This is a genomic window from Aeribacillus sp. FSL M8-0254, from assembly GCF_038008845.1.
Taxonomy (GTDB): Bacteria; Bacillota; Bacilli; order Bacillales; family Aeribacillaceae; genus Aeribacillus; species Aeribacillus composti.
The window spans coordinates 182,501-240,171 of sequence record NZ_JBBOZY010000001.1 but is presented as its reverse complement, the minus strand read 5'-3'; the positions used below and the strand labels follow the sequence as shown (position 1 = coordinate 240,171).

The window sequence follows — 57,671 nt, the reverse complement described above, 5'->3', positions numbered from 1 at the left end:
GCCAATAAAAATTTTGATATTTTAGCCTTCACTTTTTCTTATTGCAAGGCAAAGAACTTACCGGATCTGCAAAAATAGCAATACTTTCTAAAATAACGAAACCCCTCTCTAATTGCAAAAATGTGAGAGGGGTAATCTCTTTAACGAAAATTAAAAGTCATAGTCTTTAGCATTATCCTTTGTAAAGTCTGTAGGCGGTCCCATAATGACCGTTTTACCATCCTCCCAAACTTCCACTTCTCCTACACCATCTATATTTTGACCGTTTTCAGGCTTTTTGCCATCAACAAGATCTTTAGCTAAAGCGACTGTCAAATATCCTAATTTGTCAGGCTCCCAAAGGATTGCTACATCTAATGAGCCATCCTCTAAAAATGGAGCTGAATCCTTCGGAAGTGCTGTTCCGACAACAGCGATTTTGTCTTGAAGACCTTTCTCTTGAATAGCTTGAGCTGCGCCAAGAGGAGCAGGAGTTGAAAATGCCATAATCCCTTTAAGGTTCGGATATGATTTAATTAAATCAAGCGTTTTTTGGTATGCCACTTGCTGCTTTTCATCAGTCGCAATTTTATCTGTTACTAGCTTTATTCCTGGATAATTTTCTTCAAGCTCCTTCTTCGCTGCATCGATCCATGAATTTAAGTTTGCTGCCGCAAGACCACCTGTGAGAATGGCAATTTCCCCTTCTTCAGTCCCCATTTGTTCAACTAATGATTTTGCGATATGACGGCCATAAGCTTCGTCATCAATTTGGTGGACAGAAAGTTCAACTAAAGATTGATCTGCTGGTGTATCCCAGTCCATCACGATAATTCCTTTATCCTTCGCTTTTTGTAATACAGGCGATAATGCAGCTGCATCATTCGGTGCAACAGCAATTACATCCACATCTTGACTAATTAAATCTTCAATCACCTTAACTTGCTGGGCAGCATCTGCCTCTGTCGGACCTGTATAAATCACTTCGACTCCAAGATCTTTTCCCGCTTGAATTGCTCCTTTTTCAGATGCATTGAAATAAGGAATGCCAATTAGTTTAGGAACAACGGCAATTTTGATTTTTCCATCGCCCCCGCCAGCCTCATCTTTTCCATCTTTAGATGAATTTGAATTCCCCCCTGCACCCTGCTGAGAAACACATCCTGCAAGAAGACCAAATACAAGCAATAAAGCGACAAATAAACCTGCAATTTTTTTCATACTGTTCCTCCTTGTAAATTTATAGTTTATAAATCTTTTAACCAATTAAAGAAAAGTCATTATGCTGTTTCTGCAAGCTTTTTTTGCTTGTTTTCATCAGCCTTTACTTTAATAAAGTTAATAATTAACACCGCGATTAAAATAACCCCCATAATCACTGTCACAATCGGTCTCGGCACTCCCATTAGATTTAAGCCGCTGGATATCATTTGAAAAATCATAACTGCATATAACGTGCCGATCACTTTCCCATAGCCTCCTTGGATTTCAGTACCGCCAAGAACGGCTGCTGCAACGCTTTGCAATAAATAGGATGATCCAAGATCAACTTTTACTGTGTTATATCTTGATGTCATAATGATAGAAGCAATTGCTGCTAACAAAGCACTATATAAATACACCTTCATTAAAACCTTGCTGTTATTAACCCCTGAAAACAAGGATGCAACCGGATTGCTTCCAACCATATAAACTGATCTTCCCCATACTGTTTTATTCAGCAGTACGGAAGTCAAAATAGCGACAAAGAGAAAGATTATAATCGAAAGCGGAATGAGCCCCAGATAATAACCATTTCCAATCAGCGTGTACTCAGGGCTGAATCCGGATATTGAATTTCCTTTTGTAATGCTGAGAATAAGCCCTTCAAACAATACCATTGTCCCAAGGGTTACAAGAATCGGTGATACTCCGATCTTGGCTATAATAAATCCATTCATAAAACCGCAAAGAAGTCCAACTGCAATGCCTCCTAAAATCGCAATGATCATCGGATATCCATTGCTTGATAATATCGCAATTGCTACCCCTGCCAGCGCTGCCGTATACGTGATCGACAAATCGATTCCGCCTGTTACGATCACCACCATCATGGCTAAAGCAAACAAACCGAACTCAGGCAGCTGAAACATCATATTTGTCAAGTTATTGCTTGATAAAAATCCCGGAACACTTATGCTCATCAAAACAAATAGACCGATGGCAATGAGTCCGAGTATATTTTCTTTTGAAAGCGTAACCTGTTTCATCCTCTCCCCCCTTATGCTTCCACTTCAATTTTTGAAAGCTGCTTTTGCGAACGTTTGTATTGAATATGGTCATACGATACAGCGATTAAAATAATTGCCCCTGTAAAAACCTTTTGCCAGAAAGTATCAATTTTCGCTAATATTAATCCATTTTGTATAATTCCTAGCAGAAGAACACCTAATATCGTTCCAAATATTGTTCCGTGTCCTCCCATTATATTGGCTCCTCCCAGTACCACTGCAGCAATAACCATTAATTCCAAGCCAAGCATTCCGTTCGGATCTACCGCTTTTGTATAAGAAGTTTGAGCAATCGCAGCAATCCCTGCTAAAAAGCCCATATAAGAAAATACAAATATTTGAACTTTGCTATAGTTAATTCCGACTCGGACAGCCGATTCTTTGTTTCCGCCAATAGCCATTACTTCGCGGCCGATTAATGTGTATTTAAGAATGTACCATGTCAAAGCTGCTGTAATGATAAAAAGCCAAATAATAATGGATATTCCAAAAACAGAGAAATTCGAAAATTTCAAGAAAACAGTTGGGAAGTTGCTGCTGTTCAAGTATTGGCCGTTTGTAATATACAGAACAAGTCCGTTAATAATACTCATCATCCCTAAAGTAACGACAATCGCCGGAATTTGAATTTTTGCAACTAAAATTCCATTGATGGAGCCTAACAGCACTCCGAAAAGCGGAGCAATGACAAAAATCAACACAATGGTCAGCGGGCTATCAGGCAAAAACATCATCGTCTTGCCCAAAACGACACATACTGCGCTTGTCACTGCTGCAACAGATACATCAATCCCCCCTGTAATGATGACAAGCGTCATTCCAATAGCCAAAATGCCTAACACTGTATTTCCTTTCACAACATCCAACAAATTATCTGCTGTTAAAAATACCGGGCTAATGAAGGCCAATATGATGCATAGAAGTAAAATAATGACAGCAACGCTCATTTCTTTTGATTTTAAAAACGCTTTCATAATTGTGCCTCCTCGCGGACCTTACCCTTTTGCCCAAGCAATGCAAGGTTCATGATGCTTTCCTGTGTCGCTTCATGAATCCCGAGTTCGCCTGCAATTCGTCCATGGCGCATAACGATAATGCGATCGCTGACAGCAAGCACCTCAGGAAGTTCAGAAGAAATCACAATGATTCCCATTCCATTTGCCGCTAATCCTCTTAAAAGCTTATGGATTTCTGACTTGGCACCGATGTCAATTCCGTTAGTCGGCTCATCGATAATCAAAATTTTAGGATTTGTTGACAGCCACTTTCCTATGACTACCTTTTGTTGATTTCCGCCTGACAAATCGCCGGCAGCCCTGTATGGCAGCGGCGGTCTGACATCTAATGATTGTATATAATGCTCAGCTAATTCTATTTCTTTTCTTCGATTAATCAGCAAAAATTTATTTTTTAATTTTTTCAACACAGGAAGCGAAATATTGTTAATGATTGATTGTCTTAAAATAAGCCCTTGCGTCTTCCGGCTTTCAGGAATATAAGCAATTCCTTTTTTTACTGCCTCTTCTGAAGACTTGATCACAGTCTTTTGACCGTTAATGATGATGTCCCCTTTGTAAGGACGATTAATGCCAAAAATAGCTTGCGCCAGCTCGGTGCGACCAGAGCCTACTAGCCCTGTAATTCCAAGAACCTCCCCTTCCCTCAGTTCAAATGAAATATCTTTGAAATTTCCTTCTTTCGCAAGGTTTCTTACTTCAAGCAATGTTTTGCCTGAGGCTGCCTTTTCTTTATTTTTTTCATATAAAATTTTCCGGCCAACCATTAACGTAATTAGTTTTTCTTCTGTTAATTCATTTGCATGATACGTACCGACATATTTGCCATCTCTTAGAACGGTGAATCGATCAGAAACTGTAAAAAGTTCTTTTAATTTATGGCTTACAAAAATAATTGAAATCCCTCTTTTTTTCAAAGAAAATATAACTTCGTACAGCTTCTCTACTTCACCGGCGGAAAGTGATGATGTCGGCTCATCCATGACGATTAATTTCGCATCAAACGCAAGCGCCCTCGCTATTTCGACCATCTGCTGCTGGGCTATGCTCAGTTTTTCTACCGGTGTTGAAACATCAATCTCAAAATCAAGCTCTTTTAAAGCCTTTTTGGCCGTTTTTTCCATAAGAGCCCAATCAACTTTTTTCCAAGAATGCTTATCGCTGTCTCTTCCTATATAAATGTTTTCTGCTACCGATAAATTCGGAAATAAGCTTAAGTCCTGGTAAATAATTGATATGCCGCGCATAGTGGCATCAATTGGTCTTCGTATTTTTGCTTCCTTTCCTTCAAAGAAAAACTGGGCTCCTGGATCAGGCTGATAAACTCCAGCTAGTATTTTAATGAGTGTGGATTTACCGGCGCCGTTTTCTCCAATAAGGGCATGAACCTCCCCTTTCTTTACTTCAAGCTTCACGTCATCTAATGCTTTTACACCAGGAAATGTTTTGCTGATATTTAACATTTGAAGCAAGTATTCACTCATGCTATCACCTTATTTCTAACCAGTTGTTATTCCATTTTCTTTGCAATATTGCTTTACTTCCTCAAGTGTCGGAATGCCGTCTTGCGCACCCTTTCTAGTTACTTTGATGCCGGAAACAATAACAGCAAATTTGGCAGCTTCCTCTAATGTTTTTCCATCAGCAATTGCGCATGCAAGAGCCCCGGCAAAGGAATCTCCAGCTCCAACCGTATCAATAGCTTTTACCTTTAACGGCGGTATGAATAAAGTCTTGCCTTCATCATAAAGCACAAGACCGCTTCCGCCCATTTTAATAATGCTCTTTTTCATTCCAAAATGAAGGTGGAAATGTTCTGCTGCTTTGATTACGCTTTCTTCTGAATCAGCTTTAATGCCTGTCAATGTATAGGTTTCCTGTAAATTCGGCGTTATAATGTCGGCATACTGGAGAGCCTCGAGTACTATGCCTTCTGCAGGAGCCGGATCTAATATAACAAACATCCCTTTTCGTTTTGCTGCTTTCATCGCCTGGATAACGGCTTCAACAGGTATTTCCATCTGAATGAGAAGCACCTTGCTGTCCTCAATTGTACGGATCCTTTCCAATATATCTTCAGCGGTTAATGAATCATTTGCGCCTTTTATCACGAGCATTGTGTTTTCAGCTGATGAATCAACTGTAATTAAGGCACTGCCTGTAGGAACGTTCGGCACTATTTTGATTAATGTCGTGTCGACACGGTTTTGTACTAGTCTTTTTGTTAGTTCGGCACCAAAAGCATCTTCTCCGATCGCACCAATCAAATAAACTTTTTTTCCAAGCTTTGCACAAGCTGTTGCTTGGTTGGCGCCTTTTCCTCCACTAAACAAAACCATGCTGTTCCCGAAAACTGTCTCACCATGGCTCGGATATTTGTCTGTCATCGCAACAATGTCCATATTAATGCTGCCAACTACTGTAATTGAAGACATATTATTCCTCCGTTTTTACCTTGGATGTTCCTTCAATAAATTGACGAAGATGAATAACAGCATCATGAAGAGACCCTTTGGATTTAAACAAGCTGGATGTGCCGCAAACGAGCATTTTTGCTCCATTTTCCAAAACTTTTGGGATCGTTTCATAACCTATATTGCCGTCAACTTGAATCAAAATATTGTAGCTTTCTTTTTCAATCAATTGATGAAGTTTCTTGATTTTGTTATACATCGTCGGTATGAATTTTTGACCGGCAAAACCGGGGTTCACTGTCATCAATGTGACATAATCAATCACATCCATCACATATTCAATCGATTCAATTGGAGTGGAGGGGTTTAAGGCCACTCCCGCTTTTATGCCTTTAGATTTGATCGTTTGCAAAACGCGCTGCAAGTGAATAGTTGATTCAATATGAACCGAAATCATATCCGCACCGGCATCAGCGAATAAATTTATATGCTCCTCCGGCCTCATAATCATGAGATGAATATCTAACGGCTTATCCGTTGCCGCACGGATGACGTTGACCATATCCGGCCCCATCGTAAAATTCGGAACAAACGAACCGTCCATAATGTCAATGTGAAAAAAATCGACCCCGGCCTGATCAAGTTCTTGCACATCCCTTTTTAAATTTCCCATGTCTGCACACATTAGCGACGGCCCTATCATCGTCACTGAAAATTCCCCCATTTTCACAGATAAATTCAAGTGTTATCTTTTTATAAACATATTAATGAAATCGCTTACTTATGGATAGGGGTTAAAATTCGGATTGGTGTGACAATATTCAGTAAATTTTAAAAAAATAAAAAACGTACTGGAAACAAATTCAGCACAGCTGCCGATACAAAGTTCGGTATGTGCCAACCGTCTTCAGTACGTTCTTTTAAAAAGGTTTCAAGTATTTTTGTATTTCAACGATCAGTTTTCAACGCCTTCAGTGCGTCCTTTTAAAAGCTCCCCCGTTTTTCCCTGTATTGCGACGGTAATAAGCCGGTCCATTGTTTGAATAATCTGCTGAAATATTTTGCATCTTGATATCCGACATGAACAGCTATATCATAAATTTTCATTTCCGTAGCAGCCAATAATTGTTTCGCCTTTTGAATTCTCGCATTCGTTACATAATCCAGAACTGTTTCTCCTGTCTGATTTTTAAAGTATTCGCAAAAGTAGGTTGGGTTTAAATGAACATGTTCCGCAATACGTTTAATGGTAATATTTTCGCCAAGATTAGAATGAATCCATTCTTTTGCTTTAACAATTGGGTCAATTGTATTTTTCCGATAATATTCTCTCATTTTTCTAATTTTCATGATCCAGTTAATCATTTCCTGTCTCAAAACAGAAAAGGAAGCCGGTTCATCCGTAATCGAAAATGCCTCGCTAAGCAGTGTAGGAAGCTCGCTAATCCCATCATCCTGTATCCATTGGTTTATGACCCGGATGCACAAATAACGAACTGATTCTTGAAGCAAAAAAGGTGAGGTCATTTTTTTAAGCTCGTCAAAAAATGAGTTGATTGCTGTTAAAGCATTTTGCTCTTCATATTTCATTGCTTCAACCGTTTGTTCAGCCCATTTGTACACTGCCGGCGGAACATCCGTAATCTTATTATAGGTAAGGTGCTTTAAAGATTCCGTTTTAAAAAGCTTATTCCCTCCTTGAATCATCCTATATTTCATTGCCTCTCGCAGCTCGTTCTTCACATCCACTAACATTGATAAATCCACAAATGACTGTCCGAAAACAATCGATGCCGTAAAAGGCGTTGTCCTCTGAATGGTTGTTTTGAGCGACAAACAGCTTTGTTCAATCTTCGCCTCTTCCCCGTTATAAATAAGCACCCAATACGAATATTGGTTGTTTTTCCAAATCCAATTGCGTTCCTTTATAAACGATTTTCGAATCGATTCTTTGATGGTGTCATCCCATTTCTTCCATTCATCCTTATTTTCGAAGCCGTTTCTAGAAAACGCATTATCTATACCGATATAAAGCAAATTATACTTTCCATCTGGAAAATCACGTGTCCAGTCCAAATACGACACATCCATATTTTCAACTGCCGTTGTATCGCTTAATAATTGGATTTGCTTTTCATACGTCAATTTTGTTTGAATTTCTTCAGCCTCTTCGATTAGTCTTTTGTTTTTCTTGTCAGTTACTATAAGCTCCTCTGCTTTTTGTAAGTGGGATTCAAAATTCTCTCGATCTATCGGTTTTAAAATGTAATCAATTGCCCCTTCCCGCAGCGCTGTCTGGACATATTTAAAATCATCATACCCGCTGATAATAATGGAATAAAAGTTATACCCTTTTTCTTTCAGTAGACTAATTAATTCCAATCCGTTTATAACCGGCATTTGCACATCGGTAAATATAAGATCGAAGGCGCCAATTTTTTCATGAATTTCTCTAAAAGCTTCATCTCCGTCTGAGAATACCCCGCAAATGTGCCAGTTTGGCCTAAACTTTTTAATTAGTCTTTCCAGCCCCTGTCTAATCCGCGGCTCGTCATCGACAATTACAACCTTTATCTGATCCGTGATCATTAATCACCTCCTCCTTTCAAAAGAAGCTGGTTTGCTTGATAGGCGTTTATTTTTGGTATTCGAATTTTAATCATAGTACCTTTATTTACATGACTAGTAATCGATAATCTGTAATGATCCCCAAAAATCATTGTAATTCTGGCATTTACATTGATAATTCCTATGCCGGAATCCCTTCCTAACATTGGATCAGCCATCAATCTTTCATTTAACTCTTCCAGCTTTTCCTTGGCGATTCCAGGACCGCTGTCCAAAACAGTTAAAATGAGGTCCGGATGCTCTTCACAAACTGAAATATTCACTTTTAGCTCTCTCTGTTTTTCAAGTCCGTACTTAATAGAGTTTTCAATGATTGGCTGCAGCACAAATTTAGGAATATAGTATTCTAGTAATTTCTCTTCTTTTTCAATTTCAAAGTGCAGTCGTTCTTCAAACCGGAATTTCTGTATGCGCAAATAATCTTCAATATGCTGCAGTTCATTCCGTATCGTGACTAATTTATCTTTGTTATTTAAAGAATACCGAAGCATTCTTCCAAGCAAAGTCAGCATTGTTACAACATCTTCTGTTTTTTCTTCTTCGACCGACATGCTGATTGTTTCTAATGTGTTATACATAAAATGAGGATTAATTTGAGATTGCAATGCATATAATTCAGCTGTTTTTTGTTTAAGCTCTACATTATATTTCTGCTTAATCAGCTCTCGAATTTCCATCAGCATTGAATTAAAGCTTTTAGCCAGCTGCCCGACTTCATCATTTGAATGAACAGGTATATTAATGCTTAAATCTCCTTTTTCAACTTCCTTCATCATTTTGCTTAAATTATTTAAAGGACGGGTTACATTCATTGCAAAGAATATGGAAATGGCGGTCGTTATTAAGGCAAACGCTATGAAAATGAGGATTGTCACGTTTCTTACTAAATCCGTTGTTTCTGTTAAATTTTTTATTGGCATGCTATGAGCCATCACCCACGGCAATACACTCGACTCATTTAAGCTAACCAGCAGGCGCTCGCCGTTCTTTTTTATAGTAAAGCTGCCGTTTAAAATTGGATATTTGTCAATTCTCTTATCAATTGTGCCGATTTTGGAGCGATCTGAATGATATATAATCATTCCGTCCTTCGTCATCATCCATACTTCCGCATCTTTTTCATGCAGCAAATCCTTAGCAAACTGCTCTATGAATGTTACATCTACCACAATATATATTGTTCCCAGCTTTTTTCTATTATCGAAGTCGGTGATTTCTTTTATTAGCATAAAATAGGAAGGAGACCCTTCAAAAGTTAAGTTAATTTGACTTGATAACACTACTTCCATACTTCCAACTTTGCTTAAAGAATTCAAATATGGCAACGAACCGTCATGAAAGCCAAAATTCTCATAAGGTAAAGTAGTGCTTGAAAAAACACGGTTCTTCGATATAAGGAACACTCCTAAAATATTGTCTGTGTGGTTTCGCAAGTATGTTCTTGTTAAATAGCTTTCAACAATATACTTATCTCGGAGTCTTTTAGATTGAGTAGTTTCTTCCGATTCCCGTAATATTGTCATCACATCGCTCGAATTATACACTAGATTTGGAAGCGCTTCCAATTTCCTGATTTCATTTTCGATATTATTTTTCACTTGCTTTAATAATCGCGGAGTGTATTTTCCGACTTCTTTCTCGATAGAGGATGTATACTGCGAATACGCTAAAAGACCAAGCAAAGCCATTGGAATAACAGTCAGCAGAACATAGGAAATAATTAGTTTATGTGTTAAAGACAAAGATTTTCGGCTTGAATCGTTTCTTCTCTTAAAAATCATATTGATCCACATTCTCTTTTGTAAAATCGATTGGCTGTCCCATAATCACCATGTCGCCGTCAAAACTAATATTCCCTATATTCTCCACAAACTGTCCATCATACGGCAAATCCTCCAACACTAAGTTTTTGGCTAACGCAATGGTTAAATAACCGAGCTTTTGCGGACTCCATAATGTGATGGTTTGCAGCACATCCTCTTTCAAATATGGTCTTGTCATGTTCGGAGTCGATGTTCCAACAACTTTAATGTCTCCAGATTTTCCGTAATCCTTTAACGCCTGCGCAATAGCAGGCGGGTTCACTGTCGATATACCAATGATCCCTTTTAGATCATCGTATTTTTTTAATAGGTTAACTGTTAAATTGTAAGCTTTGTGAATATCTTCATTCGCATACTCCACATCGAGCAGCTCTAATTCTGGATAATATTCTTCTTGCTGCACCTTTAACCACCTAATCCAATTGTTTAAATTCGCAGCAGTCGGCGAGCCGGTCAAAATAACGTATTTCCCCCTTTCTCCCATTTCTAATGCTAAAAGATCCATAATATGTCTTCCCATTTGCTCGGCATCGACCATATTGACAAAGAAGTCACGATATTTTGCGTCTGTGTCTGCATCCCAAGTGATGACTTTTATCCCTTTTTCACGGGCCTGCTGCAGAACCGTACCCAATTTTTTCGGGTCATTTGCTGAAACAGCAATCACATCTACTTTCTGCTCTATCAGCTCATGAATAACGGCAATTTGTTCCTCTGCGGTTGCCGCAGAAGGCCCTTTATAGATGACTGTAACATTCAAATCCTTCGCTGCTTCTAAGGCTCCTTCCTTTGCTGCTAAAAAATAAGGAATATTAGCGATTTTAGGAACAAGTCCAATGACAATCTCATGTTCATGATTCCTGTTGCTTTCATGATTCCTTTGTTCAGTTGGTTTATCTACATAAATAACCTCATATTCTTTTGATAAAGAGCAGGATGCCAAAAAGAACAGGAAAAAAGCAAGGGCGAAAAACTTAAACGTTTTGTTCAATTTTCTCCATACCTTTCCGAAAAGGAAATTTTTTAAGATCGATTTGATGCTTATCGGAAACTTCCTGCTTCAAAGAAGATGCAAAATACTGTTCCATTGAATAATGGATGCCTTTCCTTTACCGTGATATTCAATAATAGAAACCCCTGTATTGTCCATTTTTATTTTGCGGTAATGCGAAAAAGGTAATCCAAACCATTGCGTTGCAGCAATACGGTTTACTGTGTTATGAGCTACAACAAGCACATTTTTATCTGGATATGTTTTCGATACCTCTTCAAAAAAAGATTGGATCCGATTATAAACTTGACTTGCAGATTCTCCCGTTTCCCCGGCAAAACACTCTGCCGGACTCGTTAACCAATCTGTCCATGAATCCTTATGTTCTCTCTCAATCATTTGTACCGTTTTTCCTTCCCATTTCCCGAAGTCAATTTCTACAAGACGCTGATCTTCAATAACTGGCAAACCAAACTCTTTGCTTATAATTGCAGCTGTTGCCGATGCTCTTACTAGAGTTGAAGAAAAGACCGCGTGAAACTTTACGTGCTTCAGCGCTTTAGCTGCTGCTGCCGCCTGCTTAATCCCTTGCTCTGACAGTGAAACATCCGTCCTTCCGCAATATTTGTTGCCATCCCGATTCCATTCCGTTTCTCCATGGCGCAAAAGGAAAAATCTTGTCACAGCACAACTCCTCTCTTTTTAAGTGCTTGAATAAAGCGTTCATATCCTTCTTCATATTGTTCACTTATATGTTCTTCAAACATCACCTCTTTTTCTCTTTTCAGCATGTTCTCCCCGGCTTCTTGAATACTTCCAAAATATGAAGCTGCTGCAACAATCGCAGCCCCAATAGCACCGTCGCTATGCTTCATTTTAATAATAGGCTTCTTTAAGACATTGCTCCGTATAGTCAGCCATACATCACTGCTGCTTCCTCCGCCTGCTGTAAAGACAGCCTTCACTTTCTCGCTTGACAGCTTTTCAATCATCTCGTAAGCCATTCTTTCAAGATAGGCAACACCTTCTAAACGGGAAATAAAGAGCTGTTCTTTTGTCAAACCTGGTTCGTCAAAGCCTTGTATGTCAGGAAATGCAAAAGGAAAACGCTCTCCCTTTTGCCGGAGCGGATACGAAATCCACCGGCTTGGGAAATATTCATATGCTTTACTGTTTAAATAAGCTAATTCATCTTTTGAATAATCAATTGAAATCCAATCTCCCCCTGTGTTGCTCGCACCGCCCGGCATCCAATATCCATCTGGATGGCGATGGTTATAAAGTATTCCCTTCTCATCTATTATTGGCTCGTATGTAATCCCTTTTATTACTAAAGTTGTGCCAATTGTCGTGTTCCAGTTTCCAGGTGATAATGAACCGGATGCGAACTGCGACGCACAACCGTCAGTCAGTCCGAGTGTAACGCTTACATTTCCCGGCAACCCTGTTTCCTCCATACATTCCTTTGACACATTCCCGGCAAAAGTCCCTGAAGGCAATACGATTGGAAGTAATTTAACAGGTATTTTTAAAGTTTTTTCAATATATTCCGGCCATTTTTCATTATTTAAATCATAGCCGCTTTTAAATGCACTCGTATAATCGGTTATTCCCCATTTTCCCGTTAATTTCCCGATAATATAGTCAGTAGGATGCGCCCATAAACATACATCCTTTGCTATTTGCGGAAAATGTTTATGGAACCAAACAATTTTCGGCAAACCATACGAGCTGGAAAATGCCGTATAATGCCCTGCTGCAAAGGCAGCCTCTCTACAAAGCGCTGCCTCAGATGCTGACCTGCTGTCGCTGTACATTAAGGCATTGTATAGCGGTTCATATTGTTTATCAAGGGGAATTACAGTACCTGATGTGGAAGTGACAGACAAGGAAACAACTTGATTAAGAATTTTTTGCTCCTTCAAACTATTTGCTACATGTCGAATAGATTCAGCGGTATGCTTCCACCACATAAACGGCGATTGCTCCATTCTTAACTCGTTTCCTTTCGCCAAGTTAAAAGTTACAGTACTGGCTGCATAAATAGTTCCGTTATAACCGATTGCAATTGTGCGAATGCCCTGTGTTCCAATATCAATTCCTATAAAAATTGGCTGCGATTTGTTCATTTCATCAACCTCTGCCACACATTTTTTTCTCTTTCTACTATCTTCTGATGCTTCGGATGCTAAAGCTATTAAGTGAAATTGCCGAATCTAGCACTTCCTATATTTACTTTATCTTCTCCATTAGGAGGGAAGCTTTCCTTAATCCACGAAGTCTTTATAATTTTTCAGCTCATTTAATTCACTGATCGGCTAATTTGAGCAGCAAGAGAATTCATACTCTTGCCATATTTACGACTACTGTCTCTTAGTTAATACTTCCTCCTCATATTTTTGAATTTCTTTTAACCATTCTTCTCTTACAGGAACATTCATTTTCTCACAATAATAATCCCAAATTGCACCGAAAGGGTAAGTTTTAAATTCCTCCATAACCGCCAATCTTTCCGTAAAGTTTCCCTTTTCTTGCAATTGCTTTAAATATTCATGCGGCATAAGCATTGCATATAATAAAGCTTTAATCATATTACGCGTTCCAATGACCCATGCAGCAAGACGATTGATGCTGGCATCAAAGAAATCAAGTCCGATTAAAACCTTATGCAGCGCATCATTGCGCACGATTTCAAGCGCTATTTCACGCAATTCATCATCCAAAATCACGACATGGTCGCTGTCCCACCGAACCGGTCTCGATACGTGTAAAGCAAGCCTGTCGCTATAAAGCAAAATCGATGAAATTTTATTTGAGACTGTTTCAGTAGGATGAAAATGACCTGTATCTAATAAGTATATTTTATTATTTTGTAAGGCGTACCCTAGATAAAATTCATGCGAACCGACAACAAAAGACTCAGATCCTATTCCAAACAATTTGCTTTCGACTGCATCCAAATTATATTTCTCATTGATCTCTACACTAAAAATTTTATCCAATGATTCTTTTAATCGCTTCCTTGGAGTCAATCGGTCGCTTGGAATGTCCTTATAGCCGTCCGGAATCCATATATTTGTTAAACATGGTGTTCCAAGCTCCTTGCCAAAGTACTCACCGATTTTTCGGCTCCTAATACAGTGGTTGATCCAAAATTCTCTAATTCCCGGATCAGGATGAGACAACGTCAGTCCATCTGCTGCTTTTTCATGCGAAAATAAGGTAGGATTAAAATCCAGCCCTATACCAATTTTTTTCGCCCAATTAACCCAGTTTTCAAAATGTTTCGGTTCTAACTGATCTCTTTCCACTTTTTCACCATTTGTTTCTGCATAAATGGCGTGTAGGTTGACACGATGTTTTCCCGGAATTAATGACAGCGCTTTCTCTAAATCCTGCCTTAATTCTTCAGCATTTCTTGCCTTCCCCGGATAATTTCCTGTTACATCAATCCCCCCTGAAAGCTCGCTTGCATCTGCTTCAAATCCTTTTACGTCATCACCTTGCCAGCAATGGATAGAGATTGACGCTTGCTGCAAGTTTTCTAATACTTCTTCAATATTTATTCCCCATTTTTCATAGACTTGCCTTGCTAGCTCAAAAGATTCTTTTATAACCATAAATTATCCATCTCCTTTAGTAAACTAGTACTTTTTCCTAATACATTATGAATGTACCTTATGATGTTTTTATGAACTGTTATGAAAATTTAGAAATTTTAAAGTAAACGGTTTCAATTTTCTTCACTAACTGTCGTACATTCCTTCACCTTTGGACAAATTAAATTCTTTAGCTTGATAAATGCCAGCGTCGGCGCCAAGGAAAGGGGGAAGAGTTCATGACATCTTTTATTTTCGCTTTTTGCATAAATATAAAAATATTCCAAACATACTAGTTGGTTTTTACTGTAATTTCAATTATATAATACTTTTGTTTGTTATTGAATATATTTTTTTATTTTTGTTCTTTATGTTATTTCCTACCTCTGTCCTAATCAAAGAGGTGAACGCAACTTTAGCATCAATTTTTGAATTTTTGACAGACGCTCAGCTTATTTCGAACTTCTTTACAAAGTCTTATTTCCCGCTTTAATTGATAGAATTTTCATTATATAATGAAAATAACATTTTTTCAGGAGGGTACATAATGGAAGGATTCCGTTTTTCACACCGCCTGCGGGTGCGCTACTCAGAAATTGACGGACAAAAAATTGTCTTTAACGCCCATTACTTGACATATATTGACGTTGCGGTTATTGACTATTTTGAGGAAGTGTTTGGGCGGGATCTCGAGGAGCTTGCCCAAGAAAATATATTTGATATTGCAATGGTCAAATCAACGCTGGAATATAAAAAGCCAGCCCGTTTTAAAGATATGCTTGAGATCTGGTGCCGAACATCACGAATTGGCGGCTCTAGCCTGACAATGGAGTTTATCATCACAAAAGCGGGAGAAAAAGACCCGCTGGTTCAGGCTGAAGTGATCTATGTCAATTATGATGCCGCCGCTGGAAAATCGAGAGCGATTCCTGATTTCGTCCGTCAGCGAATTAAAGAATACGAACCGGCAGTCAGCCTATAAACGAAATACAAACGTTTAGACCTATAGCTGACTCCTTGCGCCCTTCAGACAGGGGGTCAGTTTTTATAAAACTTTATCTGGACTTTTTGGAGCATTTAATAAAATCACCCCGCCAATGATCAATACTAGACCAACTAATGTAATAATATTAAATGGGTCCCGCCATACTAGAACACCAATTAACGCTGTAAAAGCTGTCCCCAGCCCCGACCAAATCGCGTAGGCCAAGCTTAACGGAACTGTCTTAAGACATAACGACAAACAATAAAAAGATAATCCATAACCAACTATAACTCCAATGGAAGGGAATAAACTTGTAAATCCATCTGACAATTTAAGCATTGTCGTACCAAATACTTCGCTGATAATAGAAATTCCTAATGCAATATAACCTTTCATACAATTGCCTCCTCTCTCATCGTTAATGAGAACTGCTGAGTTTCAAAACAACCACTCCACAAATGATTAGAACTAAACCTAAACATTTTTTAAGATCAATACTTTCTTTATAAAAGATAACACCGACTAATGCAGTTAAAGCCGTACCGACGCCTGACCATATCGCATAAGCCGTACCAAGCGGTATTGCTTTTAGAGATAAAGATAAGAGATAAAAAGCTGCGCCATACCCCATTACGACTCCGATGGAGGGAAACAACCTTTTAAATCCGTTTGATACTTTCAGCATTGAACTTGCAAATACTTCACTTATGATGGCTACTGCCAAAATTACATATTCCTTCATGTGAATCCTCCTAAAGCTTAACGGTCCTTCGCACTTTTGTCCTTTTTGATATAACAATTTGATAGTCTTCGAAAAATACGTTTTGACTGACCTGATAAAATCCAAACCATCGCTTACTCACAGTCATGCACGCAGACTCTCGTCTTTTCACCAGCAACTAGTACAAAATACTAGGAAAAATCATGTCCGCAACATTACGTGGAGAAGAGTTAGAAAAAAGGAATTCCGGAAAGGTCCAAGGAGATTTTTACAATGGATCTAACGTCTAATCAATAAATGGATCCCCTTGAAAATGGCCACCCACACTATAAATGGTAAGTCCATCGTTTGATGAACTTGAACTTCGTAATCATACATTTCTAAAAGATTTTTAAATATCGAAGAAATTTTGTTCGCTGTCATAATGACCTCTTTTCCATTACTAATCGTTATCGTTTTAAATGCAAGAGTAGAGTTTATATGAAAGCTGTTCTGGCTATAAACCATTCGAAGCTCTTTAAAAATAGATTTTTTCTTATGAAGTGACAAATTTTTAATTCGTACAATTTCTTTTCCGTCTGGTTGAAGCACAACAAAGGCGTTATGTATGAAATGTTCTTTTGTAGATATTGCCTTATATTCTTCTTTTCCAGAAAAAAACGAATACTTTCCAATTGGAAAGCTCCATTTAGGATGAAGCAACACTTCTTCATCAGTCTGTATTTCACGGATACGAGTTTTCGTTAAATCCATAAATGAATCTTTAAAAATAAACGAATAAGTCATTTTTTCTCTCCATCTTTGTCAAATCCTTTATACTGCTTCCCATTAATTGAAAAAGAATTTCCTTCTACGCATATTTTATCACAGGTTTTCATCATTCTTTCTTCCTCTTATCTATCCACCTTCTCCCCCCTCACCCTTCGACTCCCATACAGCTACAAGGCTTCGAGAGAATAGAAGATATCATCAATTTTCCACAAAAGAAGAAGCCGAACATGCGCCTGGTGATCAAGTTCGACTTCTTGGACACTTTTTTAAACATGAAAATAAAGATCCGCACTGCAGTGCATATCGAACTATCGCTTCCCGTTAGCGGTACTCGGAAGCATTCGCTGGCTTTCCAGCATCCTGCACTTCTCCGATATATCGCTAGGCATCTGGCTGTGAGCCATCAAGATCATAAAAACCATACACTTGCGCGAGCTGACCGCTTGACACAGATTGACCGTTTTAGCGAGCAACCTTCGGATCACCGGCTAAAGCGGCCGACAAAACGCGGCGTTTCCGAGATGATGAATTGGGGTTCCTTTACAAGGGCATCACGCCAGTTTTCTTCTGTCATACCATAGTGATCAAGCATAATTTCAGAACGCATCCAGCCCGGAGTCATGCTACGGCGGTGCATTGATATGGTAAAAGCTTATGGGCTAAAGACTTTGCCATACGAATGACAGACATCTTGGCTAGATCGTAGAACAGTGATAAACGGTAGTTTTTCTCGTTGTATTCTGCCGTGCCATCCGTTATCTCAACGACCAGCCCGTTCTTATTTCGGATTAACAGGGGGAATGCAAAGTGGAGCGTCAAATACTCTATCTGCAGAGGCATCAAAAGAACGTTTCATCGTTAAGGTTATTGTAGATGTACTAACCATTCTCATCACCCTTTACAAAATAATGAATTTGTTGCAAATACTTTATTTTTTTCTCCTTTTTGCCTTATTCAGCTCATGTTCAAGAACGTCAAACTGTCTGTTCCAAAAATGTTCATAAAATCGAAGCCATCTTTAGCAGTAGAAAACGATTTGGAGGTAAGACGACAAATATGCGTTCGTCCTTGCATAGTCCTTTCAAACAGGGTTGACCGTTCTAATGTTTTGATATGCTTAGCAAAGCTGCTAAAGACATATCAAAAAGGTTCCGCCAATTCCCATACTGTTCGGTCATGAGAGGCAAGTAGACGAATTATTTCTCTTCGCGTCAGATCAGTTAGGCTTGAAAGATGTTGTCTAGTAAGTATAGAACTTGAATTTATTCAACTATTAGTTTCACTATTTCTGTACAGTAATTACTTTTAAGTTCAGATGCATGATAGTAATTCTTTTTTATATCCTGCCCGTTAAAACCGGATATTTTTCTGTACAATCATGGGGCTGCCCAGAAAGTCAGATCCCCATTGAAAACAAAAAATCATAAACACCGATATATCAACGTTTCTAAAACATTAATGGGGGCGTCAATAAGCCGTAAAAACGACTTATTAGACACCCCCATCACCTATTTTGTTAAATTTCTCCTTTTTAGCAGGTGAAACGCTTATAAGAAGTGAATTCATTATATGAGAAAAAATGGTGGATAGCATATAAGGAGAGATATAATGAAATTTTTTACAAAAGAATGGTATGACAAAATGCAGAAGGCGCACCTGCTTACAATTCCCGAGTCTGATGAAGAATGGATGGATTTTATCAAAAGCTTTGAAGAAGACGGCGAGGATGTTTACGACTATTTGCGGGAAGATCTTGAATCTATTAAAGACGAATTATTGCAAACATTGCCGGAAATATTTCATCCCTATATTCTGGACGGCACCATTAATCAGCCGACACTGCCAAAGGAAGTGCGGGACGAACTCATCATTTCGTTGAAGGCTAAAATAGAGGAATGCGAAAAAGTGTTAGATGAAGCGAATAATCATTTTGAACATATTCGCGAAAATCTGCCGGAAGAGCTGATCAGCATTTTGGAAGATGGATTACATGACGCAGAATTACAATATATCCATCGCGATCACGATGCACTCAGATTAACGTTAAATGGGGAAGGCAGTTTCAGCAAGGGGGATGCCATCGTTATTGAGATTACTGGAATCAAGGAGGAACAATCCGAAATACCTTTAACACCAGGTATGTTTTGGCTTTATGAAGAAGGGGATCTTAATAACAAAAGCTTCATCTTAAGTGTTTTATTTGACAATCCGATGACGGAATGGAAGGTAGCTGCAAAACAATTTTCCATTACCCATTTTTATAAAACACAAATTTTTCACCACAATCAGGAATTTGAGAAGGAAAATCATAGCCGCCATAAAGCAAAAAAAGAGAGACATAGTCTTCCTTACAAACTGCCGGATCAGTATGCGTCTTTCGTGACCGCTTTACACGAAGGAGAAGCGGAGAAAATGTATTTTTTAACGGAAAAGGAAGCTATAGAAATCGACCGCTTTTTATCTCTTGAGGAATTGAAATTAGAAGGCAGCGTCATCCCGATTGCAGTTTGTACCAATGGAAATATTGTCCTTCACCTTGAAACTCAGAAAATATTTTATCTTGGTGCAAATACAGAGGAGCTAGCTGAAAACTTTGAAAAATTTTTAGAAGGACTTTATTCAAAACAGTTCGTGGATGAAATGCCCCTATTATCAGAGCCGTTACCGACGGAAGAATTGGAAAGCGCACTGTTCAGTGAAGACTTAGAGCTGATCATACGTGCATGGAACACCATTGTTCAAGAACCAGAAAAACATATACCATTAATAGAAAAAACTCTCCCATATTCTTTACAGCATGAAAATGAAGAGATACAACAAATCGGTGAAGTGTATATGGACCATATTCTTTCCTTCAACATTTTGTCTGAGCAATTCATCAATAAACTGAGAAAAAGCACTTAGGAACGAATGCTAAGGCAAGGCTCTTTCTAAATGATCCTGCTCCATACCCCATCGAATGAATTTATACAACAAACTTATGGTTCCGGGGGCTCATGACCTTTTCACCGCTTCTACTAATCGAGTAGGAGGGGGTGACTAACCCCGACCTCTCACCACCGTACGTACCATTACTACTGCCTTCACGGCTCGGGGCTTTCACCCTAGAGATTATTACACTCTGCCGGGCGTAATCGAGTAGGAGGGAGCGATTAACTCCCGTCCTCTCACACCACCGTACGTACGGTTCCGTATACGGCGGTTCAATTAAGATAATTGACGCAAGTCTTTATAACTTCCGTGAATAGCTGTTCTCTTTATGCCAGTGGTCACTCCACCCTCCAAGAGGTCTCCCACGGGATTCACCGCTTCCTCCCTCAAGTGAGGTACTACGTTTTCTGTGTTCATCATGACTCACTGAATGCCAAGGGCTATTCTCTCTTAATTGTTCGGTCCTTCTTAGTTGTTCTAAACCAACTAATACTATGACCTCTGCTGACTTCTGACGGTTCAGCTACTTATCACTAAGTAGGTTATGAAGCGTATTTCACCTATCCGCCAGACCTCCCCGGGTAAGTACATGCACTTTCACACCATCTATCCGCCTCATTTACTCGATATGACCTTCGACAGAAAGAGCTTTGTTTTGTTTGGCAAACTCACTCAATCATACCTAGCCTTATATGAGGTTCGTGTTCCTCGGACCGGTGTTTTGCCTCCAGCTTCCTTCAGATTCCGCGTCACCACGGACACCCTTTCGTTGAGCTAACCTCTACTTCTGTCTTCGGGGTTCGGGACTTACACCCTATAGTTCATGTACATGCCGGGCGCACCAAATAGCAGCACAGACCTTGCTGTAGTCTGTGCTGCTAATCTTAATATGTTTTATTTAAAACGGATTTGGGTGTGCTAAAAGTACGTTTTATTTGTTGATCAGTTACTATTTATTTTAAGTAGCAAGTGTCAAGTAATCTACTAATAGACAGCGTCCCGGATTATTTCAAACTGCGGTTCAAGAAAGCTTTCGTTCGTTCAAACTTCGGGTTTGTAAAAATCTCAGTCGGAAGACCGGATTCGATGATTTCCCCGTTGTCCATGAAAATGACCCGGTTTGCAACCTCCTTGGCGAACCCCATCTCATGTGTCACCACAATCATCGTCATGTGCTCTTCAGCCAGCTGCTTCATTACTTGCAGTACTTCTCCGGTTAACTCCGGGTCCAAGGCGGAAGTAGGTTCATCAAACAGCAGGATTTCAGGGTTCATCATAAGCGCACGAGCTATGGCGACTCTTTGTTTTTGACCGCCCGAAAGTTTTGCAGGATAAGCTGATGCCCGATCGGAGAGCCCGATTTTCTTCAGAAGTTCTGTGCTGCGTCGTTCAATTTCCGCATTTAACTCCTTCTTTACTAGCTTAGGAGCAAGTTCCAAATTTTCTTTAACCGTGAGGTGAGGAAAGAGATTGAAATGTTGGAAAACCATTCCCATCTTAGAGGTGATCCGCTTAATCTCCTGCGGTTTTGAGTAAATCCCGTCCTTCACCAAATAATCCCCGGATATACAAATGCTGCCTCCGTCTATTTCCTCAAGATGGACCAGGCTACGGAGCATTGTACTTTTACCAGAACCAGATGGTCCGATCACAGCAATTACGTCGTTCTTGTTAACATCAAATGTTATCTGTTTTAATACATCCAACTTGCCATATGATTTTTTGAGGTTGGATACTTCAATGAGAACCACACTCACTACTCCTTTTTAATCAAATTTGAACCGTCGTTCGAGCCACTTAAAGAGAACAGTTAATAAGAGCGTCATGATCAGATAAATAATGCCTGCAATGAAGAAAGGCACGATTGTAAAATCACGGTTCACAGCAGTCTGTGCATAGTGTAATAATTCTGGTACGGCAACAGCATAGAGCAGTGCGGTATCCTTAACTAGTGTAACCGATTCGTTAGCGACTGCTGGAAGTGCGATACGGAACATTTGTGGAAGTATGATTCGCGTCATCGTCTGCCATTTATTCAAGCCTAGGACTTGTGATGCCTCATACTGACCTTTATCAATAGCCAGCAAACCGCCGCGGAAGATCTCGGCAAAATATGCAGCATAGTTCAATATAAAGCCCAAACAAGCTGCGACAAAGCGGTCTAATACCAAATAATCTCCGATCACAGGGATCATCGGCAGTCCAAAACATATAAAAAGCAGCTGAAGCAGCAATGGGGTGCCCCGCATCACATATATATAAATCTGTGTAAGCCACGATAAAGGCTTGAACCTGCTTCTTACAGCAAGTGTTAGTATAAAGCCGAGCGGAATTGACAACACAATGACGATCAAAAACAAGAGAACCGTCATCTGTGCCCCTAGCAGCATCGGCTTAATGATTGAGTTGAAATAATCTACGGACATGAAAGAATTCCTCCAAAAGCAAAACAGGGTTTCTCAAGGAAATCCAAGTTCGGTCTATTTTACTTTAATACCTTATTTTCACCAAACCACTTTTGCGAGATTTCGGCGGCAGTGCCGTCCTCATTCAGCTCATCGAGAGCTTTTTGCAGTTTATTCAGCAGTTCCTCATTACCCTTTTTAACACCAATTCCATATTCTTCTTGTGCAAGGGATTCATCGAGCAGTTTATAAGTATCTTTTTCTTTCGACATGTAATATTTAATGACAACTTCATCAATCACTACTGCATCAACACGTTTTAGCTTTAGATCCTTCAATGCCAGAACATTGTCGGCATACTCCGTAACCGTCTTGATTTTCGATTTAATCGGATTTTTATCCAACGCATCGGCTGCAGAAGACAGAGATTGAAGACCAACCACTTTGCCTTCTAGATCATCAAGTTTAGAAATGTTTGAATCAGCAAGGGTAACCACAACTTGTGCATTTTTCATATAAGGCTTTGTAAAAAGAACCTTCTTTTTGCGCTCCTCCGTAATGGTGTACCCGTTCCAAATGAGATCGATCCGTCCGCTGCTTAATTCAGATTCTTTTGTTTTCCAATCGATCGGCTGAAATTTTACCTTTGTTCCCATTTTTTCGGCAGCTGCCTTGGCGTAGTCAATGTCAAACCCTACAATTTCATTATTCTCATCCCGGAACCCCATAGGTGCAAATTTATCATCTATTCCAATTACTAGCGTTTTGTCTTTTTCCTCCGATTTGGAGCATCCTATCAGGAGCGAGAATAACGCTGCCATAGTTAGAATAATCGTTGCTAATCGTTTCATACTATAGATAACCACCTTTAACTTATTTTCATTTTGTTTTTAACCTATTGCATGTCCAAAAAATTTAAATGTCCCCCGCTACTAGTCACAATTAAACCATCCGTAAATGCATCTGCAATAGTTCAGACGACATTTGCATCAAATGAGCTCAAAAAAGCATAGCAATAATTGCTATAATAACTCATCTATGAAGATATCTGCGAGTGTACTTTAATTCGATAATATATTAGAGTAATAAATTAACATAAAATAAAAATAACACAACATAAAAATGAATGTCAATGGATATTTTTAGTTCATTAGCATACTAAAGTATTTGAGAATTATAGTTTTCTATACATATAATTGTATGTTCAATGTTTGATTTGCTTTTTAAATCTCCACCATAAAAACAGGGCTCGAATGACTTGATCGATTACAATGGATAGCCATACTCCTGCTATTCCTAAATTTAATTGGATGCCCAATACATATACACCTACAATACGAATGACCCACATGCCGACCGCTGTACTGTACATGGGGCTTTTTGTATCTCCTGCTCCTTGTAAAGCTCCAGTCAACACCAATCCCATAGCTAATGCTGGTTGGGCAAAAGCATCAATTCTTAATGCCGTAGTAACCATCTCAATAGCCTGTTTATCTGTTGTAAACCAAGTAGCAAGCCAAGGAGAAAGGAAAAACAACAGAACACCTATTATAGACATAAATAACATGGCGATATAAGTCGTCAGCATCCCATATGTATAAGCCTCTTTTTCAAGCTTTGCCCCAATATGCTGCCCTACAAGTGTTGATGCTGCCGCAGCTAAGCCATATCCTAGCATATAGGAAAATGTTTCGATATTCCCGGCAATTGTATGAGCTGCATACGTTTCCGTTCCAATTCGAACAATTAATCCAAAGTAAAGCACTTGCCCTAAACGCATAATTAAGCGTTCAATTGCTGCAGGAGCAGACAGCCTCAAAATAGGCAATGTGAATTTCTTTATATCCAAAGAAGATTTCTGAAATAAAGAAAATGGTATAGACGATTTTTGAATGTAATAATAAAGAGCGATGGCTCCCAGCACTCTTACAATGACTGTCGCCCAGGCTGCTCCTGCTAAGCCCAACCCGTGAAATCCCAATAAACCAAAAATGAAAAAGTAGTCCAAAACGATATGGATGATATTAATCCACCAGCTTACTTTCATCGGTGTTTTTGTATCGCCAGCAGCTCGTAAAATACTTCCAAAGATAAACATTAAAGAAATAAAAACAGACGGGACAGCTACAATCCGAAAATAAACAGAGGCGTCTACTAAAACGCTTGCTTCTGCTCCCATAAGACGAAGTAAAGGTTCTGTGAAAAATAAGGTGATAAAACCAAAAAATAAACCTATAAAAAAAGAAAGAATGGTTGACTGCTTAGCAACGGCTTTTGCTTGGCCAATATTACCAGCACCGACATGACGTGCGATCAAAGAAGAAGCCCCTACTCCAACTGCCATGAAAATGGCGATATATACGGCTAGAACAGCATTTGCCACGCCTACTGCTGTGACTTCGTTTAATCCTAATTTTGATACAAAAAGTGTGTCTACAAATCCTACCACTGTTTGCAAAATATTTTCGATCATGGCAGGAACAGCTAATGCTAGGATGATCTTTATTTTTTGTTTTGTTGATCGCTCCTGACTGATACCCTCTGGAATCATCAAAAAATTTAATCCCCTTATCGAATGAAATTCTCTAATGCTTTTTTTAAATCGTTTAATACTTGTTCCTCATTTCCTTGATGAACAGCATTTACTAGACAATTCTCCATATGATCAACAAAAATTACTTTTGCTGCATTATCTAACGCTTTCCTTACAGCCGCAATTTGCAGAAGAATTTCAGGACAGTCTCTTCCTTCTATCGCCATTTCTTTAATGGAACGAACATGTCCCTCAATTCGCGCTAATCGATTAATGACCTGCTTGCGATATTTATGTTCATGATTTTGATGATGGTGGTTTTGACACATATTTCATTCCTCCTTATTATAATAATATCCCCCCAGGGGGGATATGTCACTTTAAATTTTTTCACCTTTTCAAAATATAAATATGCTGTTCAATCATAGTTAACATAATAGTCACAAAAACCCCTTTAGGCTCCAAGGGGTTTCTTATTGATGTAAACTTCGTTGATATTTACGTGCAACCAAGCACATCTTATATCTGCATAAAAAAAGCTGGATTTTAATATAGGGCGATATTGTGAGAGCAACTTTGTAAAGTATACAAGTCCTATGATCACTCTTCACAAAACATACTAAGAATAGTATGTTTTTTTTGACATAGAAAAACTCCCCTAGTGAAGGGGAGCAAATATTTTAAGACAGCCTTTACTTTTTCTTAAAAAATTATTATATCCATTCTTTTTGTTAGGATTATTGTTTTGCGCCAAATGATGACTTATTATGAGCGGGCCATGTTGCCCGTTTTTTATTTGTTGCAATGATGTAAACGGCGGCAACTGCGATCAAGACTGCAATCAAGGAACCGAGATTAAATATTCCCTTTTCGGAGTACCATGCAATCGAGTATCCAATCGAACCGGCCATTAAAGCATAATACGTAAATGGGAGCAATGTTTTTCTAATAACTGCTCCTTCTTTTCCTACCAACCCGACTACTGCCGAAGCAGCGACGACATTGTGTACACAAATCATATTCCCAGCCGCACCACCTACCGCCTGAAGGGCAACAATCCAAGTGGGATCAACACCAATTTGGGAACCTACATTATATTGAAATAAAGAAAACATCATATTACTGACCGTGTTGCTGCCAGCTATAAAAGCGCCCAGTCCACCAATAAATGTGGAGAAAAAGGGCCAATAATTGCCCGCCAGCGCTGCTACTCCGTTCGCCAATTCAATTGGCATTTGATCATAACCTGCAGCACCGCCGCCTGAATTTAAAAACACTTGAACCATTGGAACGGTAAAAATTAGCGCGGTTGAAGCTGAGATCATCGTTTTCCCTGAATGCATCCAAGCACGTTTGTATGCGCTTCCATTCATTCCGTGAATAAAAAAGGTAATCAGTGACACAACAATAAAAATTGTTCCTGGTGAATAAAGCGGTTGAAAGCTAGCCGTAATATTTGTTCCAAACATATTCCGAATCTCAATCGTCCACGCTTGCAGCCACCCGCCGATTGGAAGCGATTTCAACCTGGTCGCCACTAAAAACAAGCCAACTAAAATATACGGAGTCCAAGCGCGAATCATGCTCATCTTGCCGTTCTTGTGTGCGATATCTTTAATCTCAATTTTTCCTATCCAATCCGGATCCCATTTAGACTTTTCTTCAAAATCCCATACTTCTTCTTGAGATGGCATTAAAAAACCTTTTTTCGTAGCGGCAATAACGATTGCTAATCCGACCAAGCCGCCAACCATGGAAGGAAATTCAGGGCCAAGGACATTGGCAACGATGAGATATGGTATCGTCATTGTAAAAGCCGCAAACAAGGCAAATTTCCAAACTTTAATTCCTTCAGAAAACGACTTGTTTTTTCCAAAAAATTTGGTCATTAGGGCTACAACAAATAATGGAACAAGAGTGCCCGTTATCATATGAAGAATAGCAACTTTCGCTCCAATCGAAGTGACCAACGACAGCAAGTTATCAGTAATCGTTGCATCAGCGGATAATCCTGATTGTACGCCGACAAGAATCGGTGTGCCGACAGCACCGAATGAAACGGGTGTGCTTTGAATGACCATGCCCGCCACAACGGCTGCCATCGCTGGGAATCCTAATCCTACTAATAATGGAACAGCAACCGCAGCTGGCGTACCAAAGCCTGCGGATCCTTCAATAAACGAACCAAATAACCATGCGACAATAATTACTTGAATGCGCCGGTCTGGAGAAATATCGGTGAACCCTTGCCGGATTGTTTTAATTCCCCCACTTTCTTGCAAAGTATTTAAAAGCAAAATGGCGCCAAAAATGATGTACAATAGTGTAGCAGCTACAACCAAACCATTTATGGAGGCAGCTATTACATTGGCTGCTGATACTTTCCAAACAAAGAGCGCAAGTATGACGGCCACAACATATGAAATCGGCATCGCTTTGCTAGCTGACCACCGTAACCCAACCAAGAAAATTCCGACGATTAAAATTGGAAGAAGCGATAAAAAAGCCAACAATCCAGTACTCACAAGAGATTTTCCCCTCCCTTATTCAAAATGTAATTCACCCACATGAATGGAAAATCATTGTACACTCATTATACCTTTTATTTTTTTAATTATCAATATTTTCTGAATTTTTTATCATTAACTAATTCCTTAGTTATGTAATAATAAAACCCTTGCCCTATTTGAAAAGTTGGAGCGAAATCCAATTCAAATAAGGCGAAGGTATTACTCAAGCATATTCAACAAAACCAAGCCGAGCAGAAATTTGCTTTCCTATTTCAATCATCCGCGGCTGAAGTTGTTTGAGCCTCTCATCTGTCATTCGAATGGTTGGTCCTGATACGCTCACGGCAGCAATGACCTTCCCCAAATGATCAAAAATTGGGGCAGCAATACAACGAATCCCATATTCGTTTTCTTCTAAATCTAGTGCATATCCTTGTTGTTTTACTCGAATGAGCTCTTTCAAAAATGCATCCTTATTCGTAATCGTATTTTTCGTATGCATCGGCAACCCTTTTCTGTCAAGGATGTCTAAAACGACACTTGACGGCAAATTGGCGAGAATGGCCTTTCCTACAGAGGTGCAATGCATTGGGGCACGTTTTCCGACTTTTGAATGCATGCGCAGCGTTTCATTTCCTTCCAATTTTTCAATATAAACGACTTCCCCTTGGTCATAAACAACCAGATGGATGACTTCGTTCGTCTCATTTTCTAATTTTTGCAGGAAAGGTTTTGCTTCTTTGCGAAGATCAATCGATTCTAATAGCTTCGAACTGATTTCCAAAAATTTATACCCCAGTTTATATCTTCCTGTTTCGGAATCTTGTTCAATATAGCCGTACCGGGCAAGTGTAGATAAGATTCGATACACGGAGCTTTTGTTGATATCTATCTGATTGGCAATCTCTGTGACGCCTAAACCTTCTTTTTTTAAGCTGACAAGTTGAATAATGTCCAACGCCCTGCTTACAGACTTGACCATATTGTCTCTTTCCACAGCCGTTCACCTTCTAAAATCTTGGCGGAATTTGCTAGAGTGCAAATTCCGCCATATAAATTTTCTTGATTCCCTTATATTATGACAGGAAGAACAAAAACTGCCAAGTTCTTTCTGTTCCATTATTCACTTTATCATTTGAATACTAAGATTGTTTCCTTCATAACGTGTTAACACGCTTTTTTGCAGCAACAACGGTATTTTTTAATGTGCCGATTCCTTTCATTTCGCATTCAATTACATCTCCTGCTTGAACAAAATCGGCTCCAACCGGACTTCCTGTTAAAAGGACATCACCGGGTTTAAGTGTCATGACAGATGATAAATAGGAAATCATTTTCCGAATGGAAATAATCATCAATTCCGTTGAACTATCTTGTTTTTTAACACCGTTCAACTTTGCTTCAACATGAATGCAAAATGTATCAAGTTCTGTTTCAATGACAGGGCCAAGGGGGGTAAATGTGTCAAACGATTTACCGATTGTCCAATGGCCATCTTCATGGAAAAACTGCGGCGCCGTCACGTCGTTGCCCACCGTGTACCCAAATACATAATTCAATGCTTCTGATTCCGGCACCATTTTCGTTTGTTTACCGATTACATTGCCAGCTTAGATTCAAACTTTACCCTGTCTATTCCCTCTGGAATAACAATCTGTTCTTCAGGACAAATAACGGATTTTTATGAACTTCCAGCGCCTTTTCCCGAAGGTTTTTCATACATTCAACTCATTCATAATAAAACTTTTCATTCATAACCAAAGCCGCGCAACTAAAGATTTTGATCGGTTTTTGTGCATGGAAGATGTAGCTTTTAAATAGAAGGGGGTGTCTGATAAGTCGTTTTTACGGCTTTTTGACGCCCCCATTAATGTTTTAGAAACATTGATATATCGGTGTTGTTTTCAATGGCGATTTGACTTTCTGGACAGCACCTTCATGATGAGAAGTTATTGTTTTACAGCATATTTTGCTTTTGCTTCAAGACGGCGGCGATGCAAAATCGGTTCTGTGTAGCCGTTAGGTTGATCATAACCTTTAAATACGAGGTCACACGCAGCTTGAAATGCGACGGAACGGTCATAATCTTTTGACATCGGGCGGTAGCCAGGTTCATTTTCATTTTGCTTGTCGACTATTTTCGCCATCCGCTTAAGTGTTTCAAGAACTTGTTCTTTCGTAACAATGCCGTGATGCAGCCAGTTTGCGATATGCTGGCTTGAAATCCGCAACGTTGCCCGGTCTTCCATCAAAGCAATATTATTAATATCCGGAACTTTTGAACAGCCGATTCCTAACTCCACCCAACGAACAACATATCCTAAAATTCCTTGTGCATTATTATCTAACTCTTCTTGTATTTCTTCAGGGGTCCAATTCGGGTTTTCTGCAACCGGAATTTGTAAAATTTCATCACGGAGATCTTCAATCGTTTCAGCCAATTTGTTTTGGACATCTGTTACATTTACTTGGTGATAATGGAGAGCATGCAATGTAGCCGCTGTTGGTGATGGCACCCACGCAGTATTGCCGCCTGCTTTTAGATGGCCAATCTTTTGCTTGAGCATTTCCGCCATCATGTCCGGCATTGCCCACATGCCTTTTCCAATTTGCGCACGGCCTTGGAAGCCGCTTTGTAAACCGATATAGACGTTTGAGCGTTCATAGGCTTGCAGCCATTGAGATGTTTTCATATCATTTTTCCGAATCATCGGACCTGCTTCCATTGATGTATGGATTTCATCGCCAGTTCGGTCCAAAAACCCTGTGTTAATAAATACAACACGATCTTTTACTTCCCGAATACAAGCTTTCAAATTCAAAGTTGTGCGCCGTTCCTCATCCATCACACCAATTTTCAGCGTATTCCGTTTTAATCCCAGCAAATCTTCGACGCAGTTAAATAGCAAGTTGACAAACGCCACTTCCTCAGACCCGTGCATTTTAGGTTTTACAATGTAGATCGAACCTTTCCTGGAGTTTTCAAATTTGCCATTTCCTAAAAGGGAATGTTTAGCAATCAAACTTGTTACAACCGTATCCAATATTCCTTCTGGGATCTCTTCTCCCTCTCCAATGAGCACTGCACTATTTGTCATCAAATGCCCAACGTTACGAATGAGCATAAGTGAACGACCTGGGAGAGTGAACTTTTCTCCTGTTTTGGATGTGTATGTTCTGTCAGCATTAAGCGTACGTGTAATCGTTTTATCGTTTTTTGTAAAAGTAGCTGTCAAATCTCCTTTTATGAGGCCAAGCCAATTGCGATAAACAAGCACTTTGTCTTCCGCATCCACTGCCGCCACAGAATCTTCGCAATCCATAATCGTTGTAACAGCCGCTTCCAATAGAATATCTTTAATTCCCGCATCGTCATTTTTTCCAATTGGATGGCTTCGATCGATCTGGATTTCAATATGAAGACCGTTGTTCTTCAATAAAATGGCAGATGGTTTATCCGACTCTCCTCTGTAGCCTACGAACTTTTCTCTTTCTTTAAGAGCGGTTGTCTTGCCATTCATTAAAGTGACAACCAAATTCCCGTCTTCAACTGCGTATTGAACAGCGTCTCGGTGGAAATGTTCTTGCAACGGCACTACTTCATCAAGGAAGTTTTTCGAAAAGGCAATGACTTTTTCCCCGCGAATCGGATTATACTCTCCTTTTCGTTCAGCCCCATCTTCTTCGCTGATGACATCTGTTCCATAAAGAGCGTCATAAAGGCTTCCCCATCGGGCATTGGCGGCGTTGAGAGCGTACCGTGCGTTATTAATCGGCACTACTAACTGCGGCCCGGCTTGTAGAGCAATTTCGTCATCGACATTTTCTGTTGTAATCTTAAAGTCTTCCACTTCTTGTTCTAAATAGCCGATTTCCTGCAAAAATGATTTATAGGCTTCAAAGTTGAATTTGTTGCGATGTTTTTTGTGCCATTCGTTGATTTTTTGCTGGATTTCATCACGACGCTTAAGCAAATTTTTATTAATAGGTGTCAGTTCATAAACAAGGTTCTCAAACTGAAGCCAGAATTCATCTTTTTCCACACCACTTCCCGGCAATGCTTCATTGTTGATAAAATCATACAAATTTTCAGCTACTTGCAAATTGCCGACTTTTACATAGTTTGTTTTCATGGGCACAATTCCTCCTTTAAATGTTATAATTGTTGTTTGTTATTACGAAACACTGTTTCGTAATTGTTTAAAAAAGGATAACATGATGATGGAATCATTTCAATAATTTTCTTAAAATTCTTTTTTATGATGCTGTAACAGATTTCCCCTCTTTTTTCACTTCCAAACAACGTCCCGGAGTTGGGAAGAGCTTCCCGGCATTTAATAAATTTTTCGGATTAAATACTTCCCGAATATCCGTTTGCGCCGCTATTTCTTCGTCGCTAAAAATGAAGCGCATCTCTTCTCTTTTCTCGATCCCTACTCCATGTTCACCTGTAATCGATCCGCCGACATCTGCACATGCTTGCAAACAGGCGCTGCCAGCTTTTAAAGCCTTTTCTGTTTCGCCCGGTTTTCTGGCATCAAAAAGTACAAGCGGGTGCAGATTGCCATCGCCAGCATGAAAGATATTTGCGATGCGCAGACCATACTCTCGACTGATTTCGTGAATTCTGTTTAACACTTCGGGTAATTTGCTGCGGGGAATCACACCATCCTGAACTAAATAATCAGGAGAGATCGCCCCCATTGCGCCAAATCCAGTTTTGCGGTTTGCCCACCATCTAGCTCTTTCCTCTTCACTTTGTGCCACTTTTACTTCTCGAACATGATTTCTCTTGCAAACTTCTAAAATTTGATGGATTTGCTCGTCTATACCTGCGGATATTCCATCCACTTCAATGAGCAAAAGCGCTTCAATGTCTTTTGGATGGCCGACAGGAAACGCTGCCGCTTCAACCGCTTCTATTGCTATTTGATCCATCATTTCAAGGGCTGCTGGTACAATTCCGGCAGAAATAATGTCCGATACGGCTTGACTGCCATCCGCAACACTGTCAAAATAAGCGAGCACCGTTTGCTTTGCTTCCGGGTTTTTTAAAATACGAACCGTTATTTTCGTCACAATTCCTAAAGTTCCTTCTGATCCTGTTAAAAGTCCTAATAAATCATAGCCCGGTGCATCAGGTATTCCATCCTTGCCTATTTCAATGACTTCGCCATTTGGCAATACCACTTCAAGCCCTAAAATGTGATTTGTCGTCACACCATATTTTAGACAGTGTGCACCGCCCGCATTTTCACCGACATTTCCGCCGATGGTGCAGCAATATTGGCTTGATGGATCAGGCGCATAATAATATCCTTTGTCCGAAATGGAGTTCGTCAGTTTTAAGTTGACAAATCCAGGTTCCACTACTGCACGCCTGTTTTCAAAATCAACACTTATAAGGCGTTTCATTTTTACAAGACTAATGATTACTTCCCCATTCAACGGGATCGCCCCGCCGCTGAGACCAGTTCCGGCGCCGCGGGCAAGGAACGGCAAATCATGTTCGTGGCAATATTTCACAATTTTTGCGACTTCTTCTGTATTATTCGGGAAAACGACTGCCCTCGGCAAACGACGATGAATGGTAAAGCCATCGCAATCATAAGCTAATAAATCTTCTTTTTTATACAAGATGGAACGGTTTCCTTCAACAATGTTTGCAAGGTTTTTTATATGTTTGTCATTTGTTCTTATCCCTTTTAGAGACATTCCTCTCCCTCCTTTAGCCGATCTTCTTTTTGGTACGCCCAATCCAGCAGCTGTACGGTATGAACAATTTTTTGATTTCTTCCGTTTTTTTGAACACCCATCGCCATCTGCAGCATACAGCCGGGGTTTCCCATTACAATCATTTCTGCTTCTTTAGGGACATTCTTCATTTTGCTATCAAGCACTTCTTTAGCCATCTCCGGATTTGTTATATTGTAAATGCCAGCACTGCCGCAGCATCGGTCGGCATTCGCCATTTCAACCATTTCGACCCCAGGTATATCAAGAAGAAGGCTGCGAGGTTCGTCACGAATGCCCTGCCCATGAGCTAAATGGCATGCATCATGATAGACAACACGAGCCTTGATTTCGGCGATGGGCCTTTTATAACCAGTGTCATAAAGGTATTTTGAAATGTCTTCCACCTTTTTTGAAAATGTTTCAGCTTTTTGGCGCCAAACGGGGTCTTCACGGAACAGCTCCGGATATTCTTTTAACATACATCCGCAACCGGCAGAATTTACAATTACTTTTTCAGCATGTTGGAATGCTTCAATATTTTGTTTCGCTAATTTTCTCCCCATTTCCCGGTCGCCTGCATGAACATGAAGAGCCCCGCAGCAAGTTTGATTTTGCGGAATCATAACGTCATTTCCATTTCGAGTTAACACGTTAATTGTTGCTTCATTAATTTCGCTGAACATGACATCCATTACGCAGCCAGTTAAAAACGCAACCGTTCTCTTCGTTTCTCCTTTTGCTTTAATGACTTTTTCATGTTTGTACTTTTTCCGCACAGGCTTTTTCACTTCCGGCATGATCGCTTCCATTTCGGCTAAGTGCTGCGGTATGATATTGATCAGCCCTGTTTTACGGACAAACGTTTGCATGCCGCTTTTTTGATACAATTTCAACACATTTCCTAACGTGTACAAGCGATTGTGGTGCGGAAACAAACTATGCAAAAACAGATGGCTGACCGCCTTTTTCCAGCCTTTTAACGGCATGGCTTGGCGAATTTGACCGCGCGCTTCTTCTATCAATCCCCCTACATCGACGTCCGCAGGACAAGCGGTAGTACAAGCGCGGCAATCAAGACAAGCAAAGACAGGATCCATAAAATGTTCGTTCACTTCAAGCTTTCCTTCTGCGACTGATTTAATCAAATGGACGCGTCCGCGGGGAGAATGCTGTTCCTGACCCGTGATCTCATAAGTTGGGCACGATTCTAAACACATACCGCAATGGACACAATCCGCCCATTTGTTTTCATCAGGTGGATCACTCCAAAGGTAATTGCTGAAGCTGTTGGTTTGACAGGCTGGTTCTTTGATAAGATCACTTTCATTTAATCCCATATTTAAATCCCTCCCACAAATCGCTTCGGATTGAGAATGTTGTTCGGATCAATCTTTGTTTTGATTCCTTTGAAAAGAAAGAAATATGGCGGATTTTCCCCCCAAACCTCTATTTTCTGGCGTAAAATAAACGGCAAATGTTTAATGACTGCATACCCATTGAGCTCTTTGACAAAATTCCTTAAATGCTGAATTGCTGAAATGACGTTTTCGCTGCCGCCTCTTAAAATGATTTGACACAATCCGTGGCCTAATCCACCGTGGGCTTCGATAAGCAAATTGTGCGTATCCTGTAATAAATGGCTTTCCCTAATAACTTTTAGGACATCTAAATTGACAACTCCGATTTTCAATACTGCTTCAGTCTCCCCTGTCTGATTAGACACCCTGCCATTCGGGCTGATTGTATAAAAAGATTGCCAAAACTTGCGCGCTTTCTCTTGAGCAAGAATGGTCATTTTCGTTTTAGGAGGCTGAATGCTTTTTAGAAAAGATTCTTGGTAATGAACCGAACTTTCATTATCTTCAAAACTAATGGCCAATGTATAAAATTTTTCACCCGTTAGCTTTTCAGCCAAAGACGGACTTATCAGCTCCAGTGAGACAGGTTCCATCTGCGAATCTAAAAACGCCGCGGCAAATGATCGCATTTCAGTAAAATCTCCTTCTGTAAATGATAAAAGAACATTGCTTTCATATTTTGGCAAAGGACGGAGTTTTAAAGTGATTTCCGTCAAAACCCCCAAAGTGCCCATGGAACCGACAAAAAGTTTGTTCATATCATATCCGGCGACATTTTTCACGACCTTTCCGCCTGTTCGGATGACCTTGCCATTTGGATAAACAACTCGAAGCCCGATGACTGCATCTCTGGCGGATCCATATGCCAAACGTTTGGGACCGCTTTCATTCGCGGCGATAATACCGCCGATGGTCGCATAATCCGGCCAAGCAGGATCTAGAGATATTTTTTGGTTATGTTCTTCTAAGTACTGCTGCAATTCTTGAAATGGTGTACCTGCTTTCACTGTTAATGTCATATCTCCCACTGTATGCTCGACGATTCCTTTTAGATTTGCTAAGGAAAGCAAAATATCAGCCGAATCAATTAGACCGCCAAACCCCCGCTTTGTTCCTCCGCCCACAATGGAAACGGTTTTCCCATTTTTGTTTGCATATTGCAAGATGTGTGAAATTTCGTTTTCAGTTTTTGGATAGACTGCGACTTTTCCGCCATTTCCAAGTGGATGACCTTCATTTTCCTTTACTTCCATTTGACTTTCGGGGAAAACATCTTTTAATTCTGTGTACAACTCTCCTTGGAGCAAATCAAGCACCTCCTATGTTTTGTAATAAGAAACACCGTTTCTATAAATTCGCAAAAGAACAAGCGTTTTAAATCATTTTCTTTCAATCGACTGCAACACTTCTCTTATTACACATATTTGATATGTTATATGTTTACAATTATTAAAACACTCTTATGAAGATTTTTCAACGAATTTTTTGAATTTACAAAAAAATAAGAAAAATGAAATTCTATTAAACTTGCCGTACGGCAAGATGATCTGATGTATAGCCCCCTATCTTTTTTCTCCCTGCCAATATCCTATCAACGAAAAAAGAGACTGAATTGAAAAAGAATTTTTTTATGGTCCTTTCCAAACAGCCTCTTTTGAACAAAAATTATTTTGTTTCTGGAAGAAATATGGTACAAGCGGCAGCGGAAAATCTTATTATTCAGAATAGTCCGAAATGATAGCCCTCGGAAAAGAAATCCAGTTCTTGGGTAGAATAGCGCTTAAAACAACACTTAAACACGCATGCCTGGAAGTTCAAACGTTAGCTGTTTCAAAAGTACAATATATGTCAACGAACAACAGCAGCAAATTAATTGGATATTTAACAGCTGTTTATGGTTTCCACCCGTTTATACTAATGAAGAAAGGAACTAGAATACTACACAAGAAAATCCCAATCCCTACACCACTATAAAACAAACCGTTAAATATTTGCATATTATGCTTTTTCAATACTTGAAGCACTATACTAGAAACTAAGACAAAGACTACACCGCTGCTAAGGCCTGAAAAAAACCTGAACAGGTACCAACATATATTATTTACTGACCATTCCCATGAGCAGAGTCGTAAAAATGTTCAAAGCTAAAAATATCTTTAAATAAATTGATTCATATCTTCTCAAATTAAAAAAGCTAACAAATAAAGTTCCAGCCAAATTTCCAGCCATCGATTTAGTTATATTCAAGTAGGGGAGGATAGGGGTATAAGCAAATCTTCTGATCCCCATTACAATAATCAATGATCGAGTAGGAGGGAGCGATTAACTCCCGTCCTCTCACACCACCGTACGTACGGTTCCGTATACGGCGGTTCAATTAAGATAATTGACGCAAGTCTTTATAACTTCCGTGAATAGCTGTTCTCTTTATGCCAGTGGTCACTCCACCCTCCAAGAGGTCTCCCACGGGATTCACCGCTTCCTCCCTCAAGTGAGGTACTACGTTTCCTGTGTTCATCATGACTCACTGAATGCCAAGGGCTATTCTCTCTTAATTGTTCGGTCCTTCTTAGTAGTTCTAAACCAACTAATACTATGACCTCTGCTGACTTCTGACGGTTCAGCTACTTATCACTAAGTAGGTTATGAAGCGCATTTCACCTATCCGCCAGACCTCCCCGGGTAAGTACATGCACTTTCACACCATCTATCCGCCTCATTTACTCGATATGACCTTCGACAGAAAGAGCTTTGTTTTGTTTGGCAAACTCACTCAATCATACCTAGCCTTATATGAGGTTCGTGTTCCTCGGACCGGTGTTTTGCCTCCAGCTTCCTTCAGATTCCGCGTCACCACGGACACCCTTTCGTTGAGCTAACCTCTACTTCTGTCTTCGGGGTTCGGGACTTACACCCTATAGTTCATGTACATGCCGGGCGCACCAATAATACCGCCGCATAAAGTAAGCCGCGGTTTCATAGTCATCCTTTTATTAATGGGAAGTTACTTATAATTTCTTCTATTTGATTGATGATTGTTTCGATCAGTTCGGCGGCATGCAAATTTTTGCTTAGTCGAGGATTTTGCCCGCACCAAAGCGACATCCACTCTTTATTTTTCTGTTTTGCAGCTTCTGACCGGATATCTTGGGTGAGCATATTTTGAATCGGATAAGCTGGCAAAGCATCTTCATGCTCTTTCATTTTGATGATAAATTCATTTTTTAATCCCCTTGCTGGCTTGCCGCTGAATGCTGAAGTGATTACTGCCTGTTCTTCGGTACCGTTTAATATTGCTTCTTTATGGAGTTCATTTGCTCCGCTTTCTATACAGGTAAGAAAGGCTGTTCCCATTTGAACCGCTTGCGCTCCCAATACAAGAGAAGCTAAAACTCCTCTGCCATCCATGATACCGCCAGCTGCAATAATAGGAATTGAAACATGATCCGCTACTTGCGGAATAAGGGCCATTGTTCCGATCATTGAATCATCAAAGGATCCTGCAAAACTGCCCCTATGCCCCCCAGCGTCACTGCCTTGAACGACAATCATATCCATCCCAGCCTCTTCATTCAATATGGCTTCTTTTACTGTTGTGGCTGTTCCAATTGTGACAATACCATTATTCTTTAATTGATGAATAATTTCTCTCTGAGGAATGCCAAATGTGAAGCTGCAAACGGGTACTTCATATTTTAAAACGATTTGAATTTGTTCATCAAAAACAGAAGTGTTGATTTGCGGAACATCATTCTTTTTTTCGATCCCTAACATTTGGCGGATAGGTTCCAGCAGTTGATTCGCTCTTTCAATTTCTTCTTGAATGACTGCCGGATGTTCAGGAACAAACAGATTGACACCAAATGGTTTTGAAGTCAATTCCTTTATTTTTTGAATATCCGACTCCAATTTTTCCGGCGTCATATAACCCGCCCCTATCATCCCTAGACCACCTGCATTGGATACAGCAGCAACAAGCTCGGGAGTCGTGATCCCTCCCGCCATTCCCGCTTGTATAATCGGAATTTTAATTGATAGTTTGTCTGTTATTTTTGTATGATTCCACATGCCATGTTCCTCCTTGCCTTATATACGTCAAATCTATAGGTTAACAATACAATCATCATAGCTGTTGGCATTCAATTAATAATGCCATTCATACGATTTGGTCAGCAGCAGAAAAACGATCACCCAAAACTTGGTGAAACATCAGTTGCCCGGCTTTTTTATTTCTCTTGTTCCCATCCTTCCATCCTAAAATTCACATTATTGGACTGAAATCATGTTGTTCATTCAAGCTGCCTCTACATTCATCTGAAATTGACTTGTATAAAGATGAAAATTTATTTTTTTAATATTTCGCAAATTGTCTTCTATAAATAGTTTATGACCCCATTTTGATGGTGTAAAATAGAAAAAAATGATAATTGTTGTTATGAATCAATTTGAGTGATGGGGGAGAAATAATGTTTGAGCTACAAGATTTAAGAATCATTGCAGCAATAGCAAAAAATAAGGGGATTACGAAGGCTGCAAAAGAGCTTGGATATGTACAGCCCAATGTTACGGCTAGACTAAATAAATTAGAAAGCTGTTTAGGTTTTCCATTATTTATAAGAACCAAAAAAGAGGTTATTCTCACACCGAACGGCAAAGTCTTTCTTAACTATGCTAATTTGATTTTAAATTTGTGTCGCGAAGTTGAAAAAGCAATGAATAAACTGGCAATCCCCGATGGAGAATTAAACATAGGCTCCATGGAAACAACCTCCTATGTACGTCTTCCCCACATATTAAAACAATATTCAGCTAATTATCCTAACGTAAAAATTAAATTGCAAACCGGTACCACAAAAGAATTAATAGATAAGGTCTTACATCATGATATAGAGGGTGCATTTGTTGCTGGACCTGTTAATCATCCGGATCTTATCGAAAACGTTATTTTTAAAGAAAGACTGGTACTTATCACCAATACTCCTGACAATCCTCTTAAAAACAAGGAATGCACTTTAGTTGTATTTAAAGAAGGGTGTTACTATCGAGAAGTGTTTACCAGAATCATGAACGACTATCATATAACGATTCAAAATGTCATAGAGGTAGACGCCGCACAAGCTATTTTAAATTGTGTTCGTGCAGGAGTTGGAATTTCTTTGATTCCCGAGTCTATGTCAAAATTAACAAAAAGTCTATACACATATCCCATTGATAAGGACTACGTAAACGTAGATACTGTGTTTATCACTCGTAAGTCACTTGCCAAAACATTAGCTTTTAACAAATTTGTTGAACTTTTAACTCTATAAAAATCAAGCAACAAGTTTTTTCAAGAAAATCATAAATGATTGAATTCATAAAATTGCTTTCTTTTCTTTTGTTAAGTGACTCCTTTTCTCTTTCGATTTCAAATTTTTCGATATTTTTTCTTTTTGTCAGATCCAATAACTTTTTTCGTGCTAATTGTTATTTGAAAAACTGTCGAGGACCGTGTTTCACAATCAATGGGGTTTCTGTTTTTCTTCACAGCTGTAAAAAGGCCACATCATGTGGGAGAGGGAACATCTCTTAAATATCTATAGCTTATCAGCCTATTCAAGTAAGCAAAAAATTTTAGATGGATGAAATTCACAAACCTTGCAAAACCTTTTAATTCGAATTTTTAATTAATTGGATCAGCTGTTCATATTTTACAGTGTGATCAACACAACTTTAATTTTGCCTCTGCTCTTTTTGTTTCAAACCTCAAATTTCTTCATTACAGGAATGCTCCTTGAATATGGACGATTAAATATGTCTTGAGGTGCTTAAAATAAAAAAGGAGACTCCCTTAAAAATGAAAGGAAGTCTCCAGTGGTCTGGTGGACTAATGATTGTCATCACTTCATCAGCTTGCTATTGGACTTTATCATGTATCCATGCAAGATATGCTCAGATTTCCAATCAGTGATTATTTTGCTTCTTTTGCTGGTATGCTCTAAGGTTAAAGAATCGCCCAATTGATAAACAAATAAATCCAGATAGCTTTGTAAATTCGCTGTTCGACATGAATGAGATATTCCATTTCAAAGGGAGCGGAACGTCTGAATGTATTTCCGAAAATTACGCAACCGAAACATAGTATTCCTAGTTGATTACTAGATATTATATAGCTTGGATTTTTGTTTTGTCAATAACCAATACGTGTTTTTTTAATGTTGCACAAGCAAAACGCAACAAGCCGAATAATCAATACGTGTTTTTTAAGGGAGAAAATGCACTTCTCCAAAAATACTTGGCGAATCGTATTAAAGTTTGTTTTGCCGGAAGCAATGTATGAGACTCAAAGAGTTAAACACTTATGACTCTTTCTCAATTGTTCAACTTGATCCTTTCATCGCTTCAGGAGATTCTCCTGTGTTTCTATTGCTCTTCCTTGAGCTAATGGGAAATAGAGCTACTGCCGTATCACCGATTTTTTAGATTCAAGTGTTAATGATGTTTTATCGAATGAAACTGAAATTCCTTTATGATTCACCGTTTCATTACCACGAGGAAAGCGTATTTTTCAAATAAAAATATCGTTCCGTGATAGAAGGAAGGACTAAAATTGAAGATGCAGTTTTTTCAATTTCGATCCAATTCGAACCTGTTACACTAATGTCATTATTTATTTGCACCTACCAAAACGGATAGTTCGCTTGTAATGTTATGAGAAATTTATAGAGAAAAGTACAACCGAAACCAAACAACAAAATTCCGGCAATAATCGAAACAGTCATTATTGCTTTTTTATTCATTGCTTTTCGTGTAACCGAAATGATAGTAAGAAGTATAATGTCATGTACCAATATTCCTGATAAGATTCCTAATGCAGTAATAAAAAAATCAGCTGTATTCGCTTGAGAAAATGAATCTGTCAACACTACACCAAAAATTGATATCCAAAAAATTAAATTACTTGGCGAGATTGCAACAAATATACCATTTCGATATGTTTTTCCAATCGATTTATAAGTTGGTTCGCCAATCATTGTCATATCGTGATTTGCATTTTTTATCGAATCATAGGCTAAATAAAATAAAAAAACAGCGCCTAGCAGCCATAATGGAATTTGTATTAAAGGGGCCGATAATAGGGGAGCCAATCCTAAATAAATGGCAATAATTAAAAGAAAATCAACTGTCATCCCGCCTAACCCCACCGCCCAACCATGTAAAAAACCATGTTTAATCCCTTGTTTAGTCATTTCAATTGTGATGGTTCCTATCGGTAAAGCAATCGTTAACCCCATTAAAAAGTATTTCAAATATATTTCCATTTTAATAGCCTCCTAACTTATTTTGAAAATAATTTTTTGTTTATAAGGAACAATTTTTAAAAAATAATATGCCAGACAGGACAAATGGAAAAGTTAACCTTTTTATTCTAATGATACTGACTCGGTAACGTCAATAATTTTGTATAATGCAAGATAAATAAAGTACCTCTGATGGAAATTTAGAATAGAGGGCTGTTTTCTTCACACAATGCGGCTAAATTTTAAGTCTCCTGTACGGTCTTTTTGCAATAATGGTTCATTGCAACATTTACCAAACATTTGCTGAAAGACTTCCTTTGCTTCGGTACTCCTCTCTACTTTTGCTCTGCCCATTTCTCATGAAAGTTTATATCATCAAATATACAACTTTTCCCCGAGATTGCTAAACTGCTCAAATGCCCATCGATTTCAACTATTTCCGAATTTCTTTCGATCGCATTGGTCGTATAATGCACATTCCGACCCCTGCTTGAAAAGTCCATAATATTCAAGTCGTTCCACGATTGCACCTTTCTCGGGAACTTACTTGACCAGTTGGTTCAAAGAAAAATGAAAGAAATAGCAGTTCCTAAAACGTAGGAAGAAAGATGTGATTTTTTTACATTCGACTCAAAGTCGAAGTAAAAAAATGTTCAGACACATCAAGGGTGATCTGCAGATGATCCTTGCAGGAGGGCGAGTTTGGAATTGTGGCAATAGTTCACAGCATCCTGAAAATATGGGTCCGCATTTTCAACTCAGACAAGAATCGAAAAATTAGAAAAGCCAGCGGACAAAAACAACTCATTTTTCTCTACTGGCTTCATTTTAGAATTTATCGGACCGTTCCTGTACTTCTCATTTGCATAATAAGGCCTATTGAAGAATTGCGTTTTTGCTTTTATTACTAGTTGAAAAGGTAATAAAAATCCAAATTATATTTGACATAATATATCAACATTTCACGTTGTTTCTCTGACATTTCATTTAAGCACGCTTCTCGTTAGAGAATCCATGTCAAGCCCTTGATGGATAGATCACATACATATATGTATATTTATTCAAAATTTTGATAAAGATATACTGCAACACTCTGTATTTTTTTCTTGCAGAAAACAAACTAAACTTTTTGAGCTAGTAATAACTTTACAAAAATTTTATAAATCACCGTAAAAAAAAAAAATTAAATGAATTGTTTACTTTTTCCTGACTTTTTAAAGATTTTTACTATATTTTTCTCTTTTCTAAACAAAATAAGATTGAATTGTAAGTTAATAGAAAAGAAAGGAGAAAAGGAGAATGGATGAAAGAGTTTTAGAGGTTCAAAGATGACTGAATAAAACCTATGGCGGTAGAGCTGGTTTTAATGAAGTGACTGAAGACGGAATTACTGGATGGGAAACGGTTTATCGCTTAATCCGGGCACTACAATTGGAAATGACAATTGTTTCTTCCAACGGCAATAAAGGAAACTGTTCTCCAATATCAATGATGAAAATCAGAATATTCAGTTAAATCAAAGTGGTTTCGTTCTAAATCTGTGCTGTTATTCGTTTTAGTTCCCTTTAAACGAGCAGAGCGATCTAGTAAAGGTCGTCTTGAATGTTTAACCAGTGCCAATATCAAAACCTATACCTGAGCCACGATCTACTTTAATCAGCTTTAGATGTTCTTCTTTTGGACATAAAAACACCCCTTTAGACAATCATAATCTAAAGGGGTAAAACTGTGCAATTTTTTATAAACGGTATGACTTTATTCAAAGCCACATATCCACTGCCCAATTGCTTTATTCGACTGTTACGCTTTTGGCTAGGTTGCGTGGTTTGTCGACGTCGCAGCCGCGGTGAAGGGCAGCGTAGTATGCAATGAGCTGCATTGGAATGACGGCAACAAGCGGTGTTAGATCTTCATGAACTTTTGGCAAGATGAAACGGTCATCGTCTTCTTCAAGTCCTTTCATGGAAATAACGCATGGATATGCACCGCGGGCAACAACTTCTTTTACATTTCCGCGAATGCTTAAGTTTACATGCTCTTGGGTTGATAAAGCAATGACCGGTGTTCCGTTCTCAATTAACGCAATGGTTCCATGCTTTAACTCGCCGCCGGCAAATCCTTCCGCTTGAATGTAGGAAATTTCTTTTAATTTGAGCGCGCCTTCTAAGCAGACGTAATAGTCAACGGCACGGCCGATAAAGAAGCAGTTTCGAGCTGTCAAAAGATAGTCTCGGGCAATTTGTTCCATTTCATCCTTTTGGCCGCATAGTGTTTCCATTGCATTCGAAATAATGGCAAGTTCTTGCAATAGGTTAAAATCAAGCTTGATTCCTTTTGTTTCAGCTGCAACAGCTGCTAAAATGGCAAGAACCGCAATTTGTGCTGTATATGCTTTTGTAGACGCAACCGCAATTTCAGGTCCGGCATGAAGCAGCAGCGTATAGTCCGCCTCACGGGAAAGAGTTGAACCCGGAACATTCGTTATAGTTAATGCTTTATGTCCAAGCTCCTTCACTTGAACAAGCACCGCACGGCTGTCTGCCGTTTCTCCGCTTTGTGAAATGAAAATAAACAGCGGATTATTTGATAAAAGCGGCATATTGTATGAAAATTCACTGGCAACGTGCACTTCTGTCGGTACTTTTGCCCATTTTTCGATTAATTGCTTTCCTACAAGCCCTGCGTGATAGCTCGTTCCGCACGCTATAATATAAATGCGGTCCGCTTCATGAACAGCTTGAACAATTTCTTGATCAATTTTTAATTGATCGTGTTCGTCTTGATATTTTTGAATAATTTTACGTATAACAAGCGGTTGTTCATCAATTTCTTTCAACATGTAGTGAGGGTATGTTCCTTTTTCAATGTCGCTTGCATCAAGTTCAGCAGTATATGGAGCGCGTTCTATTACGTCCCCGTTTAAATTTTTGATTGTCACTTGATCACGAGTGACAATAACGATTTCTTTATCCATTAATTCGACAAATTGATTTGTTACTTGCAGCATTGCCATGGCGTCTGAAGCCACAACATTAAAGTCTCCGCCAAGTCCCACAAGAAGAGGGCTTTTGTTTTTCGCAACATAGATCACGTCTCGGTTATGTTCATCTAATAGAGCGATCGCATAAGATCCCTTCAACAAGGATAATGTTTGGCGAAATGCTTCTTCGACACTTAAACCTTTGTTGACAAATTGTTCAATTGTTTGAACAATAACTTCCGTATCCGTTTCACTTTTTAATTCAACATTTTGTAAATACTCACGCTTTACTTGCAAATAGTTTTCAATGACACCGTTATGCACAAGTGTAAAGCGTTTGGATGCACTTTGGTGAGGATGCGCATTTTCTTTGCTAGGCGCTCCATGAGTAGCCCACCGTGTGTGGCCAATTCCGATGGAAGCTGAAACACTTCTATCCACACCTTCACGAAGCTCCGCAATGCGTCCTTTTTCTTTAAATACATATGTTCCTTCTCCGTTTAATACTGCAATACCTGCAGAGTCGTAGCCTCTGTATTCTAATTTTTCCAAACCGCGCAATAAAATTTCCTTGCAGTCTTGTTGTCCGATATATCCTACAATTCCGCACATAGTCTTAGTTTCCTCCCCATTTAAAGGGGACAAAAGAAGCCTGAACAACTGGGGACAGATCTCTTTCCAGCCATCAAAGCTTCTCTGTCCCCTCACACATGTTTTGTAAAATGTATCCCGTTATGTCACAGTCTTTTTGTGCAAAGAGTCGCCTCTTTGTTTTAAGACGTGACTTTACGGCTGTACGGGAAGGCAACCGGGAGGCATCCGCCGAAACTTCGATAAACCTCCTCCTCGTCAACTAAGCAGATGTCCGCTCCTGCTTAGTCCAGGCGCTTTACAATAAAAAATTTTCTAACTGCCCACCTTTCTATTCTAGAATGTGCTAAAACAATTTATATATTACAATATGGAAAAACAGTTCGTCAATTCATTTCTGTCTTTCCATATTGTATTATATGATTTCAAACGCTTTCTCGATACAATGAATATTCAATAAAGAAAGGGAGCTTGCCTCCCCACAACCTCCTGAAAGTAGCCGACATCCGCAAGCTACTTTCAGATAAAAATCGAAAAATAAATCGAGTAGGAGGGAGCGATTAACTCCCGTCCTCTCACACCACCGTACGTACGGTTCCGTATACGGCGGTTCCATTAAGATGATTGACGCAAGTCTTTATAACTTCCGTGAATAGCTGTTCTCTTTATGCCAGTGGTCACTCCACCCTCCAAGAGATCTCCCACGGGATTCACCGCTTCCTCCCTCAAGTGAGGTACTACGTTTTCTGTGTTCATCATGACTCACTGAATGCCAAGGGCTATTCTCTCTTAATTGTTCGGTCCTTCTTAGTTGTTCTAGACCAACTAATACTATGACCTCTGCTGACTTCTGACTGTTCAGCTATCTATCACTAGATAGGTTACCAAGGTTACTTGGCGTGCCAGCCAGACCTCCCCGGGTAAGAGTGTAATCTTTCCTTCCATCCATCTGCTTCATTTACTCTGTATCACCTTCGGCAGAAAGGGCTTTGTTTTGTCTTGCAAACTCACCCAGTGATACCTAGCCTCATATGAAGTTCGTGTTCCGAGAGACCTTAAAGTTTGCCGCTCGCTTCCTTCAGATTCCGCGTCACCACGGACACCCTTGCGTTAAGCTAACTGCTACTTCTGCCTTCGCAGCTCGGGACTTTCACCCTATAGATTACACCCATGCCGGGCGCACAAGCAAGTGGAGAAAAACGCATTGTTTTTCTCCACTTATTTATTTTAGAGACTTACCGGACAGCCCCCGTCTTCATCATTCAACGCCCATTTCCGCTTTGATAACTTCCTCAATTTTTTTCACGTACCTCTGGCATTCATCTTCCGTCGGCGCTTCGGCCATTACACGAACGAGCGGTTCTGTTCCGGAAGGACGTACGAGAATTCTTCCATTTCCGTTCATTTCTTTTTCTACTTCTTCTATAACAGCTTTTACTTTTTCATTTTCCATGACAGCCTGCTTGTCCTGCACCTTTACATTGATCAAAAGCTGCGGGAATTTTTTCATTTCACTCGCAAGTTCAGAGAGCTTTTTGCCTTTTGTCTTCATTATGTTGACAAGCTGAATCGCCGTTAAAAGACCGTCACCCGTCGTATTGTAGTCAAGAAAAATAATATGTCCGGATTGCTCTCCACCTAAATTGTAGTTGTTTTTCTTCATCGCTTCGACAACATAACGATCGCCGACAGCGGTTTGAACGCTTTTTAGTCCATTTGCCTCCAAAGCTTTATAAAAGCCAAGGTTGCTCATAACTGTCGATACAACAGTGTCCCCGTTCAGCATTCCCTGCTCTTTTAAATATTTGGCGCAAATAAACATAATTTGATCCCCATCAACAATTTTTCCGTTCTCATCAATGGCAATCAAACGGTCCCCATCACCGTCAAACGCTAAACCTATATCTGCTTCTTTTTCTTTCACAAATTCCGCTAACGTTTCTGGATGAGTAGACCCAACCCCATCGTTAATATTCAGGCCATTTGGAGATGCACCGATTGTCGAAACATCTGCATCCAAATCGGCAAAAAGATGTGTAGCCAGTGATGATGTGGCTCCGTGCGCACAGTCCAAAGCGATATGGAAACCAGTGAACTCTTCGTCAACCGTCTGTTTTAAATATTGCAAGTATTTTTGTACGCCTTCAAAATAATCGCTCACTTGCCCCAGATCAGAGCCGGTCGGTCTAGGAAGGTTATCTTCTTCTTGATCGAGCAGCGCTTCAATTTCTTCTTCTTGTTCATCGGAAAGCTTAAAACCATCAGGACCGAAAAATTTTATTCCGTTATCTTGAACAGGATTATGCGAAGCGGAGATCATGATGCCTGCTTCGGCTCCTAAAGCCTTTGTCAAATAAGCAACACCTGGTGTGCTAATGACTCCAAGCCTCATTACCTCAGCGCCAATGGAAAGAAGCCCGGCAACTAAAGCCCCCTCAAGCATATGACCTGAAATGCGGGTATCCCGGCCAATCAACACTTTTGGTCTATTTTTATCTTTTGTTAACACGTACCCGCCAAAGCGTCCTATTTTAAACGCTAATTCAGGAGTGAGTTCACTGTTGGCAACTCCTCTTACTCCGTCTGTACCGAAATATTTTCCCATGAATCATCGCTCCTTTTAAAAAATATCACTTAATTTGAAGCTTCTTCAGCAGACTTTCTTTGTTCAGATGGTTCAACTGAATCGTTATGTTTTTCTATTTGATTTCTTCTTTCATTATCTGCTTCTTCCAACGAGTTTTCTTTATTGGACAAGCGAATCTTCACTTTTTTTCTTGATAAAACTGCCGAGAGGTTGTAACGGTTTTTGGCCCCCACATTTACTTCATGTTCTCCTTCATCTAACCCTGCAGCATTTACATACAATTCGATATCGGATTCTTTTACGTTTTTCAAAACACTGTCTTTTCCTCGCAAAACAACATCCAGCTTTCCTGTATCCGGATCAATAAATTCAATCTCCTGACCGTTTCCTAGACCGATGACTTTGATCGGTACCTGTTTAAACGTTTTTTCTTCCTGTTTTTCAATATCTATTTTAACTTGAACTTTATTCGGGACAACGTTTGTCACTCCATCCGGAGCCGGAACATCAGCTTCAACTGTAGCATTTTCTTGGATTTTGCTTAAGTCGATAGATACATCATCAATAGAATTAATTCTCTCTAGAACATCCTTTGGTCCATAAATTGTCACCTGGCTAGGGATCGATTGAATCGATGATATGTTCAGCCCATCAGAAAGCTTTCCTGTTGTTTTGATTTTTAAAGGTACAGATTTCGATTTCGTTGGGCTTTCTACCGGAACTGTTACGGTAACTGCTGACGGTTCGATTGTAACAGGCAGGATGTTCCCATTTGCATCGTATACCGTCACTTTTGACTCCTGTACAACTGTTCCATCAGCACCTTCCAAACTTACTGTTGCTTTCACAACAGCTACAGCATCAACATGCTCTTTTGCGCCTGTAATTTTTACACTGTCCGGTTTAACAATCGGACGCTCCGCAATGTAACCTTCCTCCATCTTGTTTTTATTGATCACATCCACATCGACCGGAAAATTTTCAGATACCTTTTCATGAATACCTACTGTAATGACAGCCGGATCAATGTCAACCTCCAATTGGTCAGACAAGTTTTTATGTTTCAAACGGACGCTGTGCGTGCCAATGGATAAATCCGTTAAATCTGCAAAAATTTCAAAGTCCTTGACTTGTTTTGTTGTAGTGACAATACTTTTTGGCCCTTCAATCGTAACGGTAACGGTTTGGGGAATACCGGTGACAACAAATGCACGGTCATCATAGTATACGTTTACGGGCACATTCGTAATTGTAGCTGTTTCTGTTGTGGATGGCGTCTGAAATATATTGTATTTTTCTTCATTATTTGAAGCAGGCGATTCTATATTCACAGAGGCATATAGCATGAGCGCTAGCAACAATGCAATGATTCGCATAAACCAGTTGCTATTCATTAATTTATCCATTCTTTTTCACCCTCCATTGCCAGCGGCTAGAGGAAACAGCTTTCGTTCGGTTAAACTCTGCCAAGAGCATCTCCTTTAACGTTTCTGGAGTTAAATGTCTATGCAGTTCACCATCCTTGGCAATCGATATACCGCCTGTTTCTTCAGAAACAATAATAGTTATACTATCAGTTACTTCACTAATTCCCACAGCAGCGCGATGGCGTGTGCCGAGCTCCTTCGATATAAACGGACTTTCGGAAAGCGGCAAATAACAAGCAGCAGCGGACACTTGATCTTTTTGTATAATAACTGCACCATCATGCAAAGGGGTATTAGGAATAAAAATATTAATTAAAAGTTCAGCAGAAATATGGGCATTTAGCGGTATACCGGTCTCAACATAATCCTCCATTCCTATTTTTCGTTCAATCGAAATGAGAGCACCGATTCTCCTTTTCGCCATATACTCAACAGCTTTTGCTATTGCTTCGGTCATGTTTGTTTGCCCATCATCTTCCTGGCTAGCTGCCCTTGCAAATAGACGCCCCCTTCCTAATTGCTCAAGGGCTCTGCGAAACTCCGGCTGGAAAATAATGATGATAGCCAAAAAACCCCAAATCAACACTTGGTCCATTAACCACTGCAAAGTATTCAAGCCTAAATATTGGCTTAACACTTTAACGATAATGATTACGATAATTCCTTTTAAAAGCTGAACAGCTTTCGTTCCACGAATCACCATAATCAATTTATAGATAACGAACCAAACGAGGAGAATATCAATGACATCTGTGAGGTAATGCAAAAGAGAAAAATCCCCTAAGGTCATATTGTTTTCCTCCAATAGTTCATCAAATCGCGATTGATCTATTCTAATCAAACTTCTAGGTTTGAAAATCTCTCTAATCAAAATTCCACTTTATTATATCATAACTTTTCCTAAATGCACTTAAACATAAAAATAGACCATCCTACTAAAGATGGCCTATTGTTTAAAAACCTCTGACAGAGTCGATTTTACTTCATACCACAGCCACTCAAACAATTCGTTTATTTCCTCAACCTCTCCGGTAACTTGACCGGCAGAAGCCAAATATTGGTCTCCGTTAATCACCGTTACATTTCCTTCAACTTTTCCTTCTATTTTAATATCACCGTTTTTAACAGTAATATCACCTTTCACCGTTTCTCCTTCAGGCACAATAACAGTACGGTTGTCAACAACCAAATTATCATACTTTGTTACGCTGAATTGGCTTTCTTCATAAGAAGCAAATAAACTTCCAGTCATTAGAATAACAAATAGTGCAGCGGCTGAAAAGAAAGGATGATTTCGGAACCAGCGTCTAGTTGAGACCGTACGCTTTTCTTTTGGCAGTTTTTCTAACACCTTTTGCGTAAAATCTGCCGGTGCTTCAACATGTGAGATACTCTTGACAAACGCTACAGCTTTTTCCAATTCTTGATAATGTGCCTTGCAATCCTCACAGGATTGCAAGTGTTTTTTTAACTCACGACCTTCATCCTCATGCAAATCCCCGTCCAAATACTTATGGATCATCTCCACTACATGCTTAGGACATTTCATCTTACTCACCCCAATCACAAATGCCTTAATTGTTTGCGTAAAGCCTCCCGTCCCCGGTGTATTCTTGTTTTAACTGTTCCGACTGGAAGTTCCAATATCTCTGCGATTTCTTGCAAGGATAGCTCCTCAATATATCTCAATACGATGACTGATCGATATTTATCTGGCAGTTTTAAAATTTCTTTTTGAATCGTTTCTTGCAGTTCAATTGCTTCAACTTCTTTTTCAGGCATTGCAATATCAGATGATACTTGGGAGTACATTGTTAAGCCATCAGTCCCCGCAACTTCTGCATCTAAATAATAGTCCGGTTTCTTTTTCCGAATACGATCAATCGATAAATTGGTTGCAATCCGATAAATCCATGTAGAAAATTTTTTGTTCATATCAAATGAATGGATGTTCATATACACTCTTATAAATGCTTCCTGTGCTATGTCCTCAGCTTCATGGGCGTTTCCCAGCATTCGATAACAAAGTTGAAAAATTTTATCTTTATATAATTCAACAACTTCTGCAAATGCATTTTGGTCGCCTTTTTTAATTTGTTTGATCTTTTTATTTATAAATTCTTCCATTTTTCTACCTCCGCAGTTGCGGGTACATCATGATACGAATTCGTTCCCCAAAGGTTTCATTTTTTTATACATCTATTCTAGCAAATTTTAGGAATTTATGTTTTCATCTGCAAGAAAAATTTTTTCCTTTTGTAGCAAAAACCTTTCTTATTCCCATTTCTGGGCTTTTTATAAAGAAACGTCCAACTTGTCATAATGAAAAATGACATTACAAATTTTTTCAGAGGGGTTGCACCTCACGCCGCGTTAGGTATTATGATCACAATAGGTTTATAAAGATAAGTATTTTGGGGGCGATGTTAAAATGAAGGAAGAGACTTACTTTACGATTGGCGAATTTTCTAAAAAGACGGGAACAACAATCCGAACATTGCATTATTATGATCAAATTGGACTGCTCAAACCGAAAAAAAATCCTCGTTCTGGACACCGATTATACTCTGCTCATGATGTATTGACACTTCAAAAAATAGTCAGTCTTAAATTTTTAGGATACAGTTTAGAACAAATCAAAGAGTTAATGAATGAAACCAACTTCGATTTAAACTTAAAGGAAACTTTACAGTTCCAAAAAGAAGCGCTTGAAGAACGAAAGGAACATATTGAAGAAGTGCTCAAAGCCATTAAACGAATTCTCACGATTTTAGAAGAAGAAAAAGAAGTGGATAGCAATGTTTTAATGAGTCTTATTCAGAGCATACAAACAGAAAAAGAACAGCGCAAATGGTTAGAACATTATACATCAAAAGAAGTAGCTGAAAAGCTTTTTGATCAGCCTGAAGAGGTAATGATCTCCCTTGACAAAGAATACATCCAATTATCCCAAGAAACAAAAAGATTGGCAGGAAGACCTGTCGATGATCCTGAGGTAGAAGCGTTAGTCGAAAAATATATGAAAACAATATTAGAATTTATCGGAAAAGAATTAATTAGTGCTATCGGGAATTTAGATGAAGCTGAAATTAAAACTTTTGAAAATAAATTGCCATCTCCATTTACACAGGAGGAAGAGGAGTGGCTTCAGCAAGTGATGGAACATTATGCGATGAAAGCTGGGTTTCTCCAAGATGAAAATATTGACCGACTTTAGGCAAATGAAAAAACTTCACCTCCCCTTTTCCAATTGGGGAGGTCATTTTTTATCTTTGAATTACAGGATGATGGATATTCATTCAGCTCCCATTTTCCCGAAACCTTCCCCAAATTTTATCGAGTGAAGTGTTCCACCGGAAGCCCAATTATCTCTCTCATATTCATCGAAAACTACTGTAACCCATTCTTCTTTCACGTTTAGTATTTGCGCTGCTGCTTTTGTTATTGCCTCAGTAAACTGCTGTTTCTGTTCTGCGGTTCTTCCTTTAGCCAGCTTTACGTTGATAAAAGGCATCGAATCACAACTCCTTTAAGCCGTTTGAATTTATAAATGGTGTCGAAATTTATTCGTCCTCATCCGGATCTGTGCTATTTCAAAAAATGAAACAAGACAGAAGTTTGTCGATATACTTCGTCACAACACCCGTAAAAACCTTTGCTGGGCAGTCCATTATGCAAAATGTTTTACACAAATCATCCTCTACAGAAACAATCTTCTGGAAAAGAGACTAATTTTTAAAATCAACCAAAAAATCATGGTTCCATTTCGGAACAACCGCATTACCAATCCTAAAAGGAAAAATACAATTCGCCTTCAATGGTATATCCAAATTTAAAAGGCTGTTATGGGACTAAAAAGGAGAATGCTCCTACATATCATTATTTTGAGATTCAAAAGCGAGGATTAGATATAATCGAAGGGATTAGTAACATTTTCAAATCGAGTAGGAGGGAGCGATTAACTCCCGTCCTCTCACACCACCGTACGTACGGTTCCGTATACGGCGGTTCAATTAAGATAATTGACGCAAGTCTTTATAACTTCCGTGAATAGCTGTTCTCTTTATGCCAGTGGTCACTCCACCCTCCAAGAGGTCTCCCACGGGATTCACCGCTTCCTCCCTCAAGTGAGGTACTACGTTTCCTGTGTTCATCATGACTCACTGAATGCCAAGGGCTATTCTCTCTTAATTGTTCGGTCCTTCTTAGTTGTTCTAGACCAACTAATACTATGACCTCTGCTGACTTCTGACGGTTCAGCTACTTATCACTAAGTAGGTTATGAAGAGTATTTCACCTATCCGCCAGACCTCCCCGGGTAAGTACATGCACTTTCACTGGGGCAGCGAAACTACAAAAGCACTGCAAATAGCGCCTCCCCGGGTAAATACATGCACTTTCACACCATCTATCCGCCTCATTTACTCGATATGACCTTCGACAGAAAGAGCTTTGTTTTGTTTGGCAAACTCACTCAATCATACCTAGCCTTATATGAGGTTCGTGTTCCTCGGACCGGTGTTTTGCCTCCAGCTTCCTTCAGATTCCGCGTCACCACGGACACCCTTTCGTTGAGCTAACCTCTACTTCTGTCTTCGGGGTTCGGGACTTACACCCTATAGTTCATGTACATGCCGGGCGCACATAAAAAAAATCCTGACAATTTCTTGTCAGGAATTAAGTTCATCTCATTTTATAAAATTTTCCCTATTGAATTTAAAAGCGGAAGACGGGACTCGAACCCGCGACCCCCACCTTGGCAAGGTGGTGTTCTACCACTGAACTACTTCCGCACAAATGGTGAGCCATGGAGGATTCGAACCTCCGACCCTCTGATTAAAAGTCAGATGCTCTACCGACTGAGCTAATGGCTCATAAAAAAATTTTTTCTTCTAATCCATTTTTCATTTGTCAGATGTCCCTTCCTCTTCCTGATCTTTCGAGGATGTTAGATGCGTCGGGACAACTCGTCGCCTATTCGATGAAGCCTTGCTCGTTGCTCTACCGACTGAGCTAATGGCTCGTAAAAAAATTTTTTTCTTCTAATCCATTTTTCATTTGTCAGATGTCCCTTCCTCTTCCTGATCTTTCGAGGATGCTGGATGCGTTGGGACAACTCGTTGCTTATTCGACGAGGCTTCGCCCTTTGTAAAATCTAGTTAAATCTTACTTTCTATCTAACATTTTTACAAAAAAAAGAACAGACATGAACTGTCTTTTTATAATAAATGGCTGGGCTAGCTGGATTCGAACCAGCGCATCACGGAGTCAAAGTCCGTTGCCTTACCGCTTGGCTATAGCCCAATATCACCATTCATCTCTTGACTAATTATATTGTACCAATAAAAAAATCACTTTATACAACATTTTGTTGTTTAATGTGATTTCAATGTTTCATAACATTCTTCGGCATGGTGGAGGGGGACGGATTCGAACCGCCGAACCCTAAGGGAGCGGATTTACAGTCCGCCGCGTTTAGCCACTTCGCTACCCCTCCGATTATTAAAAATGCCGGCGAGAGGAATCGAACCCCCAACCTACTGATTACAAGTCAGTTGCTCTACCAATTGAGCTACACCGGCGCAATAAATACTTTAGATCACACTCAGTTTTTACCTTTGTTTAAATTGTTATGCCAGCCTCATAAAACTTGCTTAAGAAAAGCTTGTTTAGTACATGGTGGAGGATGACGGGATCGAACCGCCGACCCCTTGCTTGTAAGGCAAGTGCTCTCCCAGCTGAGCTAATCCTCCATGGTGACCCGTACGGGATTCGAACCCGTGTTACCGCCGTGAAAGGGCGGTGTCTTAACCACTTGACCAACGGGCCATTTCATTTTCATAACTTAATGACAACCGACATTTGACATTTTAGCACATGGCATAGATAGAAATCAAGAAAAGATTTGCTTTTGAAAAGCTTCCAACCGGGCTCGAACCGGTGACCTCTTCCTTACCATGGAAGTGCTCTACCAACTGAGCTATGGAAGCATGGCTCCGCAGGCAGGATTCGAACCTGCGACCGTTCGGTTAACAGCCGAATGCTCTACCACTGAGCTACTGCGGAATATTTTAATAAACCATATTTTGGTTCACATACAGCTCAATCAGTATATCAAAATGATTTCAAAAGAATGTACTCTTGTATGGTTCTCTACAATAAGCCCAGCTTTCAAAAAGAATTTAAAGGCAGCCTGGCAGCGTCCTACTCTCGCAAGGGACAAACCCTCACTACCATCGGCGCTGAAGAGCTTAACTTCCGTGTTCGGGATGGGAACGGGTGTGACCTCTTCGCCATTGCCACCAAGCAGCCTTTTCTGTTTTCCTTCCTGTTGTCAAATGACATCGGAATGTCATTCTTTCAAAACTAGATAACGTTTCTTTCACGAATAGATGCTCTTACTTGGTTAAGTCCTCGATCGATTAGTATCCGTCAGCTCCACGTGTCACCACGCTTCCACCTCGGACCTATCTACCTCGTCATCTTCAAGGGATCTTACTCGCTTTTCGCGATGGGAAATCTCATCTTGAGGGGGGCTTCACGCTTAGATGCTTTCAGCGCTTATCCCTTCCGCACATAGCTACCCAGCGGTGCCCCTGGCGGGACAACTGGTACACCAGCGGTGCGTCCATCCCGGTCCTCTCGTACTAAGGACAGCTCCTCTCAAATTTCCTGCGCCCGCGACGGATAGGGACCGAACTGTCTCACGACGTTCTGAACCCAGCTCGCGTACCGCTTTAATGGGCGAACAGCCCAACCCTTGGGACCGACTACAGCCCCAGGATGCGATGAGCCGACATCGAGGTGCCAAACCTCCCCGTCGATGTGGACTCTTGGGGGAGATCAGCCTGTTATCCCCGGGGTAGCTTTTATCCGTTGAGCGATGGCCCTTCCATGCGGAACCACCGGATCACTAAGCCCGACTTTCGTCCCTGCTCGACTTGTAGGTCTCGCAGTCAAGCTCCCTTCTGCCTTTGCACTCTCCGAATGATTTCCAACCATTCTGAGGGAACCTTTGGGCGCCTCCGTTACCTTTTAGGAGGCGACCGCCCCAGTCAAACTGCCCACCTGACACTGTCTCCCGCCCCGATCAGGGGCGCGGGTTAGAATGTCAGTACAGCCAGGGTAGTATCCCACCGTCGCCTCAGCGCAAGCTGGCGCTCACGCGTCTCTGGCTCCTACCTATCCTGTACAAGCTGTACCCACATTCAATATCAGGCTGCAGTAAAGCTCCACGGGGTCTTTCCGTCCTGTCGCGGGTAACCTGCATCTTCACAGGTACTATAATTTCACCGAGTCTCTCGTTGAGACAGTGCCCAGATCGTTACGCCTTTCGTGCGGGTCGGAACTTACCCGACAAGGAATTTCGCTACCTTAGGACCGTTATAGTTACGGCCGCCGTTTACTGGGGCTTCGGTTCGCACCTTCAGCTACAGCTTAAGCGCTCCCCTTAACCTTCCAGCACCGGGCAGGCGTCAGCCCCTATACTTCACCTTACGGTTTCGCAGAGACCTGTGTTTTTGCTAAACAGTCGCCTGGGCCTTTTCACTGCGGCTCATCATGGCTTATCACCTTGATGAGCACCCCTTCTCCCGAAGTTACGGGGTCATTTTGCCGAGTTCCTTAACGAGAGTTCTCTCGCTCACCTTAGGATTCTCTCCTCGCCTACCTGTGTCGGTTTGCGGTACGGGCACCTCTCACCTCGCTAGAGGCTTTTCTTGGCAGTGTGGAATCGGGAACTTCGGTACTTCCTTTCCCTCGCCATCACAGTTCAGCCTTCCGGCAAGCGGATTTGCCTGCTTGCCAGCCTAACTGCTTGGACGCGCACATCCAGCCGCGCGCTTGCCCTATCCTCCTGCGTCCCCCCATTGCTCAAACGGTGAGGAGGTGGTACAGGAATATCAACCTGTTGTCCATCACCTACGCCTTTCGGCCTCGGCTTAGGTCCCGACTAACCCTGAGCGGACGAGCCTTCCTCAGGAAACCTTAGGCTTTCGGCGGAGGGGATTCTCACCCCTCTTTCGCTACTCATACCGGCATTCTCACTTCTAAGCGCTCCACCGGTCCTTCCGGTCCGGCTTCGATGCCCTTAGAACGCTCTCCTACCGCTGACACCAACGGTGTCAACCCGCAGCT

At 40.0% G+C, this 57,671-nt stretch carries 39 protein-coding genes, 9 tRNA genes, 2 rRNA genes and 3 pseudogenes (1 of these 53 cut by a window edge); 4 read left to right on the top strand and 49 right to left on the bottom strand.

Features of this window, described 5'->3' with window-relative positions; translation table 11 throughout:
* Positions 1 to 150 precede the first annotated feature (150 nt).
* The 12 genes from NSQ44_RS01240 to rhaA form a co-directional block, all read right to left on the bottom strand.
* Entirely contained in the window at positions 151 to 1,200 is a 1,050-nt protein-coding gene (locus NSQ44_RS01240; RefSeq protein ID WP_144596905.1) for an autoinducer 2 ABC transporter substrate-binding protein, read from the bottom strand.
* A 59-nt stretch (positions 1,201 to 1,259) separates the two neighbouring features.
* Positions 1,260 to 2,228, bottom strand: a complete 969-nt coding sequence (locus NSQ44_RS01235) for an ABC transporter permease (RefSeq protein ID WP_117017010.1) — start codon at positions 2,226 to 2,228, stop codon at positions 1,260 to 1,262.
* 11 nt (positions 2,229 to 2,239) lie between these two features.
* A complete protein-coding gene (locus NSQ44_RS01230) occupies positions 2,240 to 3,223 on the bottom strand; it encodes an ABC transporter permease (protein WP_340854531.1) in 984 nt (327 codons plus the stop codon).
* Entirely contained in the window at positions 3,220 to 4,749 is a 1,530-nt protein-coding gene (locus NSQ44_RS01225) for a sugar ABC transporter ATP-binding protein (RefSeq protein ID WP_063386513.1), read from the bottom strand. The genes NSQ44_RS01230 and NSQ44_RS01225 overlap by 4 nt, the downstream gene beginning before the upstream one ends.
* Positions 4,750 to 4,764: 15 nt before the next feature.
* Positions 4,765 to 5,700: a ribokinase gene (gene rbsK / locus NSQ44_RS01220; protein WP_340854528.1), complete on the bottom strand. Its 936-nt coding sequence runs from the start codon at positions 5,698 to 5,700 to the stop codon at positions 4,765 to 4,767.
* A 1-nt stretch (position 5,701) separates the two neighbouring features.
* Positions 5,702 to 6,382, bottom strand: a complete 681-nt coding sequence (gene rpe / locus NSQ44_RS01215) for a ribulose-phosphate 3-epimerase (RefSeq protein WP_340858072.1) — start codon at positions 6,380 to 6,382, stop codon at positions 5,702 to 5,704.
* A gap of 281 nt (positions 6,383 to 6,663) precedes the next feature.
* The gene (locus tag NSQ44_RS01210; protein WP_340854525.1) at positions 6,664 to 8,268 is read right to left on the bottom strand and encodes a response regulator transcription factor; all 1,605 of its coding nucleotides are present in this window, start codon (positions 8,266 to 8,268) and stop codon (positions 6,664 to 6,666) included.
* Positions 8,268 to 10,088 carry a sensor histidine kinase gene (locus NSQ44_RS01205; RefSeq protein ID WP_340854523.1) on the bottom strand — a complete coding sequence of 607 codons (1,821 nt, stop codon included), beginning with the start codon at positions 10,086 to 10,088 and terminating at the stop codon, positions 8,268 to 8,270. The genes NSQ44_RS01210 and NSQ44_RS01205 overlap by 1 nt, the downstream gene beginning before the upstream one ends.
* Entirely contained in the window at positions 10,078 to 11,121 is a 1,044-nt protein-coding gene (locus NSQ44_RS01200; RefSeq protein ID WP_340854521.1) for an autoinducer 2 ABC transporter substrate-binding protein, read from the bottom strand. Before NSQ44_RS01200 ends, NSQ44_RS01205 begins: the two co-directional genes overlap by 11 nt.
* 69 nt (positions 11,122 to 11,190) lie before the next feature.
* Positions 11,191 to 11,805, bottom strand: a complete 615-nt coding sequence (locus NSQ44_RS01195) for a histidine phosphatase family protein (protein WP_340854519.1) — start codon at positions 11,803 to 11,805, stop codon at positions 11,191 to 11,193.
* Positions 11,802 to 13,268 (bottom strand): FGGY-family carbohydrate kinase, encoded by a 1,467-nt coding sequence (locus tag NSQ44_RS01190; protein ID WP_340854518.1) that lies wholly within the window; start codon positions 13,266 to 13,268, stop codon positions 11,802 to 11,804. Before NSQ44_RS01190 ends, NSQ44_RS01195 begins: the two co-directional genes overlap by 4 nt.
* A gap of 216 nt (positions 13,269 to 13,484) precedes the next feature.
* Positions 13,485 to 14,741, bottom strand: a complete 1,257-nt coding sequence (gene rhaA, locus NSQ44_RS01185; RefSeq protein WP_340807415.1) for an L-rhamnose isomerase — start codon at positions 14,739 to 14,741, stop codon at positions 13,485 to 13,487.
* Between the two features lie 526 nt (positions 14,742 to 15,267).
* On the opposite strand from rhaA, the gene NSQ44_RS01180 reads away from it, so the two are divergent.
* A complete protein-coding gene (locus NSQ44_RS01180; protein ID WP_066250427.1) occupies positions 15,268 to 15,702 on the top strand; it encodes an acyl-CoA thioesterase in 435 nt (144 codons plus the stop codon).
* A 63-nt stretch (positions 15,703 to 15,765) separates the two neighbouring features.
* Here NSQ44_RS01180 and NSQ44_RS01175 read toward each other — a convergent pair whose 3' ends face one another.
* The 4 genes and pseudogenes from NSQ44_RS01175 to NSQ44_RS01160 form a co-directional block, all read right to left on the bottom strand.
* Positions 15,766 to 16,101: a DMT family transporter gene (locus NSQ44_RS01175; RefSeq protein ID WP_094244940.1), complete on the bottom strand. Its 336-nt coding sequence runs from the start codon at positions 16,099 to 16,101 to the stop codon at positions 15,766 to 15,768.
* Between the two features lie 22 nt (positions 16,102 to 16,123).
* On the bottom strand, positions 16,124 to 16,447 hold the full coding sequence (locus NSQ44_RS01170; RefSeq protein ID WP_063386503.1) for a DMT family transporter: 324 nt from the start codon (positions 16,445 to 16,447) through the stop codon (positions 16,124 to 16,126).
* Between the two features lie 258 nt (positions 16,448 to 16,705).
* Positions 16,706 to 17,212, bottom strand: a complete 507-nt coding sequence (locus NSQ44_RS01165; RefSeq protein WP_340854514.1) for a hypothetical protein — start codon at positions 17,210 to 17,212, stop codon at positions 16,706 to 16,708.
* A gap of 366 nt (positions 17,213 to 17,578) precedes the next feature.
* Positions 17,579 to 18,013, bottom strand: a pseudogene (locus NSQ44_RS01160) (short-chain dehydrogenase); the annotation flags it as partial.
* 792 nt (positions 18,014 to 18,805) lie between these two features.
* On the opposite strand from NSQ44_RS01160, the gene NSQ44_RS01155 reads away from it, so the two are divergent.
* Complete coding sequence (locus NSQ44_RS01155; RefSeq protein ID WP_340854513.1) at positions 18,806 to 20,101, top strand: DUF4085 family protein; 1,296 nt, start codon at positions 18,806 to 18,808, stop codon at positions 20,099 to 20,101.
* A gap of 1,031 nt (positions 20,102 to 21,132) precedes the next feature.
* On the opposite strand, the gene NSQ44_RS01150 is transcribed toward NSQ44_RS01155, so the two are convergent.
* From NSQ44_RS01150 to NSQ44_RS01090, 14 genes and pseudogenes are all read right to left on the bottom strand, one after another.
* Positions 21,133 to 21,879, bottom strand: a complete 747-nt coding sequence (locus NSQ44_RS01150) for an amino acid ABC transporter ATP-binding protein (protein WP_063386500.1) — start codon at positions 21,877 to 21,879, stop codon at positions 21,133 to 21,135.
* 15 nt (positions 21,880 to 21,894) lie between these two features.
* Positions 21,895 to 22,554, bottom strand: a complete 660-nt coding sequence (locus NSQ44_RS01145) for an amino acid ABC transporter permease (protein ID WP_063386499.1) — start codon at positions 22,552 to 22,554, stop codon at positions 21,895 to 21,897.
* Between the two features lie 59 nt (positions 22,555 to 22,613).
* Positions 22,614 to 23,384, bottom strand: coding sequence for an amino acid ABC transporter substrate-binding protein (locus NSQ44_RS01140; protein ID WP_094244936.1), 771 nt, complete (start codon positions 23,382 to 23,384; stop codon positions 22,614 to 22,616).
* 353 nt (positions 23,385 to 23,737) lie between these two features.
* The gene (locus NSQ44_RS01135) at positions 23,738 to 25,084 is read right to left on the bottom strand and encodes an MATE family efflux transporter (RefSeq protein WP_340858068.1); all 1,347 of its coding nucleotides are present in this window, start codon (positions 25,082 to 25,084) and stop codon (positions 23,738 to 23,740) included.
* A gap of 17 nt (positions 25,085 to 25,101) precedes the next feature.
* Positions 25,102 to 25,395 (bottom strand): metal-sensing transcriptional repressor, encoded by a 294-nt coding sequence (locus NSQ44_RS01130; protein ID WP_063386497.1) that lies wholly within the window; start codon positions 25,393 to 25,395, stop codon positions 25,102 to 25,104.
* 408 nt (positions 25,396 to 25,803) lie between these two features.
* Positions 25,804 to 27,591: an L-lactate permease gene (locus NSQ44_RS01125; RefSeq protein ID WP_340854511.1), complete on the bottom strand. Its 1,788-nt coding sequence runs from the start codon at positions 27,589 to 27,591 to the stop codon at positions 25,804 to 25,806.
* Between the two features lie 208 nt (positions 27,592 to 27,799).
* A complete protein-coding gene (locus NSQ44_RS01120; RefSeq protein WP_063386495.1) occupies positions 27,800 to 28,573 on the bottom strand; it encodes an IclR family transcriptional regulator in 774 nt (257 codons plus the stop codon).
* Between the two features lie 160 nt (positions 28,574 to 28,733).
* A pseudogene (locus NSQ44_RS01115) lies at positions 28,734 to 29,254 on the bottom strand (fumarylacetoacetate hydrolase family protein); the annotation flags it as partial.
* 271 nt (positions 29,255 to 29,525) lie between these two features.
* On the bottom strand, positions 29,526 to 31,709 hold the full coding sequence (locus NSQ44_RS01110; protein WP_340854510.1) for a malate synthase G: 2,184 nt from the start codon (positions 31,707 to 31,709) through the stop codon (positions 29,526 to 29,528).
* A gap of 124 nt (positions 31,710 to 31,833) precedes the next feature.
* Positions 31,834 to 33,291 carry an FAD-binding oxidoreductase gene (locus tag NSQ44_RS01105; protein WP_340854508.1) on the bottom strand — a complete coding sequence of 486 codons (1,458 nt, stop codon included), beginning with the start codon at positions 33,289 to 33,291 and terminating at the stop codon, positions 31,834 to 31,836.
* Positions 33,282 to 34,649, bottom strand: coding sequence for a (Fe-S)-binding protein (locus NSQ44_RS01100; RefSeq protein WP_327863014.1), 1,368 nt, complete (start codon positions 34,647 to 34,649; stop codon positions 33,282 to 33,284). The genes NSQ44_RS01105 and NSQ44_RS01100 overlap by 10 nt, the downstream gene beginning before the upstream one ends.
* Positions 34,650 to 34,651: 2 nt before the next feature.
* Positions 34,652 to 35,923 (bottom strand): FAD-binding oxidoreductase, encoded by a 1,272-nt coding sequence (locus tag NSQ44_RS01095; protein WP_327863037.1) that lies wholly within the window; start codon positions 35,921 to 35,923, stop codon positions 34,652 to 34,654.
* Positions 35,924 to 36,562: 639 nt separating this feature from the next.
* Positions 36,563 to 36,787: pseudogene (locus tag NSQ44_RS18910) on the bottom strand (YbfB/YjiJ family MFS transporter); the annotation flags it as partial.
* Positions 36,788 to 37,652: 865 nt separating this feature from the next.
* Positions 37,653 to 38,738, bottom strand: coding sequence for an NAD(P)H-dependent flavin oxidoreductase (locus NSQ44_RS01090; protein ID WP_063386490.1), 1,086 nt, complete (start codon positions 38,736 to 38,738; stop codon positions 37,653 to 37,655).
* Positions 38,739 to 39,136: 398 nt separating this feature from the next.
* On the opposite strand from NSQ44_RS01090, the gene NSQ44_RS01085 reads away from it, so the two are divergent.
* Entirely contained in the window at positions 39,137 to 39,979 is an 843-nt protein-coding gene (locus NSQ44_RS01085; protein ID WP_340854506.1) for a LysR family transcriptional regulator, read from the top strand.
* A gap of 1,350 nt (positions 39,980 to 41,329) precedes the next feature.
* On the opposite strand, the gene NSQ44_RS01080 is transcribed toward NSQ44_RS01085, so the two are convergent.
* From NSQ44_RS01080 to sigW, 7 genes are all read right to left on the bottom strand, one after another.
* Complete coding sequence (locus tag NSQ44_RS01080; protein ID WP_094244904.1) at positions 41,330 to 41,971, bottom strand: LysE family transporter; 642 nt, start codon at positions 41,969 to 41,971, stop codon at positions 41,330 to 41,332.
* A gap of 1,768 nt (positions 41,972 to 43,739) precedes the next feature.
* Complete coding sequence (gene glmS, locus NSQ44_RS01075; protein WP_340854504.1) at positions 43,740 to 45,542, bottom strand: glutamine--fructose-6-phosphate transaminase (isomerizing); 1,803 nt, start codon at positions 45,540 to 45,542, stop codon at positions 43,740 to 43,742.
* A gap of 1,237 nt (positions 45,543 to 46,779) precedes the next feature.
* Positions 46,780 to 48,126: a phosphoglucosamine mutase gene (gene glmM, locus NSQ44_RS01070; protein WP_340854502.1), complete on the bottom strand. Its 1,347-nt coding sequence runs from the start codon at positions 48,124 to 48,126 to the stop codon at positions 46,780 to 46,782.
* A 29-nt stretch (positions 48,127 to 48,155) separates the two neighbouring features.
* Complete coding sequence (locus NSQ44_RS01065) at positions 48,156 to 49,514, bottom strand: CdaR family protein (protein ID WP_340854499.1); 1,359 nt, start codon at positions 49,512 to 49,514, stop codon at positions 48,156 to 48,158.
* Positions 49,507 to 50,325 (bottom strand): diadenylate cyclase CdaA, encoded by an 819-nt coding sequence (gene cdaA, locus NSQ44_RS01060; RefSeq protein ID WP_340854497.1) that lies wholly within the window; start codon positions 50,323 to 50,325, stop codon positions 49,507 to 49,509. The genes NSQ44_RS01065 and cdaA overlap by 8 nt, the downstream gene beginning before the upstream one ends.
* Before the next feature lie 156 nt (positions 50,326 to 50,481).
* Positions 50,482 to 51,084: an anti-sigma factor family protein gene (locus NSQ44_RS01055; RefSeq protein WP_063388713.1), complete on the bottom strand. Its 603-nt coding sequence runs from the start codon at positions 51,082 to 51,084 to the stop codon at positions 50,482 to 50,484.
* A gap of 14 nt (positions 51,085 to 51,098) precedes the next feature.
* The gene (sigW, locus tag NSQ44_RS01050; protein ID WP_340854496.1) at positions 51,099 to 51,662 is read right to left on the bottom strand and encodes an RNA polymerase sigma factor SigW; all 564 of its coding nucleotides are present in this window, start codon (positions 51,660 to 51,662) and stop codon (positions 51,099 to 51,101) included.
* Between the two features lie 304 nt (positions 51,663 to 51,966).
* Between sigW and NSQ44_RS01045 the strand changes: the two genes are divergently transcribed.
* Complete coding sequence (locus tag NSQ44_RS01045) at positions 51,967 to 52,752, top strand: MerR family transcriptional regulator (protein WP_340854493.1); 786 nt, start codon at positions 51,967 to 51,969, stop codon at positions 52,750 to 52,752.
* A gap of 78 nt (positions 52,753 to 52,830) precedes the next feature.
* Here the strand turns inward: NSQ44_RS01045 and NSQ44_RS01040 are convergent, their stop codons facing one another.
* The 12 genes from NSQ44_RS01040 to NSQ44_RS00985 all read right to left on the bottom strand — a co-directional run.
* Positions 52,831 to 53,049, bottom strand: coding sequence for a tautomerase family protein (locus tag NSQ44_RS01040; protein ID WP_066251730.1), 219 nt, complete (start codon positions 53,047 to 53,049; stop codon positions 52,831 to 52,833).
* Between the two features lie 1,207 nt (positions 53,050 to 54,256).
* Positions 54,257 to 54,328: transfer RNA gene (locus tag NSQ44_RS01035), tRNA-Gly, on the bottom strand.
* A gap of 5 nt (positions 54,329 to 54,333) precedes the next feature.
* Positions 54,334 to 54,409, bottom strand: a tRNA-Lys gene (locus NSQ44_RS01030).
* A 355-nt stretch (positions 54,410 to 54,764) separates the two neighbouring features.
* Positions 54,765 to 54,839 (bottom strand) — tRNA-Gln (locus NSQ44_RS01025).
* Positions 54,840 to 54,947: 108 nt separating this feature from the next.
* Positions 54,948 to 55,032: transfer RNA gene (locus NSQ44_RS01020), tRNA-Tyr, on the bottom strand.
* 12 nt (positions 55,033 to 55,044) lie between these two features.
* Positions 55,045 to 55,117: transfer RNA gene (locus tag NSQ44_RS01015), tRNA-Thr, on the bottom strand.
* A gap of 95 nt (positions 55,118 to 55,212) precedes the next feature.
* Positions 55,213 to 55,288: transfer RNA gene (locus tag NSQ44_RS01010), tRNA-Val, on the bottom strand.
* Position 55,289: 1 nt separating this feature from the next.
* Positions 55,290 to 55,364: transfer RNA gene (locus NSQ44_RS01005), tRNA-Glu, on the bottom strand.
* Between the two features lie 88 nt (positions 55,365 to 55,452).
* Positions 55,453 to 55,525 (bottom strand) — tRNA-Thr (locus NSQ44_RS01000).
* A gap of 1 nt (position 55,526) precedes the next feature.
* Positions 55,527 to 55,601 (bottom strand) — tRNA-Asn (locus NSQ44_RS00995).
* Positions 55,602 to 55,726: 125 nt separating this feature from the next.
* Positions 55,727 to 55,842, bottom strand: a 5S ribosomal RNA gene (gene rrf, locus NSQ44_RS00990).
* A gap of 95 nt (positions 55,843 to 55,937) precedes the next feature.
* Positions 55,938 to 57,671 (bottom strand): 23S ribosomal RNA (locus NSQ44_RS00985) (it continues 1,235 nt past the right edge of the window).

Coding starts and splice junctions, on each gene's coding strand:
- NSQ44_RS01240 (WP_144596905.1), bottom strand. CDS start 1,200: ATGAAAAAAATTGCAGGTTTATTTGTCGCTTTATTGCTTGTATTTGGT.
- NSQ44_RS01235 (WP_117017010.1), bottom strand. CDS start 2,228: ATGAAACAGGTTACGCTTTCAAAAGAAAATATACTCGGACTCATTGCC.
- NSQ44_RS01230 (WP_340854531.1), bottom strand. CDS start 3,223: ATGAAAGCGTTTTTAAAATCAAAAGAAATGAGCGTTGCTGTCATTATT.
- NSQ44_RS01225 (WP_063386513.1), bottom strand. CDS start 4,749: ATGAGTGAATACTTGCTTCAAATGTTAAATATCAGCAAAACATTTCCT.
- rbsK (WP_340854528.1), bottom strand. CDS start 5,700: ATGTCTTCAATTACAGTAGTTGGCAGCATTAATATGGACATTGTTGCG.
- rpe (WP_340858072.1), bottom strand. CDS start 6,382: ATGATAGGGCCGTCGCTAATGTGTGCAGACATGGGAAATTTAAAAAGG.
- NSQ44_RS01210 (WP_340854525.1), bottom strand. CDS start 8,268: ATGATCACGGATCAGATAAAGGTTGTAATTGTCGATGACGAGCCGCGG.
- NSQ44_RS01205 (WP_340854523.1), bottom strand. CDS start 10,088: ATGATTTTTAAGAGAAGAAACGATTCAAGCCGAAAATCTTTGTCTTTA.
- rhaA (WP_340807415.1), bottom strand. CDS start 14,741: ATGGTTATAAAAGAATCTTTTGAGCTAGCAAGGCAAGTCTATGAAAAA.
- NSQ44_RS01180 (WP_066250427.1), top strand. CDS start 15,268: ATGGAAGGATTCCGTTTTTCACACCGCCTGCGGGTGCGCTACTCAGAA.
- NSQ44_RS01175 (WP_094244940.1), bottom strand. CDS start 16,101: ATGAAAGGTTATATTGCATTAGGAATTTCTATTATCAGCGAAGTATTT.
- NSQ44_RS01170 (WP_063386503.1), bottom strand. CDS start 16,447: ATGAAGGAATATGTAATTTTGGCAGTAGCCATCATAAGTGAAGTATTT.
- NSQ44_RS01165 (WP_340854514.1), bottom strand. CDS start 17,212: ATGACTTATTCGTTTATTTTTAAAGATTCATTTATGGATTTAACGAAA.
- NSQ44_RS01155 (WP_340854513.1), top strand. CDS start 18,806: ATGAAATTTTTTACAAAAGAATGGTATGACAAAATGCAGAAGGCGCAC.
- NSQ44_RS01145 (WP_063386499.1), bottom strand. CDS start 22,554: ATGTCCGTAGATTATTTCAACTCAATCATTAAGCCGATGCTGCTAGGG.
- NSQ44_RS01140 (WP_094244936.1), bottom strand. CDS start 23,384: ATGAAACGATTAGCAACGATTATTCTAACTATGGCAGCGTTATTCTCG.
- NSQ44_RS01135 (WP_340858068.1), bottom strand. CDS start 25,084: ATGATTCCAGAGGGTATCAGTCAGGAGCGATCAACAAAACAAAAAATA.
- NSQ44_RS01130 (WP_063386497.1), bottom strand. CDS start 25,395: ATGTGTCAAAACCACCATCATCAAAATCATGAACATAAATATCGCAAG.
- NSQ44_RS01110 (WP_340854510.1), bottom strand. CDS start 31,709: ATGAAAACAAACTATGTAAAAGTCGGCAATTTGCAAGTAGCTGAAAAT.
- NSQ44_RS01105 (WP_340854508.1), bottom strand. CDS start 33,291: ATGTCTCTAAAAGGGATAAGAACAAATGACAAACATATAAAAAACCTT.
- NSQ44_RS01100 (WP_327863014.1), bottom strand. CDS start 34,649: ATGGGATTAAATGAAAGTGATCTTATCAAAGAACCAGCCTGTCAAACC.
- NSQ44_RS01095 (WP_327863037.1), bottom strand. CDS start 35,923: ATGGAAGTAAAGGAAAATGAAGGTCATCCACTTGGAAATGGCGGAAAA.
- NSQ44_RS01090 (WP_063386490.1), bottom strand. CDS start 38,738: ATGTGGAATCATACAAAAATAACAGACAAACTATCAATTAAAATTCCG.
- NSQ44_RS01085 (WP_340854506.1), top strand. CDS start 39,137: ATGTTTGAGCTACAAGATTTAAGAATCATTGCAGCAATAGCAAAAAAT.
- NSQ44_RS01080 (WP_094244904.1), bottom strand. CDS start 41,971: ATGGAAATATATTTGAAATACTTTTTAATGGGGTTAACGATTGCTTTA.
- glmS (WP_340854504.1), bottom strand. CDS start 45,542: ATGTGCGGAATTGTAGGATATATCGGACAACAAGACTGCAAGGAAATT.
- glmM (WP_340854502.1), bottom strand. CDS start 48,126: ATGGGAAAATATTTCGGTACAGACGGAGTAAGAGGAGTTGCCAACAGT.
- NSQ44_RS01065 (WP_340854499.1), bottom strand. CDS start 49,514: ATGGATAAATTAATGAATAGCAACTGGTTTATGCGAATCATTGCATTG.
- cdaA (WP_340854497.1), bottom strand. CDS start 50,325: ATGACCTTAGGGGATTTTTCTCTTTTGCATTACCTCACAGATGTCATT.
- NSQ44_RS01055 (WP_063388713.1), bottom strand. CDS start 51,084: ATGAAATGTCCTAAGCATGTAGTGGAGATGATCCATAAGTATTTGGAC.
- sigW (WP_340854496.1), bottom strand. CDS start 51,662: ATGGAAGAATTTATAAATAAAAAGATCAAACAAATTAAAAAAGGCGAC.
- NSQ44_RS01045 (WP_340854493.1), top strand. CDS start 51,967: ATGAAGGAAGAGACTTACTTTACGATTGGCGAATTTTCTAAAAAGACG.
- NSQ44_RS01040 (WP_066251730.1), bottom strand. CDS start 53,049: ATGCCTTTTATCAACGTAAAGCTGGCTAAAGGAAGAACCGCAGAACAG.